At 71.6% G+C, this 57194-nt stretch carries 51 protein-coding genes and 2 pseudogenes (1 of these 53 running past the window's edge); 23 read left to right on the top strand and 30 right to left on the bottom strand.

Annotated features, from left to right (window positions below):
* The 3 genes from ACFW22_RS00575 to ACFW22_RS00565 form a co-directional block, all read right to left on the bottom strand.
* Positions 1-1175 carry the 5' portion of a glutamate synthase subunit beta gene (locus ACFW22_RS00575; RefSeq protein WP_386396714.1) on the bottom strand. It extends 286 nt beyond the left edge of the window, so 1175 of the gene's 1461 nt are visible here — the first part of the coding sequence; it begins with the start codon at positions 1173-1175; the stop codon falls past the left edge of the window.
* Positions 1168-5730, bottom strand: a complete 4563-nt coding sequence (gene gltB, locus ACFW22_RS00570) for a glutamate synthase large subunit (protein WP_386396711.1) — start codon at positions 5728-5730, stop codon at positions 1168-1170. Before gltB ends, ACFW22_RS00575 begins: the two co-directional genes overlap by 8 nt.
* Before the next feature lie 520 nt (positions 5731-6250).
* The gene (locus tag ACFW22_RS00565) at positions 6251-6979 is read right to left on the bottom strand and encodes a VIT1/CCC1 transporter family protein (RefSeq protein WP_386396708.1); all 729 of its coding nucleotides are present in this window, start codon (positions 6977-6979) and stop codon (positions 6251-6253) included.
* 253 nt (positions 6980-7232) lie between these two features.
* Here ACFW22_RS00565 and ACFW22_RS00560 point away from each other — a divergent pair, with 253 nt between their 5' ends.
* From ACFW22_RS00560 to ACFW22_RS00530, 7 genes are read left to right on the top strand one after another with little or no spacing between them, the layout of a single operon-like run.
* The gene (locus ACFW22_RS00560; RefSeq protein ID WP_386396705.1) at positions 7233-8228 is read left to right on the top strand and encodes an ADP-ribosylglycohydrolase family protein; all 996 of its coding nucleotides are present in this window, start codon (positions 7233-7235) and stop codon (positions 8226-8228) included.
* Positions 8225-9628, top strand: coding sequence for an ADP-ribosylglycohydrolase family protein (locus ACFW22_RS00555; protein WP_386396702.1), 1404 nt, complete (start codon positions 8225-8227; stop codon positions 9626-9628). The genes ACFW22_RS00560 and ACFW22_RS00555 overlap by 4 nt, the downstream gene beginning before the upstream one ends.
* Positions 9594-10760, top strand: coding sequence for an ADP-ribosylglycohydrolase family protein (locus ACFW22_RS00550; RefSeq protein WP_386396699.1), 1167 nt, complete (start codon positions 9594-9596; stop codon positions 10758-10760). The genes ACFW22_RS00555 and ACFW22_RS00550 overlap by 35 nt, the downstream gene beginning before the upstream one ends.
* The gene (locus ACFW22_RS00545; protein ID WP_386396696.1) at positions 10757-12235 is read left to right on the top strand and encodes an ADP-ribosylglycohydrolase family protein; all 1479 of its coding nucleotides are present in this window, start codon (positions 10757-10759) and stop codon (positions 12233-12235) included. Before ACFW22_RS00550 ends, ACFW22_RS00545 begins: the two co-directional genes overlap by 4 nt.
* Positions 12232-13152, top strand: coding sequence for a ribokinase (gene rbsK / locus ACFW22_RS00540; protein WP_386396693.1), 921 nt, complete (start codon positions 12232-12234; stop codon positions 13150-13152). Before ACFW22_RS00545 ends, rbsK begins: the two co-directional genes overlap by 4 nt.
* On the top strand, positions 13149-14432 hold the full coding sequence (locus ACFW22_RS00535; RefSeq protein ID WP_386396691.1) for a CaiB/BaiF CoA transferase family protein: 1284 nt from the start codon (positions 13149-13151) through the stop codon (positions 14430-14432). Before rbsK ends, ACFW22_RS00535 begins: the two co-directional genes overlap by 4 nt.
* Positions 14429-15313, top strand: a complete 885-nt coding sequence (locus tag ACFW22_RS00530; protein WP_386396688.1) for an HpcH/HpaI aldolase/citrate lyase family protein — start codon at positions 14429-14431, stop codon at positions 15311-15313. Before ACFW22_RS00535 ends, ACFW22_RS00530 begins: the two co-directional genes overlap by 4 nt.
* Before the next feature lie 69 nt (positions 15314-15382).
* On the opposite strand, the gene lgt is transcribed toward ACFW22_RS00530, so the two are convergent.
* From lgt to hisI, 11 genes are all read right to left on the bottom strand, one after another.
* Positions 15383-16402 (bottom strand): prolipoprotein diacylglyceryl transferase, encoded by a 1020-nt coding sequence (lgt, locus tag ACFW22_RS00525; protein ID WP_386396685.1) that lies wholly within the window; start codon positions 16400-16402, stop codon positions 15383-15385.
* A gap of 64 nt (positions 16403-16466) precedes the next feature.
* Positions 16467-17288, bottom strand: a complete 822-nt coding sequence (locus tag ACFW22_RS00520; RefSeq protein WP_386396682.1) for a DsbA family protein — start codon at positions 17286-17288, stop codon at positions 16467-16469.
* Between the two features lie 64 nt (positions 17289-17352).
* Positions 17353-18177 (bottom strand): tryptophan synthase subunit alpha, encoded by an 825-nt coding sequence (gene trpA / locus ACFW22_RS00515; RefSeq protein ID WP_386396679.1) that lies wholly within the window; start codon positions 18175-18177, stop codon positions 17353-17355.
* A complete protein-coding gene (gene trpB, locus ACFW22_RS00510) occupies positions 18174-19418 on the bottom strand; it encodes a tryptophan synthase subunit beta (RefSeq protein WP_386396676.1) in 1245 nt (414 codons plus the stop codon). The genes trpA and trpB overlap by 4 nt, the downstream gene beginning before the upstream one ends.
* Positions 19419-19649: 231 nt before the next feature.
* The gene (gene trpM, locus ACFW22_RS00505; RefSeq protein WP_386396674.1) at positions 19650-19892 is read right to left on the bottom strand and encodes a tryptophan biosynthesis modulator TrpM; all 243 of its coding nucleotides are present in this window, start codon (positions 19890-19892) and stop codon (positions 19650-19652) included.
* A gap of 7 nt (positions 19893-19899) precedes the next feature.
* Positions 19900-20709, bottom strand: a complete 810-nt coding sequence (gene trpC, locus ACFW22_RS00500) for an indole-3-glycerol phosphate synthase TrpC (protein WP_386396671.1) — start codon at positions 20707-20709, stop codon at positions 19900-19902.
* 144 nt (positions 20710-20853) lie between these two features.
* Complete coding sequence (locus tag ACFW22_RS00495) at positions 20854-21387, bottom strand: DUF2752 domain-containing protein (RefSeq protein WP_386396668.1); 534 nt, start codon at positions 21385-21387, stop codon at positions 20854-20856.
* 77 nt (positions 21388-21464) lie between these two features.
* On the bottom strand, positions 21465-21719 hold the full coding sequence (locus tag ACFW22_RS00490; RefSeq protein WP_386396666.1) for an HGxxPAAW family protein: 255 nt from the start codon (positions 21717-21719) through the stop codon (positions 21465-21467).
* A 173-nt stretch (positions 21720-21892) separates the two neighbouring features.
* Complete coding sequence (locus tag ACFW22_RS00485) at positions 21893-22543, bottom strand: TIGR02234 family membrane protein (RefSeq protein WP_386396663.1); 651 nt, start codon at positions 22541-22543, stop codon at positions 21893-21895.
* Positions 22544-22557: 14 nt separating this feature from the next.
* On the bottom strand, positions 22558-24048 hold the full coding sequence (locus ACFW22_RS00480) for an anthranilate synthase component I (RefSeq protein ID WP_386396661.1): 1491 nt from the start codon (positions 24046-24048) through the stop codon (positions 22558-22560).
* 11 nt (positions 24049-24059) lie between these two features.
* Positions 24060-24428, bottom strand: coding sequence for a phosphoribosyl-AMP cyclohydrolase (hisI, locus tag ACFW22_RS00475; RefSeq protein ID WP_386396658.1), 369 nt, complete (start codon positions 24426-24428; stop codon positions 24060-24062).
* An 84-nt stretch (positions 24429-24512) separates the two neighbouring features.
* Between hisI and ACFW22_RS00470 the strand changes: the two genes are divergently transcribed.
* Positions 24513-25148, top strand: coding sequence for a TIGR03085 family metal-binding protein (locus ACFW22_RS00470; RefSeq protein WP_386396655.1), 636 nt, complete (start codon positions 24513-24515; stop codon positions 25146-25148).
* 6 nt (positions 25149-25154) lie between these two features.
* On the opposite strand, the gene ACFW22_RS00465 is transcribed toward ACFW22_RS00470, so the two are convergent.
* The 10 genes from ACFW22_RS00465 to hisD form a co-directional block, all read right to left on the bottom strand.
* The gene (locus tag ACFW22_RS00465) at positions 25155-26411 is read right to left on the bottom strand and encodes an MFS transporter (protein WP_386396653.1); all 1257 of its coding nucleotides are present in this window, start codon (positions 26409-26411) and stop codon (positions 25155-25157) included.
* Positions 26411-27001 carry an ArsR/SmtB family transcription factor gene (locus ACFW22_RS00460; RefSeq protein WP_386396650.1) on the bottom strand — a complete coding sequence of 197 codons (591 nt, stop codon included), beginning with the start codon at positions 26999-27001 and terminating at the stop codon, positions 26411-26413. Before ACFW22_RS00460 ends, ACFW22_RS00465 begins: the two co-directional genes overlap by 1 nt.
* A gap of 110 nt (positions 27002-27111) precedes the next feature.
* The gene (gene hisF, locus ACFW22_RS00455) at positions 27112-27867 is read right to left on the bottom strand and encodes an imidazole glycerol phosphate synthase subunit HisF (RefSeq protein ID WP_386396647.1); all 756 of its coding nucleotides are present in this window, start codon (positions 27865-27867) and stop codon (positions 27112-27114) included.
* Positions 27864-28262, bottom strand: a complete 399-nt coding sequence (locus ACFW22_RS00450; RefSeq protein ID WP_386396644.1) for a RidA family protein — start codon at positions 28260-28262, stop codon at positions 27864-27866. The genes hisF and ACFW22_RS00450 overlap by 4 nt, the downstream gene beginning before the upstream one ends.
* Complete coding sequence (priA, locus tag ACFW22_RS00445) at positions 28259-28996, bottom strand: bifunctional 1-(5-phosphoribosyl)-5-((5-phosphoribosylamino)methylideneamino)imidazole-4-carboxamide isomerase/phosphoribosylanthranilate isomerase PriA (protein ID WP_386396641.1); 738 nt, start codon at positions 28994-28996, stop codon at positions 28259-28261. Before priA ends, ACFW22_RS00450 begins: the two co-directional genes overlap by 4 nt.
* A gap of 2 nt (positions 28997-28998) precedes the next feature.
* Positions 28999-29646 carry an imidazole glycerol phosphate synthase subunit HisH gene (gene hisH, locus ACFW22_RS00440; protein WP_386396638.1) on the bottom strand — a complete coding sequence of 216 codons (648 nt, stop codon included), beginning with the start codon at positions 29644-29646 and terminating at the stop codon, positions 28999-29001.
* Positions 29643-29807 (bottom strand): hypothetical protein, encoded by a 165-nt coding sequence (locus ACFW22_RS00435; protein WP_384884597.1) that lies wholly within the window; start codon positions 29805-29807, stop codon positions 29643-29645. The genes hisH and ACFW22_RS00435 overlap by 4 nt, the downstream gene beginning before the upstream one ends.
* Before the next feature lie 2 nt (positions 29808-29809).
* On the bottom strand, positions 29810-30403 hold the full coding sequence (gene hisB / locus ACFW22_RS00430; RefSeq protein WP_030492957.1) for an imidazoleglycerol-phosphate dehydratase HisB: 594 nt from the start codon (positions 30401-30403) through the stop codon (positions 29810-29812).
* A complete protein-coding gene (locus tag ACFW22_RS00425; RefSeq protein WP_386396634.1) occupies positions 30400-31521 on the bottom strand; it encodes a histidinol-phosphate transaminase in 1122 nt (373 codons plus the stop codon). Before ACFW22_RS00425 ends, hisB begins: the two co-directional genes overlap by 4 nt.
* Positions 31518-32861 carry a histidinol dehydrogenase gene (hisD, locus tag ACFW22_RS00420; RefSeq protein WP_386396631.1) on the bottom strand — a complete coding sequence of 448 codons (1344 nt, stop codon included), beginning with the start codon at positions 32859-32861 and terminating at the stop codon, positions 31518-31520. The genes ACFW22_RS00425 and hisD overlap by 4 nt, the downstream gene beginning before the upstream one ends.
* Before the next feature lie 194 nt (positions 32862-33055).
* Between hisD and ACFW22_RS00415 the strand changes: the two genes are divergently transcribed.
* From ACFW22_RS00415 to ybaK, 4 genes are all read left to right on the top strand, one after another.
* On the top strand, positions 33056-34669 hold the full coding sequence (locus ACFW22_RS00415) for an oxidoreductase (protein WP_386396629.1): 1614 nt from the start codon (positions 33056-33058) through the stop codon (positions 34667-34669).
* 241 nt (positions 34670-34910) lie between these two features.
* Positions 34911-35951 carry a hypothetical protein gene (locus tag ACFW22_RS00410; RefSeq protein ID WP_386396626.1) on the top strand — a complete coding sequence of 347 codons (1041 nt, stop codon included), beginning with the start codon at positions 34911-34913 and terminating at the stop codon, positions 35949-35951.
* 11 nt (positions 35952-35962) lie between these two features.
* Positions 35963-36700, top strand: a complete 738-nt coding sequence (locus tag ACFW22_RS00405) for an LON peptidase substrate-binding domain-containing protein (RefSeq protein ID WP_386396623.1) — start codon at positions 35963-35965, stop codon at positions 36698-36700.
* Between the two features lie 39 nt (positions 36701-36739).
* Positions 36740-37237 (top strand): Cys-tRNA(Pro) deacylase, encoded by a 498-nt coding sequence (ybaK, locus tag ACFW22_RS00400; protein WP_386396621.1) that lies wholly within the window; start codon positions 36740-36742, stop codon positions 37235-37237.
* A 33-nt stretch (positions 37238-37270) separates the two neighbouring features.
* On the opposite strand, the gene ACFW22_RS00395 is transcribed toward ybaK, so the two are convergent.
* The 4 genes from ACFW22_RS00395 to ACFW22_RS00380 form a co-directional block, all read right to left on the bottom strand.
* Positions 37271-37906, bottom strand: a complete 636-nt coding sequence (locus ACFW22_RS00395) for a DUF2567 domain-containing protein (protein WP_386396618.1) — start codon at positions 37904-37906, stop codon at positions 37271-37273.
* Between the two features lie 34 nt (positions 37907-37940).
* Positions 37941-38768: an ABC transporter permease gene (locus tag ACFW22_RS00390; protein ID WP_386396615.1), complete on the bottom strand. Its 828-nt coding sequence runs from the start codon at positions 38766-38768 to the stop codon at positions 37941-37943.
* A gap of 175 nt (positions 38769-38943) precedes the next feature.
* Entirely contained in the window at positions 38944-39915 is a 972-nt protein-coding gene (locus ACFW22_RS00385) for an ABC transporter ATP-binding protein (protein WP_386397078.1), read from the bottom strand.
* A 20-nt stretch (positions 39916-39935) separates the two neighbouring features.
* Complete coding sequence (locus ACFW22_RS00380) at positions 39936-41267, bottom strand: NYN domain-containing protein (protein WP_386396611.1); 1332 nt, start codon at positions 41265-41267, stop codon at positions 39936-39938.
* 254 nt (positions 41268-41521) lie between these two features.
* Between ACFW22_RS00380 and ACFW22_RS00375 the strand changes: the two genes are divergently transcribed.
* The gene (locus tag ACFW22_RS00375) at positions 41522-41695 is read left to right on the top strand and encodes a hypothetical protein (protein WP_369143732.1); all 174 of its coding nucleotides are present in this window, start codon (positions 41522-41524) and stop codon (positions 41693-41695) included.
* 71 nt (positions 41696-41766) lie between these two features.
* On the opposite strand, the gene dnaE is transcribed toward ACFW22_RS00375, so the two are convergent.
* Positions 41767-45306, bottom strand: coding sequence for a DNA polymerase III subunit alpha (gene dnaE, locus ACFW22_RS00370; RefSeq protein ID WP_386396607.1), 3540 nt, complete (start codon positions 45304-45306; stop codon positions 41767-41769).
* A 158-nt stretch (positions 45307-45464) separates the two neighbouring features.
* On the opposite strand from dnaE, the pseudogene ACFW22_RS00365 reads away from it, so the two are divergent.
* From ACFW22_RS00365 to ACFW22_RS00350, 4 genes and pseudogenes are all read left to right on the top strand, one after another.
* A pseudogene (locus ACFW22_RS00365) lies at positions 45465-45794 on the top strand (DUF2252 family protein); the annotation flags it as partial.
* 30 nt (positions 45795-45824) lie between these two features.
* On the top strand, positions 45825-47432 hold the full coding sequence (locus tag ACFW22_RS00360; RefSeq protein WP_386396604.1) for a recombinase family protein: 1608 nt from the start codon (positions 45825-45827) through the stop codon (positions 47430-47432).
* Between the two features lie 775 nt (positions 47433-48207).
* Positions 48208-48498, top strand: coding sequence for an HNH endonuclease (locus ACFW22_RS00355; RefSeq protein WP_386396601.1), 291 nt, complete (start codon positions 48208-48210; stop codon positions 48496-48498).
* Between the two features lie 246 nt (positions 48499-48744).
* Complete coding sequence (locus ACFW22_RS00350) at positions 48745-49323, top strand: recombinase family protein (RefSeq protein WP_386396598.1); 579 nt, start codon at positions 48745-48747, stop codon at positions 49321-49323.
* Between the two features lie 303 nt (positions 49324-49626).
* On the opposite strand, the gene ACFW22_RS00345 is transcribed toward ACFW22_RS00350, so the two are convergent.
* Positions 49627-50601, bottom strand: a complete 975-nt coding sequence (locus ACFW22_RS00345; protein WP_386396596.1) for a helix-turn-helix domain-containing protein — start codon at positions 50599-50601, stop codon at positions 49627-49629.
* Between the two features lie 96 nt (positions 50602-50697).
* Between ACFW22_RS00345 and ACFW22_RS00340 the strand changes: the two genes are divergently transcribed.
* The 6 genes and pseudogenes from ACFW22_RS00340 to ACFW22_RS00315 all read left to right on the top strand — a co-directional run bounded on the left by ACFW22_RS00340 (position 50698) and on the right by ACFW22_RS00315 (position 57065).
* A complete protein-coding gene (locus ACFW22_RS00340; protein WP_386397075.1) occupies positions 50698-50892 on the top strand; it encodes a hypothetical protein in 195 nt (64 codons plus the stop codon).
* Positions 50893-51176: 284 nt separating this feature from the next.
* A pseudogene (locus ACFW22_RS00335) lies at positions 51177-52190 on the top strand (DUF2252 family protein); the annotation flags it as partial.
* Positions 52191-52260: 70 nt separating this feature from the next.
* Positions 52261-52947 (top strand): hypothetical protein, encoded by a 687-nt coding sequence (locus ACFW22_RS00330; RefSeq protein WP_386396593.1) that lies wholly within the window; start codon positions 52261-52263, stop codon positions 52945-52947.
* Positions 52948-52993: 46 nt separating this feature from the next.
* Positions 52994-53809 carry a thioredoxin domain-containing protein gene (locus ACFW22_RS00325; protein ID WP_386396591.1) on the top strand — a complete coding sequence of 272 codons (816 nt, stop codon included), beginning with the start codon at positions 52994-52996 and terminating at the stop codon, positions 53807-53809.
* A gap of 314 nt (positions 53810-54123) precedes the next feature.
* The gene (locus ACFW22_RS00320) at positions 54124-55773 is read left to right on the top strand and encodes an alkaline phosphatase D family protein (RefSeq protein WP_386396589.1); all 1650 of its coding nucleotides are present in this window, start codon (positions 54124-54126) and stop codon (positions 55771-55773) included.
* Positions 55774-56099: 326 nt separating this feature from the next.
* Positions 56100-57065 carry a zinc metalloprotease gene (locus ACFW22_RS00315; protein WP_386396586.1) on the top strand — a complete coding sequence of 322 codons (966 nt, stop codon included), beginning with the start codon at positions 56100-56102 and terminating at the stop codon, positions 57063-57065.
* Positions 57066-57194 lie beyond the last annotated feature (129 nt).

Genomic DNA, 57194 nt, shown 5'->3' with positions numbered 1-57194 from the left:
TGGGCGGGGATCTTGCGCTCCGTGCCCGGCTTCTGCGTCAGCTTGCCGTCGATGAACTCGACCTCGATCAGGTGGAGGAACTGGACGTTGCCGTCCTCGTCGCCCTCGAAGTGGGTGGTGGAGACGGAGTAGACCCGCTCGCCGCCCTCCTCGTGCGCCGAGGTGACCTTGTAGAGCATGGGGAAGGTCGGCCAGGGCTGGCCGGCGTTCCGCTCGTCGCCCGGCTTCGGCATGATCTCCAGCTGGGTGACCGAGGCCGCGCCCTGGCGGTGCGCGGTGCCGACGCAGTCCGCACCGGTGTCACCGCCGCCGATGACGACCACGTGCTTGCCCTCGGCGGTGATCGGCGGCGCCACGAAATCGCCCTCGACGACCTTGTTGGCGAGCGGCAGGTACTCCATCGCCTGGTGGATGCCGTTCAGCTCGCGGCCCGGCACCGGCAGGTCACGGGCGGTGGTGGCACCGGCGGCGATGACCACCGCGTCGTAGCGGTTGCGCAGGGCGGTCGCCGGCATGTCGCGGCCGATCTCGACGCCCGTGCGGAACTTGGTGCCCTCCGCGCGCATCTGCTCGATGCGGCGGTTGATGTGCCGCTTCTCCATCTTGAACTCGGGGATGCCGTAGCGCAGCAGTCCGCCGATGCGGTCCGCGCGCTCGTAGACGGCGACCGTGTGGCCGGCCCGGGTCAGCTGCTGGGCGGCGGCCAGACCGGCCGGGCCGGAGCCGATGACGGCGACGGTCTTGCCGGAGAGGCGCTCGGGCGCCTGCGGCTTGACGTCGTTGGCGTCCCAGGCCTTGTCGATGATGGAGACTTCGACGTTCTTGATGGTGACGGCCGGCTGGTTGATGCCGAGCACGCACGCGGCCTCGCACGGGGCCGGGCAGAGACGACCGGTGAACTCCGGGAAGTTGTTGGTGGCGTGCAGCCGCTCCGACGCCGCCGCCCAGTCCTCGCGGTAGGCGTAGTCGTTCCACTCGGGGATCAGGTTCCCGAGGGGGCAACCGTTGTGGCAGAACGGAATGCCGCAGTCCATGCAGCGGCCGGCCTGCTTGCTGATGACCGGGAGCAGGGAGCCGGGGACGTAGACCTCGTTCCAGTCCCTGACGCGCTCGGCCACCGGTCGGGTCTGGGCGACTTCGCGCCCGGTGGTCAGGAAGCCCTTGGGGTCAGCCATGGGACGCCGCCTCCATCATCTTCTCGGTGGTCTCGGTCTCGGAGAGACCGGCGAGCTCAGCGGCGTCCTTGGCGGCGAGCACTGCCTTGTACGTGGTGGGAATGATCTTGCTGAAGCGGGCCGCCGCGGCGTCCCAGTCGGCGAGCAGCTTCTCGGCGACCGTCGAGCCGGTCTCCTCGAAGTGACGGCGCACGACGTCGTGCAGCCACGCCTTGTCGGTGTCCGACGGGGCCTCGACCGCCTCCAGGTTCCCGGAGTTGACGTTGTCCCGGTCGAGGTCGATGACGTAGGCGACGCCACCCGACATGCCGGCGGCGAAGTTGCGGCCGGTCTCGCCGAGGACGACCGCCGTGCCACCGGTCATGTACTCGCAGCCGTGGTCGCCCACGCCTTCCGAGACGACCAGCGCGCCGGAGTTGCGGACGCAGAAGCGCTCGCCGGTGCGACCGCGGAGGAAGAGCTCGCCGCCGGTCGCGCCGTAGCCGATCGTGTTGCCCGCGATGGTCGAGTACTCGGCCAGGTGGTCGGCGCCCCGGTCCGGACGGACGATCACCCGGCCGCCGGAGAGCCCCTTGCCGACGTAGTCGTTGGCGTCGCCCTCCAGGCGGAGGGTGACGCCGGCCGGCAGGAAGGCGCCGAACGACTGGCCGGCGGAACCGGTGAAGGTGATGTCGATGGTGTCGGCCGGGAGACCGGCGCCACCGAACCGCTTCGTCACGTGGTGGCCGAGCATGGTGCCGACCGTGCGGTTGATGTTGCGGATCGCGACCTGGGCGCGGACCGGCTGGGCCTCCTCGGCGGAGGCCGCGTTCAGGGCCTCGGCGGCGAGCTGGACCAGCTCGTTGTCGAGGGCCTTCTCCAGGCCGTGGTCCTGCTCGATCCGGGCGTGGCGGACCGCGCCCTCGGGGAGCTCGGGCACGTGGAAGAGCGGCTCCAGGTCCAGGCCCTGGGCCTTCCAGTGCGAGACCGCGCGGCTGGTGTCGAGCAGTTCGGCGTGGCCGACGGCCTCGTCGAGGGTGCGGAAGCCCAGCTCGGCGAGGAGCTCGCGGACCTCTTCGGCGATGAACTCGAAGAAGTTGACGACGAACTCGGCCTTGCCGGAGAAGCGGTCGCGCAGGACCGGGTTCTGGGTGGCGATGCCGACCGGGCAGGTGTCCAGGTGGCAGACGCGCATCATGACGCAGCCGGAGACGACCAGCGGCGCGGTCGCGAAGCCGAACTCCTCGGCACCGAGCAGGGCGGCGATGACGACGTCGCGGCCGGTCTTGAGCTGGCCGTCGGTCTGGACGACGATCCGGTCGCGCAGGCCGTTGAGCAGCAGCGTCTGCTGGGTCTCGGCGAGGCCGAGCTCCCAGGGACCGCCGGCGTGCTTCAGCGAGGTCAGCGGGGAGGCACCCGTACCGCCGTCGTGGCCGGAGATGAGGACGACGTCCGCGTGGGCCTTGGAGACGCCGGCGGCGACCGTGCCGACGCCGACCTCGGAGACCAGCTTCACGTGGATGCGGGCGACCGGGTTGGCGTTCTTGAGGTCGTGGATCAGCTGGGCCAGGTCCTCGATGGAGTAGATGTCGTGGTGCGGCGGCGGCGAGATGAGGCCGACGCCGGGCGTCGAGTGACGCGTCTTGGCGACCCACGGGTAGACCTTGTGGCCGGGCAGCTGACCGCCCTCACCGGGCTTGGCGCCCTGGGCCATCTTGATCTGGATGTCGTCGGCGTTGACCAGGTACTCGCTGGTGACGCCGAAGCGGCCGGAGGCGACCTGCTTGATCGCGGAGCGGCGCGCCGGGTCGTACAGGCGCTCCGGGTCCTCGCCGCCCTCGCCGGTGTTGGACTTGGCGCCCAGCTGGTTCATGGCGATGGCGAGCGTCTCGTGCGCCTCGCGGGAGATGGAGCCGTACGACATGGCACCGGTGGAGAAGCGCTTGACGATCTCGGAGACCGGCTCGACCTCGTCGATGGAGATCGGGGCGCGGCCCTCGGTGGCGAAGCCGAAGAGTCCACGGAGCGTCATGAGGCGCTCGGACTGCTCGTTGACCCGGTCCGTGTACATCTTGAAGATGTCGTACCGCTTGGTGCGCGTGGCGTGCTGGAGGCGGAAGACGGTCTCCGGGTCGAACAGGTGCGGCTCGCCCTCGCGACGCCACTGGTACTCGCCGCCGATCTCCAGGGCGCGGTGCGCGGAGGGGACGCCGGAGGCGGGGTAGGCCTTGGCGTGGCGGGCGGCGACCTCCTTGGCGACGACGTCGAGACCGGCTCCGCCGATCTTGGTCGCGGTGCCGTTGAAGTAGGTGGCGACGAAGGTCTCGTCGAGGCCGACCGCCTCGAAGACCTGGGCGCCGCGGTAGGAGGCGACGGTGGAGATGCCCATCTTGGACATGACCTTGAGGACGCCCTTGCCGAGGGCGTAGATCAGGTTCCGGATGGCCTGCTCGGGCTCCAGCCCCTCGATGAAGGTGCCGGCGCGGACCAGGTCCTCGACGGACTCCATCGCGAGGTACGGGTTGACCGCCGCTGCGCCGTAGCCGATGAGCAGGGCGACGTGGTGGACCTCGCGGACGTCACCGGCCTCGACGAGCAGGCCCACCTTGGTGCGCTGCTTGGTGCGGATGAGGTGGTGGTGGACGGCCGCGGTGAGCAGCAGCGAGGGGATCGGCGCGTGCTCGGCGTCGGAGTGCCGGTCGGAGAGCACGATCAGGCGGGCACCGGCCTCGATGGCGGTGTCGGCCTCGGCGCAGATCTCCTCGATGCGCGCGGCGAGGGCGTCGCCGCCGCCGGACACCCGGTAGAGGCCGGAGAGCGTCGCGGCCTTCATGCCGGGCATGTCGCCGTCGGCGTTGATGTGGATGAGCTTGGCCAGCTCGTCGTTGTCGATCACCGGGAAGGGCAGCGTGACGCTGCGGCAGGACACCGGGGTCGGTTCGAGCAGGTTGCCCTGGGGGCCCAGCGAGGAGCGCAGCGAGGTCACGAGTTCCTCGCGGATCGCGTCCAGCGGCGGGTTGGTCACCTGGGCGAAGAGCTGGGTGAAGTAGTCGAAGAGCAGCCGCGGGCGGGCGGACAGGGCGGCGATCGGAGAGTCCGTGCCCATGGAGCCGATGGGCTCGGCGCCGCTCCGGGCCATCGGCGCGAGGATGACGCGGAGCTCTTCCTCGGTGTAGCCGAAGGTCTGCTGGCGGCGGGTGACCGAGGCGTGGGTGTGCACGATGTGCTCGCGCTCGGGAAGGTCGGACAGCTCGATCTCGCCGGTCTCCAGCCATTCCGCGTACGGCTGCTCGGCGGCGAGGGCGGCCTTGATCTCGTCGTCCTCGACGATGCGGTGCTCGGCGGTGTCGACGAGGAACATCTTGCCGGGCTGGAGGCGGCCCTTGCGGACGACCTTGGCGGGGTCGATGTCGAGGACGCCGACCTCGGAGGAGAGGACGACGAGGCCCTCGTCCGTGACCCAGTAGCGGCCGGGGCGCAGACCGTTGCGGTCGAGGACCGCACCGACCTGGACGCCGTCGGTGAAGGTGACGCAGGCCGGGCCGTCCCAGGGCTCCATCATCGTGGAGTGGTACTGGTAGAAGGCGCGGCGGGCCGGGTCCATGGAGTCGTGGTTCTCCCACGCCTCGGGGACCATCATCAGGACCGCGTGCGGCAGCGAACGGCCGCCGAGGTGGAGGAGCTCCAGGACCTCGTCGAAGGAGGCCGAGTCGGAGGCGTCCGGGGTGCAGATCGGGAAGATCCGCTCCAGCGCGCCCTCGCCGAAGGCACCGGACTCGAGCTGCGCCTCGCGGGCGGTCATCCAGTTCCGGTTGCCCTTGACGGTGTTGATCTCACCGTTGTGGGCGACGAAGCGGTACGGGTGGGCCAGCGGCCAGCTCGGGAAGGTGTTGGTGGAGAACCGGGAGTGGACCAGGGCCACGGCGGTGGTGCAGCGGCGGTCCGAGAGGTCCGGGAAGAAGGGCTCCAGCTGGCCGGTGGTCAGCATGCCCTTGTAGACGATGGTGCGGGCGGAGAGCGACGGGAAGTAGGTCGCGGCCTCGCGCTCGGCGCGCTTGCGCAGCACGAACGCCTTGCGGTCGAGGGCGATGCCCGTGTTCTCGCCGTCGGCGACGAAGAGCTGCCGGAAGACCGGCATGGTGGCGCGGGCGGAGGCACCGAGCAGTTCGGGGGCGGTCGGGACCTCGCGCCAGCCGAGGACGGTGAGGCCCTCTTCCGCGGCGATGGCCTCGATCGAGGCGGCGGTCTCGTCGGTGCCCTCCTCGGGGAGGAAGGCGATGCCGACGGCGTACGCGCCGACCTCGGGGAGCACGAATCCGGCGACCTCGCGGAGGAAGGCGTCCGGGATCTGGAGCAGGATGCCGGCTCCGTCGCCGGAGTCGGGCTCGGAGCCGGTGGCGCCGCGGTGTTCGAGGTTGCGCAGTACGGTCAGCGCCTGCTCGACCAGCGCGTGGCTGGCAACACCGGTGAGGGTGGCCACGAACCCGACACCACAGGCGTCGTGTTCGTTACGGGGGTCGTACATCCCCTGCGGAGCGGGGCGACCGTCCATGGGCGACCAGGCGTCGGAACGCATCGGCTCTCCCGTCGTCGTCGTGGCATGTGGAGCTGCCGAGGGACGACGTTGGCCCTCCGCGAAATTTCGTGCAGGTTACATGATGGCTGGCTTCTCGCGAAGTGGATAGCTCATTCCAACATGCGGACACCGCCGACACGCAGCGGCGCCATGGGGTCACCTGTGGGGTGCGGCGGCAAGGACTGCCCCGCGGGGACGGATCGATCGGTCCGGAGGCCTTCCGGGCTCCCGGCGAGCCGTCGCTGAGTGGGCTTCATTGCCCAGTGACGCTCATGCCTCTTTCCCCGTGGTCACGCACTCGAAACCGCCGAGTAACCGGCTACCTATGTGGCGTCCTGCATAGTGTCTCATCGCCGCGGCGGATCGGGTCAGGGAGATGCGTCACAGCCCTTATGAGCCCTATGCCCGCATAAGGTGCGCCGCTATGCCGGAAAGGCCCCCTGAGGGGGCCTCGCGGTCTACTGGGCGGATACGGATTCCGTTCCCGGAGGGGCGGCACGCGGGTGCGACCCGCGCGGAGTCAGAGCGCCGCCCCGAAGAGCATGCCGAGCCCGTACGTGACGGCCGCGGCGGCCCCGCCCAGGGCGAGCTGGCGCACCCCGCTGAACCACCAGCTGCGGGCCGTGACCCGGGCGACCAGGGCCCCGCAGGCGAAGAGGCCGAGGAGCGCGAGCAGCACGGCCGGCCAGAGCGCGGTCGCCCCGAGCAGATACGGGAGGACCGGCAGGAGGGCGCCGAGGGCGAAGGAGCCGAAGGAGGAGACCGCGGCGACGAGCGGCGACGGCAGGTCGTCCGGGTCGATGCCCAGCTCTTCGCGGGCATGGATCTCCAGGGCCTGCTCGGGGTCCTTGGAGAGCTGCATCGCGACCTCGCGGGCGAGCGCGGGCTCGACCCCGCGGGAGACGTAGAGCGCGGCGAGCTCCTCCATCTCGTCGACCGGATGCTTGTGCAACTGACTGCGCTCGACGTCCAGTTCGGCCTGGACGAGCTCGCGCTGCGAGGCGACGGAGGTGTACTCCCCGGCCGCCATGGAGAAGGCGCCGGCAGCGAGGCCGGCGAGGCCGGTGATGACGACGGTCTGCGAGGAGACCGCACCGCCCGCGACACCGGTCATCAGGGCGAGGTTGGACACCAGTCCGTCCATCGCGCCGAACACCGCCGGACGCAGCCAACCGCCGTTCACGTCACGGTGGGTGTGGTTGCTCCGATGGGCCTCGTGCAGAGGTGCCTGCGCTTCGATGATGGACATGGTTCTCCCCTCGCTCCGGCGGGCCGGGATGCACCCGCCGCCCCCAACGCAGTCGAAAATACGCCCGATGTAAGGGGCGCGCCAGCAAGGCAGGCCGTACTTACTAAGGCCCGCCTCACCAAGGGCGCCTTGATCTGGCGCAGTGTCAGCCGGGTGACAGAGACGTTTCTTCGGCGAGAACGCGGCCCGCGGTGGCACAAATCCAGGCATGGGAGCGCCATGGGTGCGCCCCCACCGAGGAAGGGGCCGCGCAATGGTGACCACGGCATGCGACACGCGTGAACGGGCGAGGGGGGCGCTCCTCGGCCTCGCCGTCGGCGATGCGCTCGGCGCCCCCGCCGAGAACATGCGCCCCTCCGAGATCCGCCGCCGCTGGGGCCGCATCGACGGCTTCGTGACGGACAGTCCGGCCGGCACCGACGACACGGAGTACGCGATCTTCTCGGCGCTGCTCCTCGCCCGGCACGGGTCCTCCCTCACCGTCCACCACGTCGAACGGGCCTGGCACCGCTGGATCGCCGACCTCGACGAAGGTTCGTTCCGCGGTGCGGGCTTCTCCGAGCGCGGCACCCTGGAGAACCTCCGTCGGGGCCTCGCCGCCCCCGTCTCCGCCCAGCACCGGCACGCCTGGAGCGACGGCCTCGCCATGCGGGCCGCCCCCTTCGGGGTCTTCGCGGCCGGTCGCCCGGCGGAGGCCGCGCGGCTCGTCGCGATCGACGGCAGCGTCAGCCACGACGGGGAGGGCATCTACGGCGGCCAGGCGGTGGCGGCGGGCGTGGCGGCAGCGATGTCCGGCGCGACCGTCACGTCCGTGATCGCGGCCGCCCTCTCGGTCGTCCCCATGGACTCCTGGACGGCCCGCTCGCTGCGCCGCGCCGTGGTCGCGGCCCACCACGCGCAAGCGGATCCGCTCGTCCGCGAACGCCAGGTCCGCTCGGCGGTCGTCATCGGCGGATACCCCTGGACCGACCTGGCCCCGGAAGCGGTGGGCCTCGCCTTCGGTGCCTTCGCCGCGGCCCGCGGCGACTTCCGGACGGCCGTCCTGACCGCCGTCAACATGGGGCGCGATGCCGACACGACGGCCGCGGTGGCGGGCGCGCTGGCCGGCGCGATGGGAGGCCGGGGATCGATCCCGGAGGACTGGGCCTCGGCCATCTCCCCGGTGGCGGGCAGCTGCCTCCCCTCCATGCGCGGCTACCACGTCCTGGACGTCGCGGACCTGCTGACCCGGGAAGGGGGCGACCGATGAGCACGGACACCACCACGGAGGGCACGACGACGGAAGGCGCCACCACGGGCACCGTCGCCCCGGAGGGCGGCGGTGCAGCACCGGTGACGCCCGGCTCCGCCCCCCGGGGCGGCACTCCTCGGGACCGGGCGCCCGCACCGGAACGGGTCCGGCGGAACCCCGCCCCGCACGAGCTCGTCCCCTCGCACGGCCCCGTCCTCCGGCGCACCGCGGAAGGCCGACGCCCCGCCCCTCCCCGGGGGCCCGGCCGGGAGGCGGTCGAGGGCCTCCTCCTCGGCATCGCCGCGGGCGACGCCGCGGGTTGGCCCGCCGCCCGTCACCGGGCCGCCCGCATGCCCGGGTGGACCCGCCGCCTCACCCGCGAACTCGACGCCTTCGCCGAGCAGAGCGCGACGACCACCCTCCCCGTCCCCCTCGCCCTCAACCAGCCCCCCGAGCCGCTCCGGCTCGGCCCCTCCGACGACGCCGAATGGGCGGCCTTCACGGCGGAGGCGGTCCTCGCCGGCTCCGGCCCCGCCCTCACCGGGCTCCCCCCGGGCCGGCGCCTCCGCGCCGCCCTGGACCTCGCCTGGAACGCCCTGGCCAGCCAGGTCGCCGCCGCTGCGGAGCGGGCCCCCGAGGTCGAATCGGCCGTCCTGCCGCTGCGCGCCCGGATCTCGATCCGGGCCGGCCTCGGCAACCTGGCCACCGGGCTGCGTCCGCCCGCCACCGGCCACGACAACCCGCACTTCTTCGACGACGCGGCCTGCGTCAGGGCCGCCGTCCTGGCCGTCGTGCATCCCGGTGACCCGTGTGCCGCCGCCGAACTCGCGGAATTCGACGCCCGGTACACACAGGACGGCGACGGCGTCCACGGCGCCCGCGCCACTGCGGCGGCGGTCGCCGCGGCCCTCGGCGGAGCGCGGGTCGACGAGGCGGTCGAAGCGGCCCTCGCCGAACTGCCCCCCGACACCGAGATCGGCCGCAACGCCCGACACGCGGTGCAGTTGGCCCGGACCTCGGACTCGGCCTTCGCCCTGGCCCCGCTCCTGGAACACCAGATCGTCGACCACGTCTACAGCTACGGCATCGCCGCGGCCGAGACCGTCCCGATCGCCCTGGCCCTCGCCACCGCGGGCCGCGGCGAGATGACGGCTGCGGTACCCGCCGCCGCGTGCCTCCCCCGGGTCGCCGACTCGGCTCCGGCGCTGGTGGGCGCGCTCACCGGGGCTCTGGGCGGCGGCCGCTCGGTCCCGGCGGGCTGGCGCGAGGCCTGCCGGACCCTCGCGGGCTGTGCACTGCCCCGGCTCGCCGGCACCGACCTGATCGAACTCGCCGGGCTCCTGGGAGCCGTGGAACCGAGCACACCAGGTGGACAATTCCGACATGACACCCACACTGGATGCCCCTGCACTGGATGACCGCATCACCGGCAGTCTCCTCGGGGCCGCCGTCGGCGATGCGCTGGGCGGCCCCGTCGAGGGGTACGCCCCCGAGCAGATCCTGGAGCGCCACGGCGGTCGCGTCACCGGAATCGTCGGCCCCTGGAACGGCGGCGATTGGCGCACCGCCCGCCCCCTCGCGCCGTACCACAAGGGCGACGGGCACGTCACCGACGACACCTTGATGACCCATGCGCTGATCAGGGTGTACGAGAAGGTCCGCGGCCACCTCGACGCCCACGCGGTCGCGGAGCACCTCGTCCCCGAACTCATCGGCTCCCCCGTCTGGATCCCGGAACTGGAGGCCGAAGCGCTTCCCCTCCAACGGATCTTCCTCGCGGAGAAGTGGATCGTGACCCGACTCCACTACGGTCACGTCGATCCGCGCGAGGCCGGCAACGGCAACGTCGTCAACTGCGGGGCCGCGATGTACATGGCTCCGGTGGGCCTGGTCAACGCGGCCCACCCGGCCGGCGCGTACGCCGAGGCGATCGACCTCACCGGTGCGCACCAGTCCTCGTACGGTCGGGAAGCGGCGGGGGTCTTCGCGGCGACGGTCGCGGCGGCCTGCTCCCCCGGCGCCACACCGACCTCGGTGGTGGACACCGCGCTCTCCCTGGCGAAGGACGGCACCCGGGCGGCGATCGAGGCGGTCGCCGAAGTCGCCTCCCGCCACACGGACTTCGAAACGGCCCTCGCTCCCCTGCGCGGAGCGGTGGCCCCCTTCGACACCGTCGGACCCGACTACCGCAGCCCCTCCCTCGGTGCCCGGCGCCCCTCCCGCCTCCATGCGATCGAGGAACTCCCCATCGCCCTCGGCATGCTCCTGGTCGGCGGGGGCGACTACCGGCGCACCGTTCTCGGAGCGGTCAACTACGGGCGCGACTGCGATTCGATCGCCACCATGGCAGGTGCGATCGCCGGTGCGCTGCACGGCGAGTCCGCCGTCCCCCCCTCCTGGGCGAAGCAGGTCGCGGACGCGAGCCGCCTGGACCTGCACGCACCGGCACGGGCCTTGGCCGCGGTCGCCCGGGAGGTCTTCGTCCGGGACACCGCGCTGCGCCGGGACCACGAGTCGGCCTTCGCGGGCCTGACGGGCGCGGACCGGTGACCCTCCGCGTGACCTGGGTCCAACCGGAGGACCTGGTGGGCCACGAGCTGCGGCAGGCCGGGGAGGACGGCCGTGACGCCCGGGCCCTCGCGGCCCGCTGGGCGGCGGCCGGCGGACCGCCCGCCCCGGAGGCGGCCGGCGCCTCGGCGCTTCCCCGCCCGGACCTGCGCCCCCTGGCGGAAGAGCTCCTGGACGCCCTGGCGTCCCTGCCCGCGCCCCTGTCGACACAGGAGCCCACCCCGCTCCCGCTGATCAGGGAGCTGACCGCGGCTCCCCCCGCGCTGCCCGCCGTCCCGCCCGGGCGGGACGGCGGGACGGACCGCCCGGCGCCGCGCTCCGACCGTCCGGGCGCGCCCCGGAGCGGCCCTCCTCCCCTACCCGCCCCCGGCGAGCACCCGGCCTCCTCCCGCGACACCGCGCTCCTGGACCGGTTGCACGCCGCCTGGCTCGGACGGGCCGTCGGGTGTCTGCTCGGCAAGCCCGTGGAGAAGCTCCCCCTGCCCGGCATTCGCGCCCTCGCCCGCACCACCGGCAACTGGCCCCTCACCAGCTGGTTCACGGCCCGGGGCGTCCCCCCGGAACTGCTCGCCGCCCATCCCTGGAACCGGCGCTCCGCCGCTGCTTGTCTCGCCGAGAACATCGACGGCATGCCGGAGGACGACGACCTGAACTACCCCCTCCTCAACCTGCTGCTCCTCCAGCGGTACGGCCGCGACTTCACCACCGCGGACGTCGCCCGCCTCTGGCTCGACGAACTTCCCGCCGGCCGCACCTTCACCGCCGAACGCGTCGCCTACCGCAACCTCCTGGACGGCGTCGAACCCCCGCTGACCGCCGTCCGCCGCAACCCGTTCCGCGAATGGATCGGGGCCCAGATCCGGGCCGACGTCCACGGCTGGACGCGGCCCGGCGACCCGGTGGCCGCCGCCGCGCAGGCACACCGGGACGCACGGCTCACGCACACCGCCAACGGCGTCTACGGGGCCATGTTCGTCGCTGCCGCACTCGCCGCCGCGGCCACCGGCACCACCGACGTCCACGGGGCGCTGGCCGCCGGACTCGACGTGGTCCCGCCGGACTCGCGCCTCGCCCGGGCGGTCCGTCTCGGCATCGACACCGCACGGGCCCACCCCGAGGACTTCGACGCCGTCGTCGACCGGCTGCACCGCGAGCTCGGCGGGTACCACTGGGTGCATGTCGTCCCCAACGCCGCCCTCCTCGCCGCCGCCCTCACCCACGCCGACGGAGACTTCTCCCGCTCCATCTGCGCGGCGGTCTCGGGGGGTTGGGACACCGACTCCAACGGCGCCACCGCCGGTTCGGTCGCCGGGCTGCTCACGGGCCACCCGGATCGGCTCCCCGCACGCTGGACCGTCCCCCTCAAGAACCGCCTGGCAAGCTCCGTCGCGTCCTTCGACGGCATCGGTTTCGACACCCTGGCCGAACTGACACTCCTGGAGGCAGTACGCCCATGACCAGCATCGTCGTGCTCGGCAGCACGAACATGGACCTCGTCACCTACGTGCCGCGGGCCCCCGCCCTCGGGGAAACGGTCACCGGCCGCTCCTTCCGGACGGTCCCCGGCGGCAAGGGCGCCAACCAGGCCGTCGCCGCGGCCCGGGCGGGCGCCGAGGTGGCGATGATCGGCGCGGTCGGCACGGACGACTTCGGCGTGCGGCTCCGCGCCACCCTCGAACACTGCGCGGTGGACACCGACCTGCTGCGCACCGCCGAAGGCTCTTCCGGCACCGCCCACGTCGTCGTCGACGACGAGGGCGGCAACGCGATCGTCGTCGTCCCCGGTGCCAACAACAGCGTCACCTCCCTCACCCACGGCGACGAGGCCCTCATCGGCACCGCGGACATCCTGCTCCTCCAGCTCGAACTCCCCCTCTCCGTCGTCGTGGAGGGCGCCGCCACCGCCCGCCGGCTCGGGGTCCGCACCGTCCTCACCCCCGCACCCGCCCAACCGCTTCCGCCGGAACTCCTCTCCTCCATCGACCTCCTGGTGCCCAACGAGCACGAGGCCGCCGCACTCACCGGACTCACCGACCCGCACGCCGCCGCGCACGCCCTGCTGCGGGAAGTCCCCGAGGTGGTCATCACCCTGGGCGCGGCCGGCAGCCTCCACGCGGTGCGCGGCGCCGAGCCGCTCGTGGTGCCCGCGCCCCGGGTCCGGGCCGTGGACACCACCGGAGCCGGCGACACCTTCGTCGGCGCCCTCGCGGTCGCCCTGGGCGAGGGGCGTCCCGCTGCGAGGGCGCTGGCCTGGGCGCAGACCGCCGCCGCCCTCTCCGTCCAACGCGAGGGCGCCTCGACCTCCATGCCGTACCGCGTCGAGATCGAGGCCGCGTTCCTCTCCCCCCACATCCTGGAGGCCGACTCCGCATGACCGTCCCCACATCGGCCACCGCGCCCGACGGCCCGGCAGGCTCCGGGAGCCCCGACGGACCGGCGCTCCCGGGCCGTCCGTCGGCCACCACCCCGGGACCGCCGCTGCACGGGCTGCGCGTCCTGGACCTCGCCACCCTCTTCGCCGGCCCGCTCGCCGCCATGATGCTGGGGGACTTCGGCGCCGACGTCATCAAGGTCGAGCATCCCCGCACGCCGGACCCGTCCCGTGGCCACGGCCCCGCGAAGGACGGGATCGGCCTGTGGTGGAAGGTCCTGGGCCGCAACAAGCGGACGATCACCCTCGACCTGTCTTCGGCGGGCGGACGCGAGGTGCTGCTCGCCCTCGCCGCCGAGGCGGACGTCGTCGTGGAGAACTTCCGTCCCGGCACCCTGGAACGCTGGGGCCTGGGCTGGGAGGAGCTGTCGGCCGTCAATCCGCGTCTCGTCCTGGCCCGCATCACCGGATTCGGCCAGTTCGGGCCGTACGCCCACCGCCCCGGCTTCGGCACCCTCGCCGAGGCGATGAGCGGCTTCGCCGCCGTCACCGGCGAACCGGACGGTCCGCCGACCCTGCCGCCCTTCGGCCTGGCCGACTCCATCGCCGCCCTGGCCACCGCGTACGCGGTGATGACGGCGCTCGCCGCGAGGACGACGACCGGTCTCGGCCAGGTCGTCGACATGGCGATCATCGAGCCGATGCTCTCCGTCATCGGCCCCCACCCCCTCTGGTACGACCAACTCGGTTACGTCCAGCCCCGGACCGGAAACCGCTCCCTGAACAACGCCCCGCGCAACACCTATCGGACCTCCGACGACTCCTGGGTCGCCGTCTCCACCTCCGCCCAGTCGATCGCCGAGCGGGTGCTGCGGCTCGTCGGCCGGCCCGAACTGATCGACGAGCCGTGGTTCGCCGACGGCACGGGTCGGGCCGCGCACGCGGACGTCCTGGACGAGGCGGTCGGCTCCTGGATCGCCCGCCACACCCGTGACGAGGCGATGGCGGCCTTCGAGAAGGCGGACGCGGCCATCGCTCCCGTCTACGACGTCCGGGACGTGCTGGACGACCCCCAGTACCGGGCGCTGCACACCGTCACCGAGGTGGAGGATCCGGAGCTCGGTCCGATCAAGATGCAGAACGTCCTCTTCCGCCTCTCCGAGACCCCGGGAGCCATCCGCTGGCCCGGCCGCCCGCACGGCGCCGACACCACCGCCGTCCTCACCGAACTCGGGCTCACGCCAGCAGAGATCGACGCCCTCCGCGTGCAGGGGGCGGTATGAACCCGCTCCACGGCCCCGCCGACGGCGAAGGAACCCGCACGACGGGCGGGGCGCCCCCGAGCCCTGCCGCGCCCGGCTCCTCCTCCCGTCCGCCGCTGACCTGGCTGTACGCGCCGGGTGATCGTCCGGCGGTGGTCCACAAGGCCCTGGGCTCCGGCGCCGACGTCGTGATCGTCGACCTGGAGGACGCCGTCGCCCCGCACCGCAAGGCGTACGCCCTCGACTCCACGGTCGACCTGCTGGGGGAGGTCCACCCCGTTCCGGTGCACGTCCGCGTCCACCGCCTGCTCGACATCCCCACCCTGGCCTCCCTCCCCGGCCTCTGCGGTCTCCGTCTCCCCAAGGTGACGCACCCCGCTGACATCCACCGGATCGCCGGGCTCGCCCCCGGGCTCCCCCTCTATCCGCTCCTGGAGAACGCCCTCGCCGTCGAGCACGCCTACGCCATCGCCACCGCCCATCCCGCCGTGCGGGGAATCGCCCTCGGCGAGGCCGACCTCCGCGCCGACCTGGGGGTGCGGGAGGACGGCGGCCTCGACTGGCCGCGCAGCCGTCTCGTGGTCGCCGCCCGCGCGGCCGGCCTCCCGCCCCCGGTCCAGTCCGTGCACCCGCACCTCGGCGACCCGGTGGCGCTGGCCGCCGACTGCGCCCGGGGCCGCGCGCTCGGCTTCCTCGGCCGGGTCGCCATCCATCCCCGTCAACTTCCGGTCATCGAACGCGCCTACCTGCCCACTGCGGAGGAGGTCGACGCGGCCCGGGAGGTCGTCGAGGCGGCCGCGGCCCGGGCGGGCGCCCTGGCCCTCCCGGACGGCCGCTTCGTCGACGCCGCGGTGGTGGAGGGCGCGCGCCGGGTCCTCGCCCTCGCTGCCCGTGCGGACTGACCCCGCCCCACCGCATGCGAAGGGGCCGCCGGGACCCCTCGGTCCCGACGGCCCCCTGGGCGCGGACGGTCAGCCCTTGGTGGCCGATCCGGCACCGTTCTCGGACTTCTCGGGCTTCTCAGACTTCTCGGGGGCCTCGGGTGCGTCGTCCTTCGGGGAGTCCGCCCCGGGGGCGGCGTCCTCCGGCTCCGCGTCCGACGGCCCGCCGTCCGCGGCTTCCTCCGCAGCCTCTCCGTCCTTCCCCGCTTCGCCCGACGTCTCCGCCTTCTGTGCGTCCGCACCCCGCTCCACGATCTCTTCGCGACCGGGGCGCAGCCGCGCCGAGAGCACGATGTAGAGCACCGCGAGCAGGAAGACGATGATCGACGTCCACACGTTCAGCCGCAGGCCGAGGACGTGGTGCGCCTCGTCGACGCGCAGGTACTCGGTCCAGACCCGGCCCGTGCAGTAGGCGGCGACGTACAGGGCGAAGGCACGGCCGTGGCCGAGCTTGAAGCGGCGGTCGGCCCAGACGACGAAGAAGCCGACGGCGACGCACCAGAGGGACTCGTACAGGAAGGTCGGGTGGTAGAGCCCGGCCTCGCGGTTCGCACCCTCGGTGATCTTCAGGGCCCAGGGCAGGTCGGTGGGCCGGCCGTACAGCTCTTGGTTGAACCAGTTGCCCCAGCGGCCGATGGCCTGGGCGAAGGCGATGCCGGGGGCGATGGCGTCGGCGTACGCCGGCAGCGGGATGCCCCGGCGACGGCAGCCGATCCAGGCGCCCACCGCACCGAGCGCGATGGCGCCCCAGATGCCGAGGCCGCCCTCCCAGATCTTGAAGGCGTCGACCCAGTTCTCACCCTCGCTGAAGTACAGCTGGTAGTCGGTGATCACGTGGTAGAGGCGTCCGCCGAGGAGGCCGAAGGGCACCGCCCAGACGGCGATGTCGGCCACGGTGCCGGCGGTGCCGCCCCGGGCGATCCAGCGCTTGTTGCCGTACCAGACGGCAACGAAGACACCGATGATGATGCAGAAGGCATAGCCGCGCAGCGGGATCGGTCCGAGGTGGATCACGCCGGTCGACGGGCTGGGAATGTAGGCAAGGTCCATGGCAGGACCGACGCTACCCTGCCGGGCGGGTGGGACGGCAGCCCACCCGGCAACGTATGGGTAACTAACCCGCGGAGGGGGACGCCGTGCCGGGCTTCTTGCCCTGATTGGCCTCGGCGACCCACTTCTTCAGGTTCTCCGGTGAGATCTGCTCGTTCCCCTTGGTCGGGAAGATCGATTCCCCGTTGAGCAGGACGGACGGGGTGCCGCGGAAGCCGCCGCTCTGGAAGGCCTCGTTCGACTTCGCCACCCAGCCGTCGTGCGTCCCGTCGTTCACACAGCTGCGGAAGGCGGGCGTGTCGAGCCCCGGGACCTTCGCCGCCAGCTCGATCAGCGTGTCGTTGTTCCCGAAGGCGTCGTCCGTCTCCGGCGGCTGGTTGACGTAGAGCACGTCGTGGTACGCGGTGAACTTGCCGGCGTCCTGGGCGCACGCGGCCGCGTTCGCCGCGCGCAGCGAGCCGCTCCCGCCCATGTTCCTGTCGATGAGGGTGGCCAGGTGGTACTCGGCCTTGAGCGCGCCGGTGGCCTCCAACTCGTGGATGGTGTCCCGCATGACGTTCTCGAACTGGGCGCACGCCGGGCAGCGGAAGTCCTCCCAGACGGCGAGCGTCGACGGGGCGTCCGTCGCACCGGTGGGGACGGCGGGCTTGTCGCCCTCGACGGAGCCCGTCGGCGCGACCACCGGTCCCGCCTTGTCGGACCCGCCGTCCTTGTCCCCGCCCGCGGCGATCACTCCGACGACCGCGGCCAGACCGAGGACGCCGACGACCGCCGACGCCACGATCAGGACGCGCCGCTGCTTCTCGCGGGCCTTGTCGCGCTCCCGCTGCTGCTGGAGGCGCTCCCGCGCGCTCCGGTTACCGTCACCACGGTTCTTCTCGCTCACGCCCCAGGCAACGAACCGGGGAGGCACATCCGCGCCTCCCCGGCCCGAGATCCACCCGAACGGGCTACGAAGCGCGGCGGACGCCCTCGGCGAGTTCGGCCGCCAGTTCCCTTACCGCGGCGAGGCCGGCCGCCTCGTCACCGTCGGCGTCGAGCAGCCGCTGGACGAAGGCGGACCCGACGATCACGCCGTCGGCGAAGCCGGCGACCTCGCGCGCCTGCGTGGCGTTGGAGACGCCGAGGCCGACGCACACCGGCAGCGCGGAGGTGGCGCGGGTGCGGCGGACCAGGTCCGCGGCCTGCTCGCCGACCGACGCGCGGGTGCCGGTGACGCCCATGAGCGAGGCGGCGTAGACGAAGCCGGAGCCGGCCGCCGTGATGGTGGCGAGGCGCTCGTCCTTGCTGCTGGGCGCGACGACGAAGACGGTCGCGAGGCCGTGCTTGTCGGCGTGCTCGCGCCAGACCTGGGACTCCTGGACCGGCAGGTCGGGCAGGATGCAGCCCGCACCGCCGGCCTCGGCGAGCTCCTCGGTGAAGCGCGCGATGCCGTAACGGTCGATCGGGTTCCAGTACGTCATGACGAGGACCGGCTTGCCGGTGGCCCGGTGGGCCGCGCGGACCGTGCGCATGACGTCGGCGATCTTGACGCCGCCGCGCAGGGCGATGTCGTCGGCGGTCTGGATGACCGGGCCGTCGAGCACCGGGTCGCTGTGCGGAAGTCCGACCTCCACGATGTCCGCGCCGCCGTCGAAGACGGCCTTGATGGCCTCGATGCCGCCGTCGACGGTGGGGAAGCCGGCCGGCAGGTACGCGATGAGCGCGGCCCGGTTCTCGGCCTTGGCCTTGGCGAGGGTGTCGCCGAGCAGTTCGATGTTGCCGGTGCCGGTCACTTGGAGTCCCCCTCGGCGGTGTCGTAGAGCCCGAAGTAGCGGGCGGCCGTGTCCATGTCCTTGTCGCCGCGCCCGGAGAGGTTCACCAGGAGCAGGGCGTCCTTGCCGAGTTCCTTGCCGACCTCCAGGGCCCCGGCGAGGGCGTGCGCCGACTCGATGGCCGGGATGATGCCCTCGGTGCGGGAGAGCAGACGCAGCGCCTGCATGGCGGCGTCATCGGTGACGGCCCGGTACTCGCCGCGCCCGCTGTCCTTCAGATAGGCGTGCTCGGGGCCGATGCCGGGGTAGTCCAGGCCCGCCGAGATCGAGTACGGCTCGGTGATCTGGCCCTCGTCGTCCTGGAGCACGTAGGACCGCGAGCCGTGCAGGATGCCGGGCTCGCCGGCGGTGAGGGTGGCCGCGTGCTCGCCGGTCTCGACGCCGTGGCCGGCCGGCTCGCAGCCGATCAGCCGCACGTCCGCGTCGGGGACGAAGGCGTGGAAGAGGCCGATGGCGTTGGAGCCGCCGCCGACGCAGGCGATCGCCGCGTCGGGCAGGCGTCCGGTGCGCTCCAGGACCTGGCGGCGGGCCTCGACCCCGATGACCCGGTGGAAGTCGCGGACCATCGCGGGGAAGGGGTGCGGTCCGGCGACGGTGCCGAAGAGGTAGTGCGTCCGGTCCACGTTGGCGACCCAGTCGCGGAAGGCCTCGTTGATGGCGTCCTTGAGGGTGCGGCTGCCGGACTTCACGGCGATGACCTCGGCGCCGAGCATCCTCATCCGGGCCACGTTGAGGGCCTGGCGCTGGGTGTCGACCTCGCCCATGTAGATGGTGCAGTCGAGCCCGAAGAGGGCACAGGCGGTGGCGGTGGCGACGCCGTGCTGACCGGCGCCGGTCTCGGCGATGACCCGCGTCTTGCCCATGCGCTTGGTCAGGAGGGCCTGGCCGAGCACGTTGTTGATCTTGTGCGAGCCGGTGTGGTTGAGGTCCTCGCGCTTGAGGAGGACCCGGGCCCCGCCGGCGTGCTCGGCGAACCTCGGGACCTCGGTGAGGGCGCTGGGCCGGCCGGTGTAGTTGACCATCAGGTCGTTGAGCTCGCGGGCGAACTCGGGGTCGGCCTTGGCCTTCTCGTACTCGACCGCGACCTCGTCGACGGCGGCGACCAGGGCCTCCGGGATGAACTTGCCGCCGTAGGCCCCGAAGTAGCCTTCGGCGCTGGGGACCCGACCGTCCGGGTCGGGAATGAAGAACTCGCTGGACATGCGGATGCTCCTCGCGGGGCGGACGCCCCTGAACGCGTGGGGTGGATGGTCACGTGGTGTGCGCGGGCCCCTCACGTACGACGACCCCCGCACCGCGGAGCCGTCGTCGCGGACGGCCGCCCCGCCCCGGACCTGGTCCGGTGGCTGCGGGGCGGACGGGCACGACGGACGGCGCCCGGTGACGGGCCGGTTCCGGCCGGCACCGGGGAGCCGGGGGCCGGGGCCCAGCGGCTAGGTGCGGTCGCCGTACGTGAGGACGCGCGCGGGGCACGGGCGCCATCGCATGCCGTTGACCTGGCCGGGCTCGTCGCCGATCACGTACCGCACGCGCCGGCCGAGGACCCGGCGGGCGGGTGCGCGACAGCCGCGCGGACGGCACCCCCGGGCCAGGGGGGCGTGTGCGGGAACGGGGGCGGCGGCGTTGCGCAGCCGGCCGCGACGCCCGGGTGCCGGCGTGGCGTGGCGCGGGCTCATGGTCGGGTCAGCTCCGGCCGTGGCGCAGGGCGGGGTGGGCGCCGGCGGCGACGAGGTCGGCGACGGCGACCTTCGGGTCGCGGCCGGTGACGAGGGACTCGCCGACGAGCACCGCATCGGCGCCCGCATTGGCGTAGGCGATGAGGTCGTGCGGCCCGCGGACGCCGGACTCGGCGACCTTGACGATGTGCGCGGGGATCTCCGGAGCGACCCGCTCGAAGGTGGAGCGGTCGACCTTGAGGGTCTTCAGGTCACGGGCGTTGACGCCGATGATCCGGGCACCCGCGTCGACGGCGCGCTCGACCTCCTCCTCGTCGTGGACCTCGACCAGCGGGGTCAGCCCGATGGACTCGGCACGCTCGATGAGGGAGACCAGGGCCTCCTGCTCCAGGGCGGCGACGATGAGGAGCGCGAGGTCCGCTCCGTACGCCCGTGCCTCCCAGAGCTGGTACGCGGTGACGATGAAGTCCTTGCGCAGGACCGGGATGTCGACCCGGGCCCGGACGGCCTCCAGGTCGGCGAGGGATCCGCCGAAGCGGCGCTGCTCGGTGAGGACGGAGATCACGGCGGCGCCGCCCGCCTCGTAGTCGGCAGCGAGACCTGCGGGGTCGGCGATCGCGGCGAGCGCCCCCTTGGACGGGCTGGAGCGCTTGACCTCGCAGATCACCTTGACGCCGTCGCCGCGCAGTGCGGCGACGCCGTCCTTGGCCTGCGGCGCCTTGGCGGCGCGCTCCTTGAGCTCGTCGAGGGTGACCCGCGCCTGCCGCTCTGCGAGGTCGGCGCGCACGCCTTCGATGATCTCGTCGAGCACACTCACGCGAGGGGCCCCCTTCCGGGACGGTGACGGTGATGATGAACCAGCTTCAGCCACTTCGATCCTATCCGCAGGACGGCCCCGGACCCGCATCGGCCGGAGTGGCGTCCCATTTGCTGGGACTCCTACAGGAGTGCCCCCGGCTCCTCAGGGGGCCAGTGCCGCCCCGAAGGGCAGGTTCCGGACCACGGTGAAGACCGCGAGGACGGGGCCGATCGCCCACCACCAGCCGGTGGGGACGACGAGGCGCATGGGGACCCCGCGGACGGCGCGAACCAGCCATGCGGCCATGAGGACGGCGAAGACCCCGTAGCCGACCACGGCGAGGGCGTTGGCGCCGAAGGCGGTCGCGAGGTCTCCGTGGGCGACGGCGTGGGCGCTGCGGAGTCCGCCGCACCCCGGGCAGTAGATGCCGGTGAACCTCAGGAGCGGGCAGACGGGGTAGTGCCCGGGCTCGTTGGGGTCGACGGCTCCCACGTAGGCGAACGCCGCGGCGACCCCGACGAGCACACCGACCGGGGCGGCCAGTCGTCGCAGGGGCGAACGGCGGGGCGGGAGCGGTGCCGGGGCGGGCCCGCCCGGCCGGGTCCCCGGCGGCGCCGTGCCGTTGCTCGCCGCGGGTTCACCCGGCGGGGTGAGGTGATCGTCGGTCACGGCTCCGGCCGTCGGCTGCGCGTCCACCCGGTGATTCTCGCTCCTCACGCCCGCGGGCGCAGCCCGGCAGTGCCGGACCGCGCCCGCAGGTGCGTCGTGTCGCGTCAGGCGCGGGCCTTCGCGGTCACGGTCGCGGCCTCGCGGGCGGCGGTGACGTCCGCCGACTCCTTGGGCATGCCGAGGCCCGCCGCCTTCATCGCGCCGCCGACGATCCCGCCGAGGACGATGACGGCCACGCCGGCCCAGAAACCGGGCAGGTTGGCGGCCACCATGAAGACGCCGGCGATGCAGAAGCCGACGAAGGAGATGATGACACCGGTCCAGGCGGCCGGGGTGTGTCCGTGGGCGCTGCCCGCCATGAGTTGCTCCTCGTTGCAGTTGCTCGATGGTGAGGTCTCGCGTGCGCGGACACTCGGCGTTCATTGTCCCGCACGCGGGCGCGCGGAGGTGAATCGGGGGTGCCGGGACGATCACGCGTCGCGGTCGGCACCGGGATCGGTCACTCCGACGGGCGTCGGTGCCGGTCCCGGTCTCACTCTCCTCCGGTGGGGTCCTCGCCGCGGTCCAGGGCCTTCCACAGCTCCTCGGGCCGGTCCGGGTCGGCGGCGGGCGCCCGACGGCCGGCACCGGGGGTGCCGGAGCGTTCGTAGCGCCCTCCCATCGCCGGCCAGTTCTTGCCGAAGCGGAGGGCGAGGAGCCCGGCGAGCAGGATGAGGAGGGCGCCCGCGGCGGTCACGTACGGCCAGGCGGTGTGGGTGAGGTCGGCGACCGCGGCGGCGGTGTCGCCACTGATCCGGGCGGCCTCGGCGTTCAGCGCGGCGCTGTCGGAGGCGCCGAGGACCGCGGCGAGCGCGGCGCCCGCGCCGCTGAGCGCGAGGAGCCCGGCGACGAGGGTGCGGCCGGTGCGTCGGACGGCGAAGACGGCGAAGAGCGCGGCGAGGCCGACGATCGCGAGGGCGGTCGGCACGCCGGTGACGGAGGCGCCGTCGACCTCGATGGCCACGCTGCCGCCACCGACGGATGCGGCGCCGCCGGCCCAGGTCTGTCCGGCCGAGAGCAGGACGACGGTGGCACCGAGGGCGCCGAGGAGGAGGGCCGCGGCCAGGCTGCGGCGACCACCGGCGGGAACGGCCGCGCGGACGGCACGGGGCTGGGGTACGGGTACGGCACTCACGTACCCCACTATCCCCTACGTGCTCACTTGTCGTTCATCCGGTTGGCGGTGTGGACGGCGCGGAGCACGGCCGCGGCCTTGTTGCGGCACTCGTTGTCCTCGGCGACCGGATCGGAGTCGGCGACGACACCCGCTCCGGCCTGCACGTATGCGGTGCCGTCGCGGAGCAGGGCGGTGCGGATGGCGATGGCGGTGTCCGCGTCCCCGGCGAAATCGAGATAACCGACACATCCGCCGTACAGGCCCCGTCGGGAGGGTTCGAGCTCCTCGATGATCTGCATGGCGCGGGGCTTGGGCGCGCCGGACAGGGTGCCCGCCGGGAAGCAGGCGGTGAGGACGTCGAAGGCGGTCCGGCCGTCGGCGACCTCACCGGTCACGGTGGAGACGATGTGCATGACGTGCGAGTAGTGCTCGATCGACATGAAGTCGACGACCTCGACGGAACCGGGGGTGCAGACCCGGCCGAGGTCGTTGCGGCCGAGGTCGACGAGCATGAGGTGCTCGGCGCGCTCCTTGGGGTCGGCGAGCAGCTCCTCGGCGAGGTCGTGGTCCTCCTGCGGGGTGGCACCGCGGTGCCGGGTGCCGGCGATCGGGTGGAGCAGCGCCCGCCCGTCCTCGACCTTGACGAGCGCCTCGGGGCTGGAGCCGACCACGTCGAAGCCGTTCTCGAAGCGGAAGAGGTACATGTACGGGGAGGGGTTGGTGGCCCGCAGGACCCGGTACACGTCGAGCGCGGAGGCGGTGCAGGGGGTCTCGAAGCGCTGCGAGGGAACGACCTGGAAGGCTTCGCCGGCGCGGATGCGCTCCTTGATGTCCTCGACGGCGTCCTGGTAGGCGGGGCCTCCCCAGAGGGCGGAGGACGCGGGGAGCTCGGAGGCGGGCAGGGCGGTCGGCGCGGTGGCGACCGGGCGGGCCAGGTCGGCCTCCATGGCGTCGAGGCGGGCGACGGCGTGGGCGTACGCCTCGTCGACTCCGGTCTCCAGGTCGTTGTGGTTGATCGCGTTGGCGATCAACAGGACCGAGCCGTCCCAGTGGTCGAGGACCGCGAGGTCGCTGGTGAGGAGCATGGTCAGCTCGGGGAGCCGGAGGTCGTCGCGGCCGTGCTCGCCGATCTTCTCCAGCCGGCGGACGATGTCGTAGCCGAGGTAGCCGACCATGCCGCCGGTGAAGGGCGGCATCCCCGAGGCCAGGTCGCGGGGGGTGTGGAGGGTCTCGACGGTGGCGCGCAGGGCGGCGAGCGGGTCGCCGTCGACGGGGACGCCGACGGGCGGGGTGCCGAGCCAGTGGGCCCGTCCGTCCTTCACGGTGAGGGTGGCGTCGCTGCGGACTCCGATGAAGGAGTAGCGGGACCAGCTCCGGCCGTTCTCCGCGGATTCGAGGAGGAAGGTGCCGGGCCGTTCGGCGGCGAGCTTGCGGTAGAGCCCGACCGGGGTGTCGCCGTCCGCGAGGAGCCTGCGGCTGACGGGGATGACGCGGCGGTCGGCCGCCAGCTTGCGGAAGGTCTCGAGATCCATGGCACGGGACCTTACTGGGAGACGGGGAGCACGTCGGCGTCGAAGCAGGTGCGGGCGCCGGTGTGGCAGGCGGCGCCGACCTGGTCGACCTTCACCAGCAGGGTGTCGGCGTCGCAGTCGAGGGCGACGGACTTGACGTGCTGGACGTGTCCGGAGGTGTCGCCCTTGACCCAGTACTCCCGGCGGCTGCGGGACCAGTAGGTGCAGCGGCCGGTGGTGAGGGTGCGGTGGAGGGCCTCGTCGTCCATCCAGCCGAGCATCAGCACCTCACCGGTGTCGTACTGCTGGGCGATGGCGGGGACGAGTCCGTCAGCGCTGCGCTGGAGGCGGGCGGCGATGGCCGGATCGAGGTCGCTGGGGGTCCGGGGCGTACGGGTCATGGCGCCATTGTGCCGCGCGTCGGGGCGCTGCCCGGCGGGGCGTCCACTGGGCGGACCGGCGGTCCCGGTCGTACGCTGGCGGGCATGTCGACCCATGCGAAACGTGAACGGCTCCTGCTCGCCGATCTGTTGGAGGCGGCGGGCCCTGACGCACCGACGCTCTGCGAGGGCTGGCGGACCCGGGACCTCGCCGCCCATGTGGTGGTGCGGGAGCGGCGTCCGGATGCGGCGGCGGGCTCCGTCGTGCCGGCGCTGAAGGAACGCCAGGACCGGGTGCAGGCGGAGTTCGCCGAGAAGCCGTACGAGGAACTGATCCAACTCATCCGGACGGGGCCGCCGCGGTTCTCGCCGTTCACCATCAAGCAGGTGGACGAGGGGGCGAACGTCGTCGAGTTCTACGTGCACGCGGAGGACGTCCGGCGGGCCCAGCCCGACTGGTCGCCGCGCGAGCTGGACCCGGTCTTCGCGGACGCCCTCTGGTCCCGGCTGGAGCGGATGGCCCGGCTCCTCGGCCGCAAGGCCCCGGTGGGCCTGGTGCTGCGCCGCCCGAACGGTCAGACTGCGGTGGCCCACCGCGGCACCCCGGTGGTGACGGCCTCCGGGGAACCGGGCGAGCTGGTGATGTACCTGTACGGGCGCCAGGACTCGGCGAAGGTGGCCCTGGACGGCGAGCCGGAGGCGATCGAGCGGCTGCGGGAGACGAAGCAGCTGGGGCTCTGAGCCGGGCTAGCCGGGCAGTTCGGCACGGCGCAGCGGACGGACGGCCAGGGCGTACGCCCCGGAGAGCGCGCAGACCGCGGCGCTGACGACGAACACCGGGGCGGGTCCCCAGATGCCGATGGCGGCGCCGGTGAGCGGGAAGCTCAGCGGGGCGATGCCGAGGCTGCCGAGGCTGGCGACGGCGCTCACCCGGCCGAGGTAGGCGGGGTCGCAGTCGGTCTGCACGAGGGCTCCGCACAGGGTGCCGGAAAGTCCGGCGAGCAGGCCGAAGAAGAGGGCGACGAGGACGACGACGGGCAGCAGCGGGACGAAGGCGAGGGCTCCGAGCAACACGGCTCCGAGGATCACGGTCCAGCCGAGGACGGCGCCGGCCCGGGGGATCCGGCCCTTGACGGTGATCAGCAGGGAGGCGCCGGCCGCGCCCGTGCCGAAGCCGGCGAGGACCCAGCCGATGCCGGAGGCGCCCCAGCCCCGCTGCTCGGAGAGGACCGCGAGGCCGACGTTGAGCGGGCCGACGAAGCCGAGGTCACCGAGGAGGATGACGATCACCAGCGGGCCGAGCACCGGATGGCCGCGGAGGTAGCGCAGTCCGGCGACCAGGTCGTGCAGGGCGGTGCGCTCCCCGGGCGTTCCGGGGTCCTCCTCGTCGTCGGCGGCGAGCGGACGGAGCTTGAGCCCGCAGAGCAGCGGCAGGGAGAGGGCGAACAGCACGCCGGCGATGCCGAAGGCGGCGGCGGAACCGCCGAGGGCGACGGCGAGGCCGCCCAGCGGGGAGCCGAGGACCGCTCCGAGGCGGTAGGCGATGCCGCGCATGCCCTGGACGCGGGCGAGCTGGTCGCGCTCCGCGACCCGGGGCGGCAGGGCGCCGACGGCCGGCAGGAAGAGGGCGTCGACGACGCCGAAGACGAGGGCGACGGCGGCGAGGGCCCACAGTCCGGGCGAGGCCAGGAGGAGGGCCGCGGCGAGCCCGAGGGTGACGAGGCAGCGGACGGCGTCGGAGGCGATGACGACCCGGCGCGGACCGAGCCGGTCGGCGAGCACTCCGCCGAACAGCATGAGCAGGGCGCGGGGCCCCGCGGAGACGGCCATGACGAGCCCTGCCTGGGCAGGGGTGCCCTGGGTGACGGCGGCCCAGGAGAGGGCGAGGTAGTAGATGCTGTCGCCGACCGTGGAGGCGGTGTAGGCGCCGAGCCAGCGCAGGACCTGGGGGTTCCGGTGGGCGGGGGCCGCCGCGGTGCGGGCGGGGCTCGCGAGCGCGGGCATCAAACCCCCCGGTAGGGGAAGCCGTGCAGGTGGACGGCGACGTTCTCGCGGCCCTCGGTGTCGCCGGCGGCCTCGGCGGCGCGGGCCCTGCGGTCGTACTTCTCGCAGACGGCGGCCAGTTCCTCGCCAAGGGCGGCGAGTTCCTCGGCGGTCAGCCGCGGCAGCCACTCGGAGCTGATGGCTGCCGAGCGCCACTCCTCGGACCAGGTCAACCGCTCGTCCATGAAGCGGCGATGGAATTCGGTGCGCTGCTGCTCGACGACGCGACTGAAAGCATCGCTCGCGGCGAGCAGTTCGGGGGTGCCGCGGACGTCCTCGTCCCTCATCTCGACACCGTACGAGCTGGGCTGCCACCAGCGTTCCCGGCCGTCCGAGGACTGGGTCTCGGCTTCCTCGATGAGGCCGTGCTCGGCGAGCTTGCGCAGGTGGTAGCTGACGAGGGACACGGCTTCGTCGACGTGTTCGGCGAGCTGGGAGGCGGTGGCGGTGCGGGCCACGAAGAGGGCGCGGTAGAGGCGCATCCGCAGCGGGTGCGCGATGGCCTTGAGGGTGCCGAGATCACTGATGCGACGGTTCTCCGACGAGGTCATGACACTGACCCTAGATGCGAAGGAAAAACTGCACAAGATAAGTTGCGCAAATAATCTTTCGCGTCCCGCCAAGAAGAAGGGCCCCCGAAGGGGCCCTTCCGCGCGGGGGTTCAGCGGACCGGGTGGCCCGCCTCCCGCAGCACGTCCTTGACCTGCGGGATCCGCAGGTCGCCGAAGTGGAAGACGGAGGCCGCGAGCACCGCGTCCGCGCCCGCGGCCACGGCCGGCGGGAAGTCCGCGAGCTTGCCGGCACCGCCGGAGGCGATCACGGGGACCGTGACGTGCTTGCGGACGGCCGCGATCATCTCGGTGTCGTACCCGTCCTTGGTGCCGTCGGCGTCCATCGAGTTGAGCAGGATCTCCCCCGCTCCCAGGTCGGCGGCCCGGTGCGCCCATTCCACGGCGTCGATGCCGGTGCCCTTGCGGCCCCCGTGCGTCGTCACCTCGAAGGAGCCCGACTCGGTGCGGCGCGCGTCCACGGACAGCACGAGGACCTGGCGGCCGAAGCGCTCCGCGATCTCCTGGATCAGCTCGGGGCGCGCGATGGCCGCGGTGTTGACGCCGACCTTGTCCGCGCCGGCCCGCAGCAGCTTGTCGACGTCCTCGGCCGAGCGGACGCCGCCGCCGACCGTGAGCGGGATGAAGACCTGCTCGGCGGTGCGGCGCACCACGTCGTAGGTGGTCTCCCGGTTGCCGGAGGAGGCGGTGATGTCGAGGAAGGTCAGTTCGTCGGCGCCCTCGGCGTCGTACAGCTTGGCCATCTCGACGGGGTCGCCGGCGTCCCGCAGGTTCTGGAAGTTGACGCCCTTGACGACCCGGCCGTTGTCCACGTCCAGACAGGGGATCACGCGTACCGCCAGGCTCATGCGCCCTCCCCCCGGTAGGCCTCGACCTCGACCTCGACGACCAGGCGGGGGTCGACGAAGCCGGAGACGATGATCATCGACGCGGCCGGACGGACGGCGTCGAACAGTTCCTTGTGGGCACGGCCCACCTCCTCCACGTCCCGGGCGTGGGTGATGTACATCCGGGTCCGGACCACGTGCTCGGCGCCCATGCCCAGCTCCTTCAGGGCGCCGAAGGCCACGTTGAAGGAGTTGACGGCCTGGTCGTAGGGGCCGCCGTCGGCGATCTGGCCGTCGACCACCGAGGTGCAGCCGGCGACGAGGACGGTCCCGTTCGGGAGCTCGACCGCGCGGGAGTAGCCGAACTGCTCCTCCCACGGGGCACCGGTGACGACCTTGCGCAGGGAGTCGGTCATGCGGAGGTCACCGCCGCGAGCGCCTCTTCGAGGGTGAAGGCCTCGGCGTACAGCGCCTTGCCCACGATCGCGCCCTCGACGCCCAGCGGGACCAGCCCGGACAGGGCCCGCAGGTCGTCCAGGGAGGACACGCCTCCGGAGGCGACGACGGGCTTGTCGGTGGCTGCGCAGACGTTCTTCAGGAGCTCCAGGTTGGGGCCCTGGAGGGTGCCGTCCTTGGCGATGTCGGTGACCACGTACCGGGCACACCCCTCGGAGTCGAGGCGGGCCAGCGTCTCGTACAGGTCGCCGCCGTCACGGGTCCAGCCGCGACCGCGCAGCGTGGTGCCGCGCACGTCGAGGCCGACGGCGATCTTGTCGCCGTACTCGGCGATGACCTTGGCCACCCACTCGGGGGTCTCCAGCGCGGCGGTGCCGAGGTTGACGCGGGTGCAGCCGGTGGCGAGGGCGGCGGCGAGCGAGGCGTCGTCGCGGATGCCGCCGGAGAGCTCGACCTTGATGTCCATGGCGCGGGTCACCTCGGCGACCAGCGCACGGTTGTCGCCGGTGCCGAAGGCCGCGTCGAGGTCGACCAGGTGGAGCCACTCGGCGCCGGAGCGCTGCCAGGCGAGGGCCGCTTCCAGCGGGGAACCGTAGGAGGTCTCGGTGCCGGACTCGCCGTGCACGAGGCGGACGGCCTGGCCGTCGCGGACGTCGACGGCGGGGAGGAGTTCGAGGACGCTTCCAGTCGACACAGTCACAGGGTTCCGATCCAGTTGGTGAGGAGCTGAGCGCCGGCGTCGCCGGACTTCTCGGGGTGGAACTGGGTGGCCCACAGGGCGCCGTTCTCGACCGCCGCGACGAACGGCTCGCCGTGGGTGGCCCAGGCGACCTTGGGGGCGCGCATGTTGGGGTTGCCGACCTCCAGGGTCCACTCGCGCACCGCGTAGGAGTGCACGAAGTAGTACCGGGCGTCGGCGTCGAGCCCCGCGAACAGCTGGCTGTCGGCCGGGGCGTCGACGGTGTTCCAACCCATGTGGGGGACGACGGGGGCGTTCAACGGCTCGACCGTACCGGGCCACTCGTCGAGGCCCTCGGTCTGCACGCCGTGCTCGATGCCCTGGGCGAAGAGGATCTGCATGCCGACGCAGATGCCCATGACCGGGCGGCCCCCGGAGAGCCGACGGCCGACGATCCAGTCGCCGCGGGCCTCCTTGAGGCCCTGCATGCAGGCGGAGAAGGCTCCGACGCCGGGGACGAGGAGCCCGTCGGCGTTCATGGCCCGGTCGTAGTCGCGGGTGATCTCGACCTCGGCACCCACCCGGGCGAGCGCGCGCTCGGCGGACCGGACGTTGCCGAAGCCGTAGTCGAAGACGACGACCTTCTTCGGAGCAACCGTGCTCATGACCACACGTCCAAACGCAGTGTGCCGGCGGCGAGGCACATCGCGGCGCCGATGGACAGCAGCACGATGAGCCCCTTGGGCATCTGCTGCTTGACGAAGGAGTAGATGCCGCCGAGCAGGAAGAGCCCGACGACGATGAGGATGGTGGAGAGGCCGTTCACGACTAGAGCGCGCCCTTCGTCGAGGGGAGGATCCCGGCGGCGCGCGGGTCGCGCTCGGAGGCGTAGCGCAGGGCGCGGGCGAGCGCCTTGAACTGGCACTCCACGATGTGGTGGGCGTTGCGGCCGTACGGCACGTGGACGTGCAGCGCGATCTGCGCCTGGGCCACGAAGGACTCCAGGATGTGCCGGGTCATCGTGGTGTCGTACGAGCCGATCATCGGCGCCATGTTCTCGGGCTCGGTGTGCACGAGGTAGGGACGGCCCGAGAGGTCCACGGTGACCTGGGCGAGGGACTCGTCCAGCGGGACCGTGCAGTTCCCGAAGCGGTAGATGCCGACCTTGTCGCCGAGGGCCTGCTTGAAGGCGGCACCGAGCGCGAGGGCGGTGTCCTCGATGGTGTGGTGCGAGTCGATGTGCAGGTCGCCGTCGGTCTTCACGGTCAGGTCGAACAGACCGTGCCGGCCGAGCTGGTCGAGCATGTGGTCGTAGAAGCCGACCCCGGTCGACACGTCGACCTTTCCGGTGCCGTCGAGGTCGATCTCGACGACGACGGAGGTTTCCTTGGTGGTGCGCTCAACGCGGCCTACGCGGCTCATCGCTCCTGCTCCTTCTTCAATTCACGGACCGCGTCCAGGAACGCGTCGTTCTCTTCGGGGGTGCCTGCGGTGACCCGCAGCCATCCCGGTACGCCGTTGTCCCGGACCAGGACGCCCCGGTCGAGGATCGACCGCCACGCCGCGTGGGCGTCGGGGAACCGCCCGAACTGCACGAAGTTGGCGTCGGATTCGGTGACCTCGTAGCCGATCGCCCGCAGCTCGGTGACGATCCGGTCGCGCTCGGCCTTGAGCTGCTCGACGTACCCGAGGAGGGTGTCGGTGTGCTCCAGCGCGGCGAGCGCGGTGGCCTGGGTGACGGCCGAGAGGTGGTACGGCAGCCGGACCAGCTGCACCGCGTCGACGACGGCGGGGTGGGCGGCGAGGTAACCGAGGCGCAGTCCGGCGGCGCCGAAGGCCTTGGACATGGTCCGGGAGATCACCAGGTGCGGGCGGCCCTCGATCAGGGGCAGCAGCGAGTCGTGGTGGCTGAACTCCACGTACGCCTCGTCGACCACGACCAGGGACGGTTTGGCGGCCTGGGCCGCTTCGTGGAGGGCCAGCACGGTCTCGGCCTCGACCGCGGTGCCGGTGGGGTTGTTGGGCGAGGTGACGAAGACGACGTCCGGCGCGTTCTCCGCGATGGCCCGGACGGCGGCCTCGACGTCGATGGTGAAGTCCTCGTTGCGCGGCCCGGAGACCCAACCGGTCCCGGTGCCGCGGGCGATCAGGGCGTGCATCGAGTAGGAGGGCTCGAAGCCGATCGCGGTGCGGCCGGGACCGCCGAAGGTCTGCAGCAGTTGTTGGAGGACCTCGTTGGAGCCGTTGGCGGCCCAGACGTTCTCGATGCCGACGCGGTGCCCGGCGGTCCGGGTGAGGTAGGCGGCGAGCCCGGTGCGGAGCTCGACCGCGTCCCGGTCGGGGTAGCGGTTGAGGTGGCGGGCGGCCTCGGTGACCCGCTCCGCGATCCGGGCCACCAGGGGCTCGGGCAGCGGGTAGGGGTTCTCGTTGGTGTTCAACTGGACGGGGACGTCGAGTTGGGGGGCACCGTAGGGGGACTTGCCGCGCAGCTCGTCGCGGACGGGCAGGTCGTCGATGCGGACGGTGTCGTACGAGGTCACTTGCTCTCGGGAACCTTCCATCCGAACCTTGCCTTGATCGCGGCGCCGTGGGCCGGGAGGTCCTCGGCCTCGGCCAGGGTGACGACGTGGTGGGCGACGTCGGCGAGCGCGTCGCGGGTGTAGTCCACGATGTGCACCCCGCGCAGGAAGGACTGCACGGAGAGGCCCGAGGAGTGGCAGGCACAGCCGCCGGTGGGCAGCACGTGGTTGGAGCCGGCGCAGTAGTCGCCGAGCGACACGGGCGCCCAGGGACCGACGAAGACCGCACCCGCGTTGCGGACGCGGTCGGCGACGGCGGCGGCGTCGGCGGTCTGGATCTCCAGGTGCTCGGCGCCGTACGCGTCGACGACCTTGAGGCCGTCGGCGAGGTCACGGACGAGGACGATCGCGGACTGACGGCCGGCGAGGGCCGGGACGATCCGGTCGTCGACGTGCTTGGAGGCGGCGACCTGGGTCTTCAGCTCGGCCTCGGTGGCGGTCGCCAGCTCTTCGGAATCGGTGACGAGGACGGAGGCGGCCATCGGGTCGTGCTCGGCCTGGCTGATGAGGTCGGCGGCCACGTGCACGGGGTCGGCGGTGGCGTCCGCGAGGATCGCGATCTCCGTCGGACCGGCCTCGGCGTCGATGCCGATGCGCCCCTTGAGGAGGCGCTTGGCGGCGGCCACGTAGATGTTGCCGGGGCCGGTGACCAGGTTGACGGGAGCGCAGCCGGGCTCGTCGGCGGTGTCCCCGGTGCCGTACGCGAACATGGCGATGGCCTGGGCGCCGCCGGCGGCGTAGACCTCGTCGACGCCGAGCAGGGCGCAGGCGGCCAGGATCGTCGGGTGCGGCAGGCCGCCGAACTCCTTCTGCGGGGGCGAGGCGACGGCCACGCCCTCGACGCCGGCCTCCTGGGCGGGAACGACGTTCATCACGACGGAGGACGGATAGACCGAGCGACCGCCCGGCACGTACAGGCCGACGCGCTCGACCGGGATCCACTTCTCGGTGACCGTGCCGCCGGGCACCACCTGGGTGGTGTGGGCGCTTCGGCGCTGCGCGCGGTGGACGAGGCGGGCCCGCCGGACGGACTCTTCGAGGGCGGCCCGGACGGCCGGTTCGAGCTCGTCGAGGGCGCGGGCGAGCGCCTCGACGGGCACCCGCAGGCTCGCGACGCGGACGCCGTCGAATTTCTCCCCGTACTCGATCACTGCCGCCGCGCCATGATGCCGGACGTCCTCGCAGATCGGCCGCACCTTCTCCAGGGCGGCTTCCACGTCGAACTCGGCACGGGGCAGCAGGTCGCGCAGGGCGGAACCCTCGGGGAGGGCCTCGCCGCGCAGATCGATTCGAGAGATCACGGGTCAATTCTCTCAGACGGCCCACGGCGTCGGACGCCCGTATCACTGGCTGATACACGCCACAGTGGCGTCTTGTCGCCACACCTGACCGTTAGCGTTCAGCCCGTCACTCAGCGGGAAGAACGGCTGTACGAATCCACGGGGCCCGGAAGCGGAGCCGTGGGAGCGGATCGTGGAAAGCGAGGGGGGCGGCAGTGACCGAGCCGCACGAGGACGGGATGCCGGACGGCCTCACGGGCCCGGAGCGGGCCGTGTGGAGGGCGTTCCGGATCGGCAGGACCTGTGATCTGACCGAGGGGATCGCGGAATGGGACGACCCTTTCGGGGCACGGCAGTGGGGGGAGGAGCGGAGCGTCCGGGCGGACGTGGTGGCCCTGCTGCTGCTCGCAGGGCCACCGGCCCGCTCCGGGCGAGTGGCCGCGCTGAAGCTGCGCGGGGTCAGGATCACCGGCGTGTTGAACCTGGCGGGCGGGACGATAGGGCCCTACGTGGAGCTGAGCGGTTGTCGGTTCGACGGCGAGGTCGTGCTGCCCGAAGCCCGGTTCGGCACCCTGCGGATGGTCGCGTGCGCCCTGCCCCGCCTGGAGGCGGCCCGGCTGCACACCGAGGGGGATCTGCACCTGCCGCGTTGCCGGGTGCGCCGGGGCATCCGGTTGACGGACGCGCAGATCGGCACGGACCTGCTGATCAACCAGATCCAGGTGTGGCCGGACCGGCGGGGGCGGGCCATCGCGGCGGACGGCATGGTGGTCGCCCAGGACCTCCAGGCCGAGCTGATCGAGAGCCACGGGGAGCTGAGCCTGCGCGGGGCGAAGGTCGGGGTCTCGCTCAGCCTGCGGGGCAGCGTGCTGCGCGGGATGCAGGGCCGCCGCGCGTTGAACGCCCCCCAGTTGACGGTGGAGCGCTCGCTCTATCTGAACGCGGCCTGGGTGTACGGAGGACCGGGGTCGGCCGGAAGCACGAGCGGGCCGATGGCCACCCCGCCCTACGGGACGGCACCCGCACAGGGAGCCCGACGCAAACCGGTGGAGTTCCACGGCGGGGTGCGCCTCGACGACGGCCGGTTCGGTGACGCGGTGGACCTGAACCACGCCCGGTTCCTCTTGGACGGTGCCCGCCGGGAGGAGGTGTCGCTGCGCCGGATCGCCACCCCGGAACTGCGGTTCAACGGGGAGCGCCCGCAGGAGGGCCGGGTGGTGCTCAACGGCGCCAAGGTCGTCACCCTGATCGACCTGTCGACCAGCTGGCCGGGGCCCGGCGGTCTCGCCATGGGCGGCTTCGTCTACGAAAACCTCGTGCCGTACGGGCACTTCCCCCTGTCGCGGCGCCTGGAATGGGTGGCGGCGGCCACCCCGGAGTACGCGCCCGAGCCGTACGAGCGGCTCGCGACGGTCCTGCGGAACAGCGGGGAGGACGCCGATGCCCGCGAGGTGCTGCTCGCCAAACAACGACGCAGACGGGAGACCCTTCCCATCGCGGGGAAGCTCTGGGGCTACCTCCAGGACTGGACCGTGGCGTACGGCTACCGCCCGGGGCGGGCGACCTTGTGGATGGCCGTGCTGTGGGCGGCGGGCACGGTGGCCTTCACCCACTACCGTCCGATACCGCTCAAGGAGGACGAGGCCCCCGAGTGGAACGCCACGCTGTACGCCCTCGACCTGCTGCTGCCCGTGATCAATCTCGGACAGGACGGCTCCTGGCGGCTGGAGGGCTGGTGGCAGTGGGCGGCGACGGCCCTGACCCTGCTCGGCTGGATCCTCGCGACGACGGTGGCGGCGGGCGCGACCCGACTGCTGAGACGGGGCTGAGGGCCGCACCGCGGGGGCCGCGGGGTGCAGAGGCCGCAGGGGGTGCTGCGAAGGACGGCGACGGGGCGTGCTCACGGACCGTCAGGACGGGGCGCACCCCGGAGGCCGTCGGGACGGAGTGCCCGCCCGACGCCATCGGGACGGGGCGCGCCCGGGTTTGTCGCAGCGGGGTGAGGAAGCTGTCGCGACCCGGTGATGCGGCTGCCGCAGCAAGGGCGGCCGGGAGAGAATGCGCCCCATCATGCCCTTGCTCCGCGCCCTGGTCGGCACCGTCCGCTCAGCCCGGCACGCACCGCGACTCGCCGCGGGGCTCGTGCCGGACGACGACGTGCTGCTCGACCCTCCGGACGACCGGCTCGCCCCCGCCCTGGTCGCCGCCGCACTCGGTGATCCGGAACCCGCGGCGAAACTGCTCGCCACCACCCGGGACGCGGCCGCGTGGGAGGACCGCGACCGCTATGTCGTTCGTCTGGCCGCCTTCGCCCATCACCGGGGTGACTGGCTGACCGGATGGCTGGCGGCAGCACCCCGCGATCCCGACGCCCATCTCGTCACGGCCCAGCTCTCCGTCCGCAGGGCCTGGGGATCCCCGGCACGGGCCGAGCGGCTGCGCGAGCTCGCCCCGCTGGTCCGTGAGGTCGCCGCTCAGGCGCCGCACGACCCGGTGCCGTGGCGACTCGCGCTGGACCACGCGCGGGGAGCGCACGCTGGGCACGCCGTCTTCGAGTCGCTGTGGGAGCAGGCTGTGCTCCGCGTCCCGCACCACTACGGTTGCCACGTCTCGGCGCTGAAGTACCTCTCCGCCCAGTGGTACGGCTCACACTCGGCGGCCTTCGACTTCGCCGAACAGGCGGCCGACGACGCCGCTCCCCGCTCGCTCGTGCGGGCACTACCGGTCCGTGCGGCCCACGACGGGCTCCGCGCACCTCCGGGACCGGAGGGTTCTGTTCCGGACACCCGGGTCGACGCGGCGGCGGACCGCGGCCTGGCGCTGTCCGCGGCCTTCCCGCCGGGCGGCCTCTGGCCTGCAGAGATCCGCAACCTGCTCGCGCACGTGCTGATCAAGCGCGCCCGGTGGGACGAGGCATGGGCGGAGTTCGGGCGGATCGGCCCGTGCGCGACCTCGTTCCCCTGGGCCTTCGCACCGGGTTCCTTAGGGAAGGATCCGCTGCACCGTTTCCTGACCGCGCGGGATCGGGTGCGGGACGAAATGGCCCGCCGGACCCCGCTCTGGAACCCCCGTCGTGCACGGACCGGACGGAGCGGGCCCCGCGGCCATTAGGCTTGGCCGCTGTGACCACCGCTCGCCTGCCCCTCTTCCCGCTCAATGCGGTGCTGTTCCCCGGCCTCGTGCTGCCGCTGAACGTCTTCGAGGAGCGCTATCGCGCCATGATGCGCGAACTGCTCACGATCGACGACTCGGAACCGCGCCGCTTCGCCGTCGTCGCCATTCGCGACGGCCGTGAAGTCGCGCCGACCGCTCCCGGCATGCCGGACCAGACGGCCCTCCCGGAGAAGGGCCCGGCAGCGGGCTTCGGCCCCGACCCCCTCCAGTCCTTCCACCGGGTCGGCTGCATCGCCGACGCGGCCTCCATCCGGGAGCGCGCCGACGGCAGCTTCGAGGTGATGGCCACCGGTACGACCCGGGTGAAGCTGCTGTCCGTCGATGCGAGCGGCCCCTTCCTGACCGCCGAGGTCGAGGAGATCCCCGAGGTGCAGGGCGAGGAGGCCGGTTCCCTCGCCGAGGGGGTGCTCCGGGCCTTCCGCAACTACCAGAAGCGCCTCGCCGGAGCACGGGAGCGCTCGCTGACCACGAGCGAACTACCGGACGACCCCTCCGTGGTGTCGTACCTGGTCGCAGCGGCAGCGGTGCTCGACAACCCGTCCAAGCAGCGGCTGCTCCAGGCGCCGGACACGGCGACCCGGCTGCGCGAGGAGCTCGCCCTGCTGCGTGCGGAAACGGCCGTGTTGCGCCACCTGCCGTCGCTACCGGTGGTGGACCTGACGCAGACCCCGACGTACCCGAACTGAGCCGGCCCCGCCGGACGGACCCAGCCGAGGAAGAAGCGCGTGGCCAAGAAGCAGAAGAAGAACGGCGGGGGGACTCCGGCAACGGTGGCCCTGACGGCGGCCGGCACGCCGTTCACCCTGCACGCGTACGAGCACGACCCGGCCTCCCCCTCCTACGGGGAGGAGGCGGCGGAGGCCCTCGGGGTCTCCCCCGACCGGGTCTTCAAGACGCTGGTGGCGGACGTCGACGGGGAGCTGACGGTCGCGGTGGTCCCGGTGGCGGGCCAGCTGGACCTGAAGGCGCTCGCCTCGGCGGTCGGCGGGAAGCGGGCGGCGATGGCCGACCCGGCAGCGGCGGAACGCACCACGGGGTACGTCCGGGGCGGGATCTCCCCGCTGGGTCAGCGCAAGCGGCTCCGCACCGTCCTCGACGCCTCGGCCTCGGAGCACGCGTCGATCTGCATCTCGGCGGGCCGCCGCGGCCTGGAGGTGGAGCTCTCCCCCGCGGACCTGGCGACCCTCACCTCGGCGGTCCTGGCGCCGATCGGCCGCGCCTGAAGGACGACGCGGCTGCGGCGGACGCGGGTTCCGTCAGCTCGGGCCCGGGCCCTGGGCGTACGGCTTCGGCTGGTTCCAGGGCTCCGGTTCCGGATCATGGGGGCCGAAGGCGGCGGTCAGCCCGAGGTGGACGATCATCGCGGCGAGCGGCCAGGCCAGCATTCCGGCCGCTCCCAGGTTCAGTTCGAGCGGTGCGTCGAAGACGACGTTCGGACCGACCGCCTTGGCGTGGGCCACCACGTCATCGGTCGGGCCGAAGGAAGTGCCGATCCCCCAAGCGAGCAGCGAACCGAGGACGCCGCCCAGCGCCAGGCCCAGCACCAGCGGGACCCCGCCCTTCCGGCGCAGCAGGAAGACCACGAGCGCGGCGACCGCGCCGAAGGCCAGGGCGAGGAGGACGAAGGTGCCGTCGGCACCGACCGCCGACTCCCCCTCGGAGTTCCTCAGGTAGACCCCCTTGCCGTCCGAGATGAGCAGCACGCGCGGGGCCAGGTTCAACCACAACACTCCAAGAAGTGCCCCCGCGACCGCGGAGACGAGGGTCACCACGACGCCCTGCACGACCTCGGCCGCCGTGATCGGGTCTCCGGCCGGGCCGGGGGGCGTCGGCGGCGGCGGGGGCCAGACGGAGTCGTGCGGCTGGTGGGGCGGAGTCAGGGGTGCGGTCACCCCGCCATCGTGCCAGGTGCGCCTGTGGCCCGCCTCAGCGGACGGCGGCTCGCCGGTACGCCCAGGTGGCGACGGCGAGCGAGAGCACTCCGACCGCCCCGCAGACGGAGAGGTCGACCATGACCACCGCCCAGTCCGGGTGCGGGTCGAAGGTCCGGGCCAGTGCCTCGACCCCGTACGTCGACGGCAGCAGGTTCCGCGCCCAGCCGATCGGCCCCGGCAGCCCCTCGGCCGGGAGGACCCCGAGGAGCAGGGCCGCCGACATGCCGAGCTGCCCGAGGAGGGTGGCCAGCTCCTGACGGGGCGCGAGGAGTCCGAGGGCCGCCCCGAGTCCGGCGAGCGCCGCCCCGGCGAGCGGGACGACGGCGGCGAGGATCCACAGGTGGCCGAGGGGCAGTCCGAACAGCACGGAACCCGCGACGGCCGTGACGGCCGTGCCGGGCACGGTGAAGGAGGCGTACGCCCCGGCCGCACCGAGTACCACGGCGGCGGGCGGCACGGGCAGGGTGGCGTAGTGGTCGAGGCCTCCCCCGGCGCGCAGCTGCCCGAAGTACTGGGCGAGCAGGTTGAGCGCGACGAAGGCGACGACGAGGACGGTGGAGCCGGCCACGACGGCACGCGCCTCGGAACCGCCGTCCACGACCCCGCGCATCAGGACCATGATCCCGATCGACTGGAAGGTGGCGACGAAGAGCAACGGAATGCGGGCGACGCGGGCGCGGGAGAGCTGGGCGCGGTAGACGGCGGCCAGGGCCGGCAACAGCCGGGCGCGCGGGGCGAGGGGGGCTGCGCCGCCCCCGCCCTCCTGGGTCCGGGCCGGAGGCGCACCGGCCGGCAGGGCCTCGGCGGGCAGGGTGCTCACTGCGTACAGCTCCTGACGGTCACGTGCGGAACGCGGGGTGCCACGGGGGCGGGGAGGGGGCCCGCGTTCATGGGAGGCATCGGGGGAGGGACGACCCTCGCGGGGCGCGGGACCGGGGCCGCGGGACCGGAGCTCGCGGCCGCAGGTCCGGCGGGCGCACGTGAAGGATCCGGGGTCATGCCTTCACCAAACCCTCCGTCGCCCCGCCCAGGGCGAGGTAGACGTCCTCCAGGCTCGGCGTGGCCAGGGTGAAGTCGTCGAGGGCGGCGAACGCCGCCCCGCCGGTGACCGCGGCGACGGCCGCCCGGGCGGCGTCGTGGTCGAGCCGGAGGCGCCAGCGCCGTCCCGCCTCCTGGGCCAGTCCGTGCAGTGCGGCCACCTCGGGCAGGTGGAGCGGCGGCGCGTCGCGCCAGACCAGCTCGACCCTCACTTCGCCCGCGACGCGCGCCTTGAGCCCGGCGGGGGTGTCACAGGCGATGACCCGGCCGCGGTCGAGGACGGCCACCCGGTCCAGGACGGTCTCGGCCTCGATGACGTTGTGGGTGACCAGCAGGACCGTGGTGCCCTCCTCGGCCCGTCGCCGGTCGACGGCCGCCCAGACGGCACGGCGGGCGACCGGGTCCATGCCGGTGGTGGGCTCGTCGAGGACGAGGACCGGTCGTCGACCGACGAGCGCGGCGGCGAAGCAGGCGAGCCGCCGCTGTCCGCCCGAGAGCTTCTTGAGGGGGCGACCGGCGATCCCGCCGAGACCGAGCTCGTCCAGGACGGCATCGCGCTCGGTGCGGGCGTCGTGGACGCCGAGGCCGCGGAGCCGGCCGGTGGTCTCGGCGGCGAGGGAGACGGTCAGCTCGTCGAGGGCGGTGGACTCCTGGCCCAGGTAGGCGAGGAGTCGGGATGCCCGTTCGGGGTGGCGCACGAGGTCGTGGCCGAGGAGTTCGACGCTGCCGGAGTCGGGGCGCATGAGCCCGGTGAGTTGCCGCACGAGGGTGGACTTGCCGGCTCCGTTGGGTCCGAGCAGGCCGAAGATCTCGCCGCCGCGCACGTCGAGGCTGATCCCGTCGGTGGCGCGCACCTCGGGGGTCGCGGGCGCACCGCGCCTGCCGCGCGTGGCGGGGTACGTCTTGACCAGATCCCGCACTGCGCACACCGTACTCACGGTGTAAAAGCCTACGGGGTCGCCGGGCCTGCTCCGGGCGCGGGGGCGTGTTCGGCGGCGGTCCGGACGTCGATCTCACGCCAGAATCCCGCCCGGATCGCATACCTGTCGTGCTCGTCGATCTGGTCGTCCTTGTGGGCGAGGAGACCGAACCGGGCCGCGTAGCGGAGGAGTTCGCCGTCGATGCGGTGCGGGATGCGGGGGTAGAGGGTGGACAGCTTCTGGACGTGGTTCTGCTCCGGGAGGCGCTCCATCCAGCGCCGCGCAAACACCTGTCCGACCTCGAAGGGGTCGCCTCCGACGGTGGTGATGTCCTCCTCGCGGTCGGCCCAGCGCTGCTCGGCACTGGTGAGCGCGGCGAGGGTGGGCAGGGAGGCGGTCTCGGCCGGTTCTCCCAGGGAGGGCGCCGGGCGCTCGATCCACCCCCGGTCGGAGGACCAGCGGAGTGCGCTCGCGCCTTGCGCGAAGGGGGTGGTCGCAGCCCCCGGGGAGGCAGGCCCTCGCAGCCCCGCCAGGTCCTTGGGGGTGGGGACGCCCCTGCCGGGCGTCGTGGGGGTGGGGTCGGCCCCGTCGTCGACCCGCTCGCCGCCCGCGGCGTGCCCGTCGGGGCGGAGTCGCCCGTGGTCGCCCGGACCGGGAGTCGACGCCCCGTTGCGCGCCGCCGCGGCAGCGGCTTCCGCTGCCCGTTCGGCAGAGGCGGCGAGAGCCGATTCGGGCAGGGGCGCGGAGAGGATGGCGGCGATCTCGGGGCGGGGGGCGGGAGGCGGCGCGCAGCTGCCGGTGAGGTCCTTGGCCCGGACGGCGCGGGTGATCCAGGTCCGGTCGAGCACCCGTCGCTCATCGGCTTCGGCGACCAGATCCTCGGACTGGTTGTAGTCGCCGTCGGCGGCCTGGACGGCCCAGAGGTGGACGGCGACGCCGTGCTCCTTGGCCGACATGAGGCCGGGCAACAGGTCGCCGTCACCGGTGACGAGCACGATGTCGGAACAGGCTCCGTTCCGGGCGAGCTCGGTCAGCTCGGTGTGCATGGCGGCGTCGACGCCCTTCTGGGCCCAGCGACCGTCGCTCCTGGTCAGGGCCCCGAGCCGGACGGTGACCCGGGGCATCACGCGCAGCCTGCGGTGCTCGGGCTGGGGCACCCGGTCGGGCGCGCCGTCGAACCAGTAGATCCGCAGGAGGGGCAGTGCGGTCTCGGCCTCGGCTCGCTGACGGAGCTGCTGGATCAGCCCGGCGTGGTCGACGGTGATCCTGGAGCGGGCCGGTTCCCCGGCGAGGAGGCTGGCGGCGGCGCCCAGCAGGTAGCCGGCATCCACCAGGACGACGCAGCGGTCCACGTGTTCCACCCTCTTTCGGGGGCCTCGGGGTCGGATCGGGATCCGATCGGGGGGATCGGGATCGGGATCGGAAGGCGCTTTGGGTTCCCTTCGAGTCTGCCCGACGGCCGGGAGCTTGACGGTCGGAACTGGATCATCGGCGTGGCGGATGTCATGCCCCGCCCTCCCTGACACTCCGTAATGATCCAAAATGCGGCTTTGAGGACCGTATGTGAGTCTGACAGCGACCCTGGCCCCCAGGCCCCTTCGAGGAGGCAATCCCCATGGCCAAGAACCGCAACCAGAACCGCAGCCAGAAGCAGCAGTCGCCGGCCGAGCGCGGCGCCCAGCAGGCTCAGCAGTCGTCGATGGAGTCGCAGGCCGAGCAGCGCGCCAGCCAGGTGACGCCGGGCGACATGGCCCGCAAGGGGCGCCAGAAGCGCTTCGGCCACAACTGACGCCCGGCCCGAACGGCAAAGGGGCGCGCCCGTGACGACGGGCGCGCCCCTTGCGCGTGGGCAGGACCGGCTCAGCCGGCCAGGCAGGAGGGGCCGAGCAGCACCTTCAGGTCACCGAAGAGTGCGGGGTCGGCCTGCACCCGGTGTCGGTCGAGCCTGAGCACGGTCGTGGTGCGGGGCCCCTGGAGCTTGATGCGCACCTCGGTGTTGCCCTTGTGGTGCTTGAGGATCTCGCCGAGCCTGCTGACCATCGGCGGGGTGACCTTCACCGTCGGGATGGTGAGGATCACCGGGGCGTTGGTCCCGGCGTTCGAGAGGTCGGGGACCATCAGCTCCATGGCGACCAGTCGGGGCACGTCCTCGCGCTTGTCGAGCCGCCCCTTGACGAAGACGACCGTGTCCTCGACGAGCTGGGTGGAGACCAGCTGGTACGTGGCGGGGAAGAACATGCACTCGATGGAGCCGGCCAGGTCCTCCACGGTGGCGATCGCCCAGGCGTTGCCCTGCTTGGTCATCTTCCGCTGGAGCCCGGAGATGATGCCGCCGATGGTGACGACGGCGCCGTCGGCGTGCTCGCCGCCGGTCAGCTGGGAGATCGCCGCGTCCGTCTTGTCGGACAGGACGTGCTCGATGCCGAAGAGCGGGTGATCGGAGACGTAGAGGCCCAGCATCTCGCGCTCCTGCGCGAGCAGGTACGACTTCTCCCACTCGATGTCGGAGAACTCGACGTCGAGGCCGAAGCCGGGCTCGTCGCTCGTGTCGTCGCCCATCCCGCCGAACAGGTCGAACTGCCCCTCGGCCTCCTTGCGCTTGACCGCCACCACGTTGTCGATCATGGGCTCGTGGTGGGCGACCAGGCCCTTGCGGGTGTGACCCATCTCGTCGAAGGCGCCCGCCTTGATCAAGGACTCGACGGTCCGCTTGTTGCAGACGACGGCTTCCACCTTGTCGAGGAAGTCGGGGAAGGAGGAGTACTTCCCCTTCGCCTTGCGCGATTTGATGATCGACTCGACGACGTTGGAACCGACGTTCCGGACGGCGGAGAGGCCGAAGAGGATCACGTCGTCGCCCTGGGCGGCGAAGTTGGACTCGGACTCGTTCACGTTGGGCGGGAGGACCTTGATGCCCATGCGGCGGCACTCGTTCAGATAGACCGCGGACTTGTCCTTGTCGTCCTTGACCGAGGTGAGCAGTCCCGCCATGTACTCGGCGGGGTGGTTGGCCTTGAGGTAGGCGGTCCAGTAGGAGACCAGGCCGTACGCGGCGGAGTGCGCCTTGTTGAAGGCGTAGCCGGCGAAGGGGACCAGGACGTCCCAGAGGGCCTGGATGGCCTCGTCGCTGTAGCCGTTCTTCTGCGCTCCGGCCTGGAAGATGGTGAAGTTCTTCGCCAGCTCCTCGGGCTTCTTCTTGCCCATGACGCGGCGGAGGATGTCGGCCTCGCCGAGCGAGTAGCCGGCGATGATCTGGGCCGCCTTCTGCACCTGCTCCTGGTAGACGATCAGGCCGTAGGTGACCGCGAGCACCTCTTCGAGCGGCTTCTCCAGCTCGGGGTGGATCGGGGTGATCTCCTGCTGGCCGTTCTTGCGCAGGGCGTAGTTCGTGTGCGAGTTCATGCCCATCGGGCCCGGCCGGTACAGGGCGGACACGGCGGAGATGTCTTCGAAGTTGTCGGGCTTCATCAGCCGCAGCAGCGAGCGCATGGGGCCGCCGTCGAACTGGAAGACGCCGAGGGTGTCACCGCGCTGGAGCAGTTCGAAGGTCTTGGGATCGTCGAGCGGCAGCGCCAGGAGATCGATGTCGATCCCCTTGTTGGACTTCACCATCTTGACGGCGTCGTCCATGATCGTCAGGTTGCGCAGCCCGAGGAAGTCCATCTTGAGCAGGCCGAGCGATTCGCAGCTCGGGTAGTCCCACTGGGTGATGGTGACGCCGTCGGTGTGCCGCACCCAGATGGGCGCGTGGTCGACGATGGGCTCGCTGGACATGATCACGCCGGCGGCGTGCACGCCCATCTGGCGGACCAGGCCCTCGACGCCGCGGGCGGTGTCGATGACCTTCTTCACGTCCGGCTCGTTCTCGTACATCGCCCGGATCTCGCCCGCCTCGCTGTAGCGGGGGTGGGAGGGGTCCGTGATGCCGTTGAGGTCGATGCCCTTGCCGAGGACGTCGGCGGGCATGGCCTTGGTGAGCCGGTCGCCCATCGCGTACGGGTAGCCGAGGACGCGGGCGGAGTCCTTGATCGCGTTCTTGGCCTTGATCTTGCCGTAGGTGCCGATCATGGCGACCTTGTCGGAGCCGTACTTCTCGGTGACGTAGCGGATCACCTCGACGCGCCGACGCTCGTCGAAGTCGATGTCGACGTCGGGCATGGAGATGCGCTCGGGGTTGAGGAAGCGCTCGAAGATCAGACCGTGCGGAATGGGGTCGAGGTCGGTGATGCCCATGGCGTACGCGACGATCGAGCCGGCCGCGGAGCCACGGCCGGGGCCGACCGCGATGCCCTGCTTCTTGGCCCACATGATGAAGTCGGCGACGACGAGGAAGTAGCCGGGGAAGCCCATCGAGATGATGGTGTCCATCTCGTACTCGACCTGCTTCATGCGGTCCTCCGGGATCCCGTTCGGGAACCGGCGGTGCATGCCCCGCATGGTCTCCTCGCGGAACCAGGTGACCTCGGTGTAGCCCTCCGGGATGTCGAACTTCGGCATGAGGTTCTTCTCGACGAACATGCCGGTGGTGTCGACCTGCTCGGCGACCAGGAGGGTGTTGCGGCAGCCCTCCTGCCAGGCGTCCGAGGAGTCGACGGCGTACATCTCGTCCGTGGACTTCAGGTAGTAGCCGGTGCCGTCGAACTTGAAGCGGTCTGGGTCGGAGAGGTTCTTGCCGGTCTGGATGCAGAGCAGGGCGTCGTGGGCGGTCGCCTCGTGCGCATAGGTGTAGTGCGAGTCGTTGGTGACCAGCGGCGGGATGCCGAGCTTCTTGCCGATCTCCAGGAGACCGTCGCGGACCCGGTGCTCGATCTCGATGCCGTGGTCCATCAGCTCCAGGAAGTACCGGTCCTTGCCGAAGATGTCCTGGTACTCGGAGGCCGACTTCAGGGCCTCGTCGAACTGACCGAGCCGGAGCCTGGTCTGCAGCTCGCCGGAGGGGCAGCCGGTGGAGGCGATCAGGCCCTCGGACCACTGGGAGATGGTCTCCTTGTCCATCCGGGGCCACTTCTGCAGCCAGCCCTCGGCGTACGCGTCGGAGGAGAGCTTGAAGAGGTTGTGGAGTCCGGTGGCGTTCGCCGCCCAGATGGTCTTGTGGGTGTAACCGCCGGAGCCGGAGACGTCGTCCCGCTTCTGGTGCGGCTGGCCCCACTGGACCTTGCGCTTGTTCCGGCGGGACTCGGGGGCCACGTACGCCTCGATGCCGATGATCGGGGTGACCCCGGCCTTCTTGGCCGAATGGAAGAAGTCGTACGCCCCGTGCAGGTTGCCGTGGTCGGACATCGCGATGTGGGTCATGCCCATCTCGTTGCACGCGTTGAACATGTCCTTCAGCCGCGCGGCACCGTCCAGCAGCGAGTACTGGGTGTGGACGTGGAGGTGCGTGAAGGGCGGCTTGGTCACGGCGGGATGCCTCCGATGAATTTCTGGGGGGACAGCGTGGAAGTCTACGTCGGCGGACTGACAGATCGCGGGCACTCGGGGGTACCGTCGCGCCCGGGGAGACCGGGAACACACGTCCCGTTCCCCACGAATCCGTCGTCCGCACAGGAGGCCCCTCGATGTCGGTCCCGCAGGCCACAGCGGCCGAGCGCGGCGAGCGCGTCCTCGCCGTCTTCGACACCGCCTTCGGCGAGCTCCTCGCCGCCGACCCCGCGGCCTTCCGCGTCAAGTTCCGGAAGATGGCGGGCTCCGCCTTCGCCTTCTACCGGGGCACCGCGTGCCTGTTCTACGCGGACCTGGCGCGGGAGGCGCACGGCGGCCCGTACCTGGACGAGCAGACCGGCCGGGTCTGGATCCACGGCGACCTCCACGCCGAGAACTTCGGCACCTACATGGACGCCAACGGCCGGCTGGTCTTCAACGTGAACGACTTCGACGAGCCAAAGGTATCGTGCGGCTCTTCCCGGTAGAGTCCCCGTGTGACCACACTCCCAGGCACGATCCGGCTGTACGTCCGGCTGAGCCGAACCACCGATGACAGCACGTCAGTTGAGCGTCAGGAAGCTGACGGAAGAGCCCTAGCGGCACAGCGCTGGGCGGGCGTTCCCGTAGTCGTCTACGTGGACGACGGAGTGAGCGGAGCCCTTGAGCCGACGAAGCGCCCGGGGCTTTCCCGCCTGCTCGAAGAGTGGCAACGGAATGACGTTGTGATCGTTTGGAAGATCGACCGCCTTGCCCGAAGCCTCTTCGGATTCATGGATATGGTGCGCGCCTCCGAGAACGCCGGAACAGTACTCGTCTCCATTCATGACGCCTTCGACCTGAGCACACCAGCCGGACGGTTGCAGGCGTCCATTCTCGCCACTGTTGCCGAGTGGGAGCGCGAGAACATCCGGACCCGTGTGCGCAATGCGCGCCGATATCTTCACAAGGTCGGACGCTGGACAGGGGGACGCGTCCCCTACGGATTGAAGCCCGCCCCACATCCTGACGGAGCCGGAAAGATTCTCATCCGGGACGACGTGGCGGCAAAGGTTATCCGGGAAATCGTGGACCGGATCAATGAAGGCGACGCAATGACAGCCATTGCCGCTGACCTACAGTCCCGGGGAATCGCCTCCCCTCGGGTCCATAACAGCGGCAAGAAGGAACCGAAAGCGGCAGCATGGTCAAGCCGGGCAATTCGCGTCATCGTGGATTCCCCCACCATCATCGGTCACCAGATTGACCCCCTGACGAAGCGGCTCGTGCGCGAAGAGGGCATTCCCGTTGAGGTCTGGGAACCGATCGTCACCGAAGAGGAGCAGGCATCGGCCATTCTCGCTCTCGCGCCCCCAACTCCCCGCAAGCCCACAGCCGGTAGACACTGGCTCTACGGCGTTGCTCGCTGCGGAGTCTGCAAGGGGAACTTGAAGCGGACCAACGGCGGAAAGAATCAGCCTGACACGGTAATCCTTCGCTGCCGTGGGACGTTGCAGAATCCGCATCCGAACGTGAGCGTGCGCGCCGAAGAGCTGAGCAAACACGTAGTCGATGATGTTCGGATTCGCGTCGGAAGCATGAATGCGACTCAGCGCGTCTACCGTCAGGGAAATCGGACCGGTGCCGACCTTGGCCGGATGCGTGCGTTCCTCACCGAGCTTGAAGAAGACCGAAAGGCGGGCATGTACGCAACGCCCGAAGCGCTTGAGCGTTTCAGGCGACAGTACGCAGACACGGCAACACGAATTGCGGAACTCGAAGCAGTGCCGGAAACCGAATCCGGTTGGGTGACCGTCGATACCGGGGAAAAGCTCCGCGACCTGTGGCACCGCTGGACGGAAACCGAACGGGGAGAATGGCTACGGGAGACGGAGGCAACGGTGACCGTGTGGAACCCCGAAGTGCGCCGTGCGCGGGTCCCTCTCGGGGAACGCTGCGATATCAACCTAGGCGAACTATTCGAGGATGCTGCCGCCGAATTCGCCGCCATTGTCAGCGGTGAAGACGAAGAACGCTTCCGTAGGCCCACTGTGCTGACTCCTGAACAACATGACGAGATCCGGCAGGATCTCTTGGACGACATCGCACAGCAAGAGGGCCTGTAAGCCTGCCTGAGCGTCGTACGCGGCCCGTCACTGGGGGAAACCTGGTGGCGGGCCGTTTGGTGTTCCTGGCAGCGTGTGCGGCCTGCGGGAACGGTGTCAGCGGGTCTGGTTAGGGTCGGGGCGGTGTCGGACTTCGGTAACGGTTTCGTCGGGGGAGTGGTGAAAAAACGTTCACGGGGTGGGTCTCGCTTTCCCCTGCTTTGCTTCTTTGGCCCCTGTCCGGCGCCCCGGCCCAACCCTTGTGGTTACTGGCTTGCAGTGCCCCCGCAGCAAGCCTTCATGATCAACAAAAATGGAAGAGGTGGGGTGTCGCTTGACGGCCATAGACGAGTCGCGTGCCACGTGTTCGGAGTGCCTTGGTCCGCGTCCACGTTCCGACCGGAGGACGTGTGGTGCGCCGTTGTGTGTCGAGTCGGCCCGGTTGCAGGTCGCTGCCCGCAGGGCGCGTGAGGCGGTACGGGCTGCCGCTGGGGCTCCGCGCTGCCATCGATGTGATGAGCCGCACGGGCGGGAGTCATGGGCGCTGTACTGCCTGCGGTGCGCCGAAGAGGTGGACGAGTCGCGCCGGGCGGAGCGCCGTAAGCAGGTGGAGGAGCGACGGGAAGAGGCTGCCCAGAAGCCGTGCCAGGGGCCGAAGTGCTCGAACCCCGTGGGAGTGTCCGGGGGCCGTGGGCGCTCGTACTGCTCCGAGACGTGCGCCCGTGCCGCCGAGTACGTCCGTAAGCGTGCCCGCACGAAGCCTGGGCCGGTGCCGTGCCGTCGCTGCGGCAAGCCCGTGGTGCTCAAGTTCCGGGAGGGGGTGTGCCGGGCCTGCCAGAAGGTGCAGCGCACTGTGGCGCGCCGGGTGACGGTTCAACGCAAGGTGCGGGAGGCGCACGGGGATGCGGGGTGTTCCCACTGTTCGGCACCCCTGCCCGAGGGGGGTGTGATTGATCACCTGATCCCGATATCGCGGGGCGGGCTCTCGACGGTCGCGAACATGCGTGTGGTCTGCGTGCTGTGCAACGCGTCGAAGAAGGATCAACTGTTGGACGAGTGGTCGCCACCGCATCTGACGCCGAGCTGACCCCAGGCGGGTACCCCCGGGGCCACCCCTCCTAGAGCGTGTGGGAGGGAAAACTCTTGCGTGGCAACTGGAGCCTTTTTTGCGGAGAGTTGCTGAGCGTGACGGTCGGCAGGGCGTCTATCAAACGATGGTTATTGAGACGGTCGCGCGGGCCACTCCGGGGGCCCGAAATCGTGTAGCAAAACCCGTCTCAGAACCTACTCAAACCCCTTGATGTTCTGAGACGAGTTGTGAGACAGTCTCGTCATGAACACGAACACGGGGCACATGATCGGGTATGCACGGGTCAGCACGGACGACCAGGAAGCGCAGCTTCAGCTTGACGCGCTGACTGAGGCAGGGTGCGCCCGGATTTTCACGGACAAGGCGAGCGGCAAGAACACGGACCGTCCGGAGCTTGCCGCCGCTCTCGACTACGCGCGCCCTGGTGACACGGTGTGCGTGTGGAAGCTGGACCGGTTCGCCCGTTCGCTGATCGACCTTGTGTCCATGGTGGACGCGCTTGCGGCCCGGGGGATCGGCTTCAAGGTGCTCACGGGGGCGCTGGCGAGCATTGACCCGAACACGCCGGATGGTCGGCTGATGCTTCAGGTGGTCGGCGCTATGGCGGAGTTTGAGCGGGACTTGATCAAGGATCGTACGCGGGCGGGTCTCGCTGCGGCCAGGGCGCAGGGGCGTACGGGTGGGCGACCGGCTGTGATGGACGCTGACAAGCTTGCTGCGGCCAGGGCGCGCCGGGCCAAGGGTGAGAGCGTTACGGCCGTTGCCAAGGCTCTGGGGGTGTCCCGTGCGACGCTGTACCGGGCGTTGAGTGAAGCCGAGTAGCCCGATCCGACCGGAGAGACCGTCTACCCCAGGTGGTGGGCGGTCTTTCTCGTGTCCGGGCATGGGGGGCACGACCAAAGTTCAGGCGACAACCCCTCTGGCGATCCCGGCTCAAGCATGAGACGCGCACGCTGGGTGTGATCCCGTTTTTCCGGTGGCGTTTGCCACCTGACCAGCGGCAACGCGCTGGACGCCCCCAGAGAATGACCCCGTGGAGGGGTGGGGAGCGCCCCCGGAACGCCCCGATCGGGGATCGTAACGTGGTGGCAGTCGTGCCCGTGTACGGGTTTGGCAGCCGTCAGTTCAGCGCCCTGCCAACGCCCTTTTCAGCGCGTCGCGATGCTCCCAGGTCCATGGGGCATCCCGCAGCTCATCGGGCAGTCCTGCGAGCCCTGCCGTGATGTGGTCGGCAGCGTCCGCGTAGCGGGCGAGCCCCAGGTTCGCGAGACCCATGTTCAAGCGGTTGAACTCGGGCGTGAGCCAGTAAGCCGTGTCCGGGGGTGGCAGCGCTGCGGCAGCGTCCGACAATCTCTCTGCGTTCTCGACCAAGCGTAGAGCGTCGTCTCGCTCACCCAGCTCCGCCAAGCCGGCTGCCGCTTGGAGCATGTCGCCAAGCCGCTGGGCGGGGTGGGCACCCAGTGTGAATGCGGCGGCTGCGTACCAGCGGGCGACACCTTCGGGCCTACCTTGCTGGCGGGCTAGGTAGCCCTTGAAGTTGAGGGCTTGAGCGGCAAGCGTGCCGTTCTTGATCTCGTCGGCCAACTCCACGGCATCATTGAGAAGCCGGACAGCTTTGGCGTCCTGCCGATCCTGGGCGAGCATCCACCCGCCGAACTGGACGAACTCTGACGCCACCTCCGCCAGCCGGTCACGATGGGGCCCCCGGGCACCCTTGAGCATTCGGGTAACTGCCTTCATCTGGGCAAGAGTTGCCGGGATGAGCGACGCGGGTTGCGCCGTGTCGTCAAGTCGTCGGTAGGCGGAGAGGACACCGGCCAGCGCATCCACAGTCCCGGCGTCTAGCCGCGAGGGGTTCTCGGCACTGCGGGACACCCGGGAATCGTCGTCAGGGTCCAGCAACGTATCCGCCAGCGCCCCGCCGGTCCCCAGAAGACCATCTAGGGCCTTGGCCAGGGTGAGTGACGGGCGCTGCTTCCTGTTGAGCACACGGGACAGAAAGGCGGGATCGTAGTTGGTGGCACGCGCGGCGGCCTTCATTGAATAGCCGCCCTCGTGAAGGAGACGGCAGGCAAGAGCAGCGAAGTCGTCGTCACGCATCGCGCCTCATCACGCTGGGGTTGACCGGTGGATTTCCAGAGTAGTCAACCCCGGTCAACTCCCGCGTGAGGTATCGGCGGACCAATCATGAACGCCATGACCGAACCCGCGCGATACATCACGAAACCGGTTGAATTGCCCTTACGGCTGACCCCGGAGCCGGCCCCGGTAGAGGGGTGCGCGGAGTGCGCCGAGTTGGTCAATGTGCGTTCTCGCGCCCGTGCCGGGGGTGACATGACCACGGTGTCCGACTGCAATGTCTTTCTGCGGCGGCATCCCGAGGGGCACTGATGGTCACCGCAGAGGACATCGGGCGACGCGTGGAAGACGGCGTGGGACGGGTCGGCATCCTGCGTGACGTGATCCCGGACTATGAGGACCCCGCCGAGTCTCCGGGGGAGCGTCAGAGGCGCCCTACGGCGTTCCTGCGGCCCGAGAGTGGGGGTCGTGAGTGGTTGGTCCCGCCGGACAGAGTGAAGCGCGTGTAGCGCCCCTACGCGGCCCCGTCCGGCGACGGCGAGCAACAAGCCGGGCGGGGCTCTCTACACTTGAACTGCAAACGTGCACACGAGATGTTTGACGAGGCCTACGTCGGCCCCTTCACCTGGGACCTGAAGCGGTTGGCGGCCTCGCTGGCCCTGATCGGCTACGCCAAGGCGCTCAGCGACGAACAGATCACCGGACTCGTCCGGACCTGCGCCGGCGCGTACCGGGAGCGGATCCGCGCCCTCGCGACGGGCGCCAAGGGCGACGAGGTCCCCGCCTTCACCCTGGAGACCGCCGACGGGGCCCTGCTCGGCGCGCTGCGCTCGGCCCGGGCCCGGACCCGCTTCGAGCTGCTCGACTCGATGACCGGGATCCGCGACTTCGACCGCCGCTTCTCGGGGGGCGCCGGCACGATCGAACTGGACGCGGCCACCCGGTACAAGGTGCTGGAGGCCTTCGACGGCTATCTGGAGACGCTGCCGGAGTCCAGCCTCGCCCGCCCCGACACGTACCGCGTCAAGGACGTCGTCGGGCGGCGCGGGATCGGCATCGGCTCGGCCGGCCTCCCCTCGTACAACGTCCTGCTGGAGGGAAACAGCGACGCGCTGGAGAACGACGTCGTGATCTACCTGAAGCAGGGGCAGACCCCCGCGGTCTCGCGGCACGTCACGGACGCCGCGGTGCGGGAGTACTTCCGACACGAGGGACACCGCACGGTGATCTCGCAGCGCGCCCTCCAGGCGCACGCCGACCCGTGGCTGGGCTGGACGGAGCTGGACGGGACGGGCCAGCTGGTCGCGGAGGTGTCGCCGTACGCGGTGGACCTCGACTGGTCGGACATCGACGACCCCCAGGAGATCGCGGCGACCGTGGCCGACCTGGGCCGGGCGACCGCCACGATGCACGCGGCGGCGGACGACTCCAGCGGGCACTCCCTGGTGCCGTTCTCGACGGAGCGGGCCATCGACGCGGCGATCGCCGCCGACGAGGAGGGCTTCTCCGAGCTCCTGGTCGACTTCGCACACGCTTACGGGGCGCGGGCCAGGGCCGACCACCAGATCTTCGTGGACCTCTTCCGCAACGGCCGGATCCCGGGGCTCTAGCCGCCGGCGGGGCCGTCCACAGGCTGCCCTTAGGGACGTCTTACGGGCCGACATGGCACACTCCACGACGATGGACATGGCAGGAACGCAGCTGAGGGCGCTGCGGGCGGCGTTCTTCACGGCACTGGTCGTGACGCTGTCCGTGGCGTCCCACGTGCTGCTCTCCCGCGCGCCGCTGCCGCTGGGAACGGTGGTCCCGGTCGCGGCCGGGGTCTTCGCCGTGGCGTACGCGCTGGCCGGTCGCGAGCGCGGGCTCGGCCCGATCGCCGGTCTCCTGGTCCCGCTGGAGCTGGCGGCCGACACCCTCTTCACCAGCGGCCAGACGGTCTGCTACGGCCCTGCCGGCGGCCCGGTCACCGGTTCGCTGCGTTCGGTGGGCGTGGAGGTGTTCTGCGGCGGCGCCGTGGGCACTCCGCTGGCCGGCACGGTCGTTCCGGACGGCGGGAGCGGCACGGGGCTGCTCAGCTCCTCGGACCCGGCACTGCCGTGGGTGCTGCTCCTGGCCCACGTGGGCGTGGGGCTCTCGGCGGCGCTCTGGCTGCGCGGCGGGGAGCGGGCCCTCGCCCGGCTGCTCCGCGCGGTCGCTGCATCCGCCTTCCGGCCGCTGATGGTGGTGACGGCCTTCTTCCGGGCCGGCGGTCCGGCACCGCGGCGGGTCGGCCGGGCCACCGGCCGCGTCGGGTCGTTCCGCACGCGCTTCCCCGTGCACTCGGTCGGACTGCGGGGGCCACCGCGTCCGGGCCCCGCTCCCGTCTGAGCGGATCCCGACCCCTGTCTTCCCACCCCTCACGGAGATCACCCTCATGAGTGCACGCAACAGCCAGGCCAACAAGGCTGCCGCCCGCGAGCGGCTGCGCGCGGAGCGCGAGCGCCAGGCGAAGAAGGACCGGATGCGCCGACAGCTGGTCGTCGGCGTCTCGGCCGTGGCCGTCCTGGCCGTCGCCGGCGGAATCGGCTACGCGGTCGTCCAGGCCAACAAGCCCTCCCAGTGGGAGGCCGCGGCCGATGCGAAGACCGTGACCGCGCCGAAGAACACCACCGGCACCAACGGCACCACCGTCGTCATCGGCAAGGACTCCGCGAAGAAGACCCTGGAGCTGTACGAGGACTCGCGCTGCCCGGTCTGCGCGACCTTCGAGCAGAACGTGGGCGCGACCGTCGAGAAGGACGTCGAGGCCGGCAAGTACAAGATCAAGTACGTGGGTGCCACCTTCATCGATAACGGCATCCCGGGCGAGGGCTCGAAGAACGCCCTCTCGGCCCTCGGCGCCGCGCTGGACGTGAGCCCGGAGGCCTTCCTGACGTACAAGTCCGCCCTCTACTCGGCGCAGTTCCACCCGGAGGAGAAGGACGACAAGTTCGCCAAGGACGCGTACCTCCTGGAGGTGGCGGACTCCGTCCCGGCGCTCAAGGGCAACGCCGCCTTCAAGAAGGACGTCGAGGAGGGCACGTTCGACGCCTGGGCGATGAAGATGTCCCAGGCCTTCGACGAGAGCGGCGTGCAGGGCACCCCGACCCTGAAGATGGACGGCAAGCCGGTCACGGCCGAGGGCACGGACAGCCCGCCGATGACGGTGGCCCAGTTCAACACGGCGATCGACGCGGCCCTCAAGGCCTGACCTCCGGCCCGTGCCCCCGGCCCGAACCGGGGGCACCACCGGGTTCGGCCCGCAGCGGAAGTGGCCGGTTCCCGACGGTGCCCCTGGTTCGGCCCGCAGCGGGAATGGCCGGTTCCCGGCGGTGCCCGACCTGGCGCTCCGACCTCGCCGCCGGACCGGGAGCCGTCGTTCGGGAAACCGTCTTCCGAGGTCGGAGGGGCGGGAGGCACGGTTCGGGTCTCCCGCCGGGGCCGAAGCGTCTCCGGGACGACGACTGGGCAAACTTCCGGTTTTCGCCTGCCCCGGGGAAGTACTGGTCAGTAATCTGACTGCCCGTGACCAGTCGCCTCATATCTTTCGCACCCACCCGCCGCGCCGTCGTCAAGGCCGCGGCCGGCACCGCCGTCGCCGCCCCCGCCCTGCTCGGCGCGGCCTCCCCCGCCCTCGCGGACGACCTCGCGCCCGCCTTCCTCCACGGCGTCGCCTCCGGTGACCCGCTGCCCGACGGCGTCCTGCTCTGGACGCGCGTCACCCCCACTCCCGACGCCGTGCCCGGGTCCGGTCTCGGCCCGGACGTCCAGGTCGGTTGGGAGCTGGCCGAGGACCGCTCGTTCACCCGGGTCGTCGCCTCCGGCACCGCCACGGCGAGCGCCTCCTGCGACCACACCGTGAAGGCCGACGTCCGGGGCCTTCGACCGGCCACCGCCTACTGGTTCCGGTTCACCGCGGGCACGGCCGTCTCCCCCACCGCCCGCACCCGCACCGCGCCGGCCGCCGACGCCGCCGCCCCCGGGGTCCGGTTCGGCGTGGTCTCCTGCGCGAACTGGGAGGCCGGCCACTTCTCCGCGTACCGCCACCTCGCCGCCCGCAGCGACCTGGACGCGGTCCTCCACCTCGGGGACTACCTCTACGAGTACGCCAGCGGCGCCTACCCGGAGGCCGCGTACGTCGTCCGGCAGCACGAGCCGCGCCACGAGATCGTGTCGCTCGCCGACTACCGCACCCGGCACGGGACGTACAAGACGGACGTCGACCTGCAGGCCCTGCACGCGGCGCACCCGGTGGTCGCGATCTGGGACGACCACGAGTTCGCCAACGACGCCTGGGCGGGCGGGGCCGAGAACCACACCCCCGACACCGAGGGCGACTGGGCGGCCCGGGTGGCCGCCGCGAAGCAGGCGTACTTCGAGTGGATGCCGGTGCGCACCTCCACGGAGGGCACCGTGTTCCGCCGGCTGCGCTTCGGCCGACTGGCCGACCTGCACCTGCTCGACCTCCGTTCCTTCCGGTCCGCGCCGGCGAAGGCGGGCAGCGGCTCGGTCGACGACCCGGAGCGCAGCATCACCGGTCGTGCCCAACTGGACTGGCTCAAGGCGGGTCTCGCCGGCTCGGACGCGACCTGGCAGCTGGTCGGCACTTCGGTGATGATCTCGCCGGTCGCCTTCGGTTCCCTGCCGGCGTACCTCATGGAGCCGCTGGTGGAGCTGATGGGCCTGCCGAAGGAGGGACTCGCGGTCAACGTCGACCAGTGGGACGGCTACACCGACGACCGCAAGGAGCTGCTCGCGCACCTCACCGCACGGGCGATCCGGAACACCGTCTTCCTGACCGGTGACATCCACATGGCGTGGGCCAACGACGTACCGGTGAAGGCCGCGACGTATCCGCTGTCCGCCTCGGCGGCAACGGAGTTCGTGGTCACCTCGGTCACCTCGGACAACCTGGACGACCTGCTCCACGTGGCGCCCGGAACGCTCTCGGTCCTGGCTTCGGGAGCCGTGAAGGCGGCCAACCGCCATGTGAAGTGGGTGGACATGGACCACCACGGGTACGGCGTGCTCGACGTGACGGCCGCCCGCTCGCAGATGGACTACTACAAGGTCTCCGACAGGGCCGATCCGGCCGCGACCGCGTCCTGGGTGCGCTCGTACCGCACGCTCAGCGGAACGCAGCGTGTCGAGCGGGTGTACCAGCCGGTGCACTGAACGGCACCCTAGGGTCGATTTTCGGCCATGATCCCTCCTGTTAACAGGAGGTCACATCACTACGGCGGGTGGTGGGTTCCGGCGATCGAATCCGGACACACCACCCGCCTCCGCCACTTCGTTCGTTACGTCCACGTCTCAAACTCCGGAAGCGGCGCAAGTTTTTCTTCTCGATGCCCCGATTTGCCCGACGAATGATTGGGCTTGATCAATGCTCAACGACCCCTGACATGGACGCGTAATCTCCGGGCGGTGGCGAGGAAGTCCCTCTCCCTAACCCCCCGCAAGGAGTCACCGTGCGTGCTCTTGTCCGCATATCACCGCGTATGACACGTCGTCTGATGGGCACCGCCGTCATGGCCGGAACCCTGGCCATTGCTCCTCTCTCCGCCCCCGTGGCCGCCCCGGCCGGCGCCACCCTGGCCTCCGCCGAGGAGTGCACGGACGGTACGGCCACCCTCTCCAGCGCCCGCAAGGTGCGCGGAGCCGCGGACCACGCCGCCGAGCCGAACGAGGTCTCCGCCGCCAAGGCCAAGGCCATGGACGACGACCTGAAGAAGAAGCTTTCGACCGCCCGTGCCAACGGCCGGCTCAGCGCCAGCGCCGAGGCCGCCGCCGTCGTGAACATCCCGGTCTACTTCCACGTCATCCACGACGGTTCGACGGGCAAGCTCACCTCCACGGACATCAGCAAGCAGATGGCCGTCCTCAACGCCGCCTACAGCGGTCAGGGCAGCGGCAACGTGGACTCGGGCTTCCAGTTCTCGCTGGCCGGAACCGACTACACGGACAACGCGAGCTGGTACAACCTGTCCTCCGGCTCCACGGCCGAGAAGCAGATGAAGCAGACCCTCCGCAAGGGCGACGCCGGCACGCTGAACGTCTACACGGCCAACCTCGGCGGCGGCCTGCTCGGCTGGGCCACCTTCCCGTCGTCCTACAAGTCCAGCCCCTCCATGGACGGCGTCGTCCTCCTCGACGCCTCCCTGCCCGGCGGCTCCGCCACCAACTACGACGAGGGCGACACCGCCACCCACGAGGTGGGCCACTGGATGGGCCTGTACCACACCTTCCAGGGCGGCTGTAACGGCAACGGCGACTACGTCGCCGACACCCCGGCCGAGAAGAGCCCCGCGTACGAGTGCCCGACCGGTCGCGACTCCTGCCGCAACAAGTCCGGCGTGGACCCGATCCACAACTTCATGGACTACACGTACGACTCCTGCATGTACCAGTTCACCTCGGGCCAGGTGGCCCGCATGAACGACTCCTGGGTCGCGTACCGCGCCTGACGGAACGTCCGCGGACGGGGGGTGGCCCCGGGGGCTGCATCGCCCGGGGCCCCCCCCGCGCCGCCCCCCCGGGGGGGGGGGGGGCTGCCGAACCCCGGGGCGGGAGCGCACCCCCCCCCCCCCCGCGCC

The organism is Streptomyces sp. NPDC058872 (assembly GCF_042743065.1).
GTDB lineage: Bacteria > Actinomycetota > Actinomycetes > Streptomycetales > Streptomycetaceae > Streptomyces.
Note: the sequence above shows the minus strand (reverse complement) of the source record. Positions and strands in the feature narration are given on the sequence as shown.

What these genes read in the sequence shown, in the direction of transcription:
- gltB (WP_386396711.1), bottom strand. Translation starts at nt 5,730, where the DNA reads ATGCGTTCCGACGCCTGGTCGCCCATGGACGGTCGCCCCGCTCCGCAG.
- ACFW22_RS00565 (WP_386396708.1), bottom strand. Translation starts at nt 6,979, where the DNA reads ATGTCCATCATCGAAGCGCAGGCACCTCTGCACGAGGCCCATCGGAGC.
- ACFW22_RS00560 (WP_386396705.1), top strand. Translation starts at nt 7,233, where the DNA reads ATGGTGACCACGGCATGCGACACGCGTGAACGGGCGAGGGGGGCGCTC.
- ACFW22_RS00555 (WP_386396702.1), top strand. Translation starts at nt 8,225, where the DNA reads ATGAGCACGGACACCACCACGGAGGGCACGACGACGGAAGGCGCCACC.
- ACFW22_RS00550 (WP_386396699.1), top strand. Translation starts at nt 9,594, where the DNA reads ATGACACCCACACTGGATGCCCCTGCACTGGATGACCGCATCACCGGC.
- rbsK (WP_386396693.1), top strand. Translation starts at nt 12,232, where the DNA reads ATGACCAGCATCGTCGTGCTCGGCAGCACGAACATGGACCTCGTCACC.
- ACFW22_RS00535 (WP_386396691.1), top strand. Translation starts at nt 13,149, where the DNA reads ATGACCGTCCCCACATCGGCCACCGCGCCCGACGGCCCGGCAGGCTCC.
- ACFW22_RS00530 (WP_386396688.1), top strand. Translation starts at nt 14,429, where the DNA reads ATGAACCCGCTCCACGGCCCCGCCGACGGCGAAGGAACCCGCACGACG.
- lgt (WP_386396685.1), bottom strand. Translation starts at nt 16,402, where the DNA reads ATGGACCTTGCCTACATTCCCAGCCCGTCGACCGGCGTGATCCACCTC.
- trpB (WP_386396676.1), bottom strand. Translation starts at nt 19,418, where the DNA reads ATGTCCAGCGAGTTCTTCATTCCCGACCCGGACGGTCGGGTCCCCAGC.
- trpM (WP_386396674.1), bottom strand. Translation starts at nt 19,892, where the DNA reads ATGAGCCCGCGCCACGCCACGCCGGCACCCGGGCGTCGCGGCCGGCTG.
- ACFW22_RS00490 (WP_386396666.1), bottom strand. Translation starts at nt 21,719, where the DNA reads ATGGCGGGCAGCGCCCACGGACACACCCCGGCCGCCTGGACCGGTGTC.
- ACFW22_RS00480 (WP_386396661.1), bottom strand. Translation starts at nt 24,048, where the DNA reads ATGGATCTCGAGACCTTCCGCAAGCTGGCGGCCGACCGCCGCGTCATC.
- hisI (WP_386396658.1), bottom strand. Translation starts at nt 24,428, where the DNA reads ATGACCCGTACGCCCCGGACCCCCAGCGACCTCGATCCGGCCATCGCC.
- ACFW22_RS00470 (WP_386396655.1), top strand. Translation starts at nt 24,513, where the DNA reads ATGTCGACCCATGCGAAACGTGAACGGCTCCTGCTCGCCGATCTGTTG.
- ACFW22_RS00465 (WP_386396653.1), bottom strand. Translation starts at nt 26,411, where the DNA reads ATGCCCGCGCTCGCGAGCCCCGCCCGCACCGCGGCGGCCCCCGCCCAC.
- ACFW22_RS00460 (WP_386396650.1), bottom strand. Translation starts at nt 27,001, where the DNA reads ATGACCTCGTCGGAGAACCGTCGCATCAGTGATCTCGGCACCCTCAAG.
- hisF (WP_386396647.1), bottom strand. Translation starts at nt 27,867, where the DNA reads ATGAGCCTGGCGGTACGCGTGATCCCCTGTCTGGACGTGGACAACGGC.
- ACFW22_RS00450 (WP_386396644.1), bottom strand. Translation starts at nt 28,262, where the DNA reads ATGACCGACTCCCTGCGCAAGGTCGTCACCGGTGCCCCGTGGGAGGAG.
- hisH (WP_386396638.1), bottom strand. Translation starts at nt 29,646, where the DNA reads ATGAGCACGGTTGCTCCGAAGAAGGTCGTCGTCTTCGACTACGGCTTC.
- hisB (WP_030492957.1), bottom strand. Translation starts at nt 30,403, where the DNA reads ATGAGCCGCGTAGGCCGCGTTGAGCGCACCACCAAGGAAACCTCCGTC.
- ACFW22_RS00410 (WP_386396626.1), top strand. Translation starts at nt 34,911, where the DNA reads ATGCCCTTGCTCCGCGCCCTGGTCGGCACCGTCCGCTCAGCCCGGCAC.
- ACFW22_RS00375 (WP_369143732.1), top strand. Translation starts at nt 41,522, where the DNA reads ATGGCCAAGAACCGCAACCAGAACCGCAGCCAGAAGCAGCAGTCGCCG.
- ACFW22_RS00350 (WP_386396598.1), top strand. Translation starts at nt 48,745, where the DNA reads ATGAACACGAACACGGGGCACATGATCGGGTATGCACGGGTCAGCACG.
- ACFW22_RS00345 (WP_386396596.1), bottom strand. Translation starts at nt 50,601, where the DNA reads ATGCGTGACGACGACTTCGCTGCTCTTGCCTGCCGTCTCCTTCACGAG.
- ACFW22_RS00340 (WP_386397075.1), top strand. Translation starts at nt 50,698, where the DNA reads ATGACCGAACCCGCGCGATACATCACGAAACCGGTTGAATTGCCCTTA.
- ACFW22_RS00330 (WP_386396593.1), top strand. Translation starts at nt 52,261, where the DNA reads ATGGACATGGCAGGAACGCAGCTGAGGGCGCTGCGGGCGGCGTTCTTC.
- ACFW22_RS00325 (WP_386396591.1), top strand. Translation starts at nt 52,994, where the DNA reads ATGAGTGCACGCAACAGCCAGGCCAACAAGGCTGCCGCCCGCGAGCGG.
- ACFW22_RS00315 (WP_386396586.1), top strand. Translation starts at nt 56,100, where the DNA reads ATGACACGTCGTCTGATGGGCACCGCCGTCATGGCCGGAACCCTGGCC.